This window comes from Chloroflexota bacterium (assembly GCA_011322445.1).
GTDB lineage: Bacteria > Chloroflexota > Anaerolineae > Anaerolineales > DRMV01 > DRMV01.
In genome coordinates this window covers 1-57671 of record DRMV01000041.1, presented here as the reverse complement: position 1 = coordinate 57671, position 57671 = coordinate 1, and the positions used below count along the sequence as shown (strand labels likewise).

49 protein-coding genes (1 of these 49 running past the window's edge) are annotated in these 57671 nt (G+C 63.2%); 15 read left to right on the top strand and 34 right to left on the bottom strand.

All coding sequences use genetic code 11. From position 1 onward, the window contains the following. From ENJ54_08565 to holB, 13 genes are all read right to left on the bottom strand, one after another. Positions 1-414 carry the beginning of a shikimate dehydrogenase gene (locus ENJ54_08565; GenBank protein HFC09883.1) on the bottom strand. The gene continues 687 nt to the left of window position 1, outside the view, so only the first 414 of its 1101 coding nucleotides appear in the window; the start codon lies at positions 412-414; its stop codon lies off the left edge, out of view. A 3-nt stretch (positions 415-417) separates the two neighbouring features. Beyond that, positions 418-1701: a multidrug transporter gene (locus ENJ54_08560; GenBank protein ID HFC09882.1), complete on the bottom strand. Its 1284-nt coding sequence runs from the start codon at positions 1699-1701 to the stop codon at positions 418-420. Between the two features lie 51 nt (positions 1702-1752). Further along, a complete protein-coding gene (locus ENJ54_08555) occupies positions 1753-2310 on the bottom strand; it encodes a hypothetical protein (protein ID HFC09881.1) in 558 nt (185 codons plus the stop codon). After that, the gene (locus tag ENJ54_08550; GenBank protein HFC09880.1) at positions 2307-3206 is read right to left on the bottom strand and encodes an alpha/beta hydrolase; all 900 of its coding nucleotides are present in this window, start codon (positions 3204-3206) and stop codon (positions 2307-2309) included. The genes ENJ54_08555 and ENJ54_08550 overlap by 4 nt, the downstream gene beginning before the upstream one ends. A gap of 48 nt (positions 3207-3254) precedes the next feature. Next, positions 3255-3794 carry a GTP-binding protein gene (locus ENJ54_08545; GenBank protein ID HFC09879.1) on the bottom strand — a complete coding sequence of 180 codons (540 nt, stop codon included), beginning with the start codon at positions 3792-3794 and terminating at the stop codon, positions 3255-3257. Positions 3795-3842: 48 nt separating this feature from the next. Then, the gene (locus ENJ54_08540; GenBank protein ID HFC09878.1) at positions 3843-4664 is read right to left on the bottom strand and encodes a DUF4388 domain-containing protein; all 822 of its coding nucleotides are present in this window, start codon (positions 4662-4664) and stop codon (positions 3843-3845) included. A gap of 277 nt (positions 4665-4941) precedes the next feature. Next, positions 4942-5562 (bottom strand): redox-sensing transcriptional repressor Rex, encoded by a 621-nt coding sequence (locus ENJ54_08535; protein HFC09877.1) that lies wholly within the window; start codon positions 5560-5562, stop codon positions 4942-4944. A 116-nt stretch (positions 5563-5678) separates the two neighbouring features. After that, positions 5679-6017 carry a hypothetical protein gene (locus ENJ54_08530; GenBank protein HFC09876.1) on the bottom strand — a complete coding sequence of 113 codons (339 nt, stop codon included), beginning with the start codon at positions 6015-6017 and terminating at the stop codon, positions 5679-5681. 18 nt (positions 6018-6035) lie between these two features. Next, a complete protein-coding gene (locus ENJ54_08525; protein HFC09875.1) occupies positions 6036-6494 on the bottom strand; it encodes a hypothetical protein in 459 nt (152 codons plus the stop codon). Between the two features lie 127 nt (positions 6495-6621). Beyond that, a complete protein-coding gene (locus tag ENJ54_08520) occupies positions 6622-7866 on the bottom strand; it encodes a class I SAM-dependent RNA methyltransferase (protein HFC09874.1) in 1245 nt (414 codons plus the stop codon). 37 nt (positions 7867-7903) lie between these two features. Continuing rightward, positions 7904-9178: an insulinase family protein gene (locus tag ENJ54_08515; GenBank protein HFC09873.1), complete on the bottom strand. Its 1275-nt coding sequence runs from the start codon at positions 9176-9178 to the stop codon at positions 7904-7906. 3 nt (positions 9179-9181) lie between these two features. Then, positions 9182-10180: a TIGR03617 family F420-dependent LLM class oxidoreductase gene (locus ENJ54_08510; protein HFC09872.1), complete on the bottom strand. Its 999-nt coding sequence runs from the start codon at positions 10178-10180 to the stop codon at positions 9182-9184. A 21-nt stretch (positions 10181-10201) separates the two neighbouring features. Continuing rightward, positions 10202-11197 (bottom strand): DNA polymerase III subunit delta', encoded by a 996-nt coding sequence (holB, locus tag ENJ54_08505; GenBank protein ID HFC09871.1) that lies wholly within the window; start codon positions 11195-11197, stop codon positions 10202-10204. A gap of 106 nt (positions 11198-11303) precedes the next feature. Here holB and ENJ54_08500 point away from each other — a divergent pair, with 106 nt between their 5' ends. Both ENJ54_08500 and ENJ54_08495 read left to right on the top strand, forming a co-directional pair. Further along, positions 11304-12188, top strand: a complete 885-nt coding sequence (locus tag ENJ54_08500) for a hypothetical protein (GenBank protein HFC09870.1) — start codon at positions 11304-11306, stop codon at positions 12186-12188. Continuing rightward, entirely contained in the window at positions 12185-12988 is an 804-nt protein-coding gene (locus ENJ54_08495; GenBank protein HFC09869.1) for a DUF92 domain-containing protein, read from the top strand. Before ENJ54_08500 ends, ENJ54_08495 begins: the two co-directional genes overlap by 4 nt. 92 nt (positions 12989-13080) lie before the next feature. Here ENJ54_08495 and ENJ54_08490 read toward each other — a convergent pair whose 3' ends face one another. The 6 genes from ENJ54_08490 to ftcD form a co-directional block, all read right to left on the bottom strand. Further along, the gene (locus ENJ54_08490) at positions 13081-13803 is read right to left on the bottom strand and encodes a hypothetical protein (GenBank protein ID HFC09868.1); all 723 of its coding nucleotides are present in this window, start codon (positions 13801-13803) and stop codon (positions 13081-13083) included. A gap of 14 nt (positions 13804-13817) precedes the next feature. Further along, a complete protein-coding gene (locus tag ENJ54_08485; protein ID HFC09867.1) occupies positions 13818-14711 on the bottom strand; it encodes a hypothetical protein in 894 nt (297 codons plus the stop codon). Beyond that, positions 14704-15648 carry a glycosyltransferase family 2 protein gene (locus ENJ54_08480; GenBank protein HFC09866.1) on the bottom strand — a complete coding sequence of 315 codons (945 nt, stop codon included), beginning with the start codon at positions 15646-15648 and terminating at the stop codon, positions 14704-14706. The genes ENJ54_08485 and ENJ54_08480 overlap by 8 nt, the downstream gene beginning before the upstream one ends. Positions 15649-15661: 13 nt before the next feature. Continuing rightward, entirely contained in the window at positions 15662-17275 is a 1614-nt protein-coding gene (locus ENJ54_08475; GenBank protein ID HFC09865.1) for a hypothetical protein, read from the bottom strand. Between the two features lie 2 nt (positions 17276-17277). Then, on the bottom strand, positions 17278-18891 hold the full coding sequence (locus ENJ54_08470; GenBank protein HFC09864.1) for a hypothetical protein: 1614 nt from the start codon (positions 18889-18891) through the stop codon (positions 17278-17280). Between the two features lie 172 nt (positions 18892-19063). Beyond that, positions 19064-20596, bottom strand: coding sequence for a glutamate formimidoyltransferase (gene ftcD, locus ENJ54_08465; protein HFC09863.1), 1533 nt, complete (start codon positions 20594-20596; stop codon positions 19064-19066). Positions 20597-20889: 293 nt separating this feature from the next. Here ftcD and ENJ54_08460 point away from each other — a divergent pair, with 293 nt between their 5' ends. From ENJ54_08460 to cydC, 4 genes are all read left to right on the top strand, one after another. Then, the gene (locus tag ENJ54_08460) at positions 20890-22416 is read left to right on the top strand and encodes a LysM peptidoglycan-binding domain-containing protein (protein HFC09862.1); all 1527 of its coding nucleotides are present in this window, start codon (positions 20890-20892) and stop codon (positions 22414-22416) included. A gap of 113 nt (positions 22417-22529) precedes the next feature. Beyond that, positions 22530-24026: an NAD(P)-dependent oxidoreductase gene (locus ENJ54_08455; GenBank protein ID HFC09861.1), complete on the top strand. Its 1497-nt coding sequence runs from the start codon at positions 22530-22532 to the stop codon at positions 24024-24026. A gap of 149 nt (positions 24027-24175) precedes the next feature. Continuing rightward, entirely contained in the window at positions 24176-24745 is a 570-nt protein-coding gene (locus ENJ54_08450; protein ID HFC09860.1) for an N-acetyltransferase, read from the top strand. Continuing rightward, positions 24742-26487, top strand: coding sequence for a thiol reductant ABC exporter subunit CydC (gene cydC / locus ENJ54_08445; GenBank protein HFC09859.1), 1746 nt, complete (start codon positions 24742-24744; stop codon positions 26485-26487). Before ENJ54_08450 ends, cydC begins: the two co-directional genes overlap by 4 nt. A gap of 274 nt (positions 26488-26761) precedes the next feature. Here cydC and glpX read toward each other — a convergent pair whose 3' ends face one another. From glpX to lysS, 14 genes are all read right to left on the bottom strand, one after another. After that, positions 26762-27751, bottom strand: a complete 990-nt coding sequence (gene glpX / locus ENJ54_08440; GenBank protein ID HFC09858.1) for a class II fructose-bisphosphatase — start codon at positions 27749-27751, stop codon at positions 26762-26764. Positions 27752-27763: 12 nt separating this feature from the next. Further along, complete coding sequence (locus ENJ54_08435; protein HFC09857.1) at positions 27764-28582, bottom strand: phosphatidate cytidylyltransferase; 819 nt, start codon at positions 28580-28582, stop codon at positions 27764-27766. 12 nt (positions 28583-28594) lie between these two features. Continuing rightward, positions 28595-29269 (bottom strand): di-trans,poly-cis-decaprenylcistransferase, encoded by a 675-nt coding sequence (gene uppS, locus ENJ54_08430; protein ID HFC09856.1) that lies wholly within the window; start codon positions 29267-29269, stop codon positions 28595-28597. 73 nt (positions 29270-29342) lie between these two features. After that, complete coding sequence (locus ENJ54_08425) at positions 29343-29900, bottom strand: ribosome recycling factor (protein HFC09855.1); 558 nt, start codon at positions 29898-29900, stop codon at positions 29343-29345. A 169-nt stretch (positions 29901-30069) separates the two neighbouring features. After that, positions 30070-32568, bottom strand: a complete 2499-nt coding sequence (locus ENJ54_08420) for an AAA family ATPase (GenBank protein HFC09854.1) — start codon at positions 32566-32568, stop codon at positions 30070-30072. 435 nt (positions 32569-33003) lie between these two features. Continuing rightward, on the bottom strand, positions 33004-34695 hold the full coding sequence (locus ENJ54_08415; protein HFC09853.1) for a DUF389 domain-containing protein: 1692 nt from the start codon (positions 34693-34695) through the stop codon (positions 33004-33006). Continuing rightward, positions 34535-35308, bottom strand: a complete 774-nt coding sequence (locus ENJ54_08410; protein ID HFC09852.1) for a DUF429 domain-containing protein — start codon at positions 35306-35308, stop codon at positions 34535-34537. The genes ENJ54_08415 and ENJ54_08410 overlap by 161 nt, the downstream gene beginning before the upstream one ends. A 295-nt stretch (positions 35309-35603) precedes the next feature. Then, a complete protein-coding gene (locus ENJ54_08405; protein ID HFC09851.1) occupies positions 35604-37526 on the bottom strand; it encodes a hypothetical protein in 1923 nt (640 codons plus the stop codon). Between the two features lie 54 nt (positions 37527-37580). Beyond that, positions 37581-40022 carry a DNA gyrase subunit A gene (gyrA, locus tag ENJ54_08400; GenBank protein HFC09850.1) on the bottom strand — a complete coding sequence of 814 codons (2442 nt, stop codon included), beginning with the start codon at positions 40020-40022 and terminating at the stop codon, positions 37581-37583. Between the two features lie 122 nt (positions 40023-40144). Continuing rightward, complete coding sequence (gene queG / locus ENJ54_08395; protein HFC09849.1) at positions 40145-41275, bottom strand: tRNA epoxyqueuosine(34) reductase QueG; 1131 nt, start codon at positions 41273-41275, stop codon at positions 40145-40147. A gap of 148 nt (positions 41276-41423) precedes the next feature. Next, a complete protein-coding gene (locus ENJ54_08390; protein HFC09848.1) occupies positions 41424-43367 on the bottom strand; it encodes a GAF domain-containing protein in 1944 nt (647 codons plus the stop codon). Next, positions 43367-45046 carry a hybrid sensor histidine kinase/response regulator gene (locus ENJ54_08385; GenBank protein ID HFC09847.1) on the bottom strand — a complete coding sequence of 560 codons (1680 nt, stop codon included), beginning with the start codon at positions 45044-45046 and terminating at the stop codon, positions 43367-43369. The genes ENJ54_08390 and ENJ54_08385 overlap by 1 nt, the downstream gene beginning before the upstream one ends. Before the next feature lie 84 nt (positions 45047-45130). Beyond that, the gene (locus ENJ54_08380) at positions 45131-45427 is read right to left on the bottom strand and encodes a hypothetical protein (GenBank protein HFC09846.1); all 297 of its coding nucleotides are present in this window, start codon (positions 45425-45427) and stop codon (positions 45131-45133) included. A gap of 29 nt (positions 45428-45456) precedes the next feature. After that, positions 45457-47022 carry a lysine--tRNA ligase gene (gene lysS, locus ENJ54_08375; GenBank protein ID HFC09845.1) on the bottom strand — a complete coding sequence of 522 codons (1566 nt, stop codon included), beginning with the start codon at positions 47020-47022 and terminating at the stop codon, positions 45457-45459. Positions 47023-47169: 147 nt separating this feature from the next. Between lysS and glyS the strand changes: the two genes are divergently transcribed. From glyS to ENJ54_08330, 9 genes are all read left to right on the top strand, one after another. Beyond that, positions 47170-50277, top strand: coding sequence for a glycine--tRNA ligase subunit beta (gene glyS, locus ENJ54_08370; GenBank protein ID HFC09844.1), 3108 nt, complete (start codon positions 47170-47172; stop codon positions 50275-50277). A 104-nt stretch (positions 50278-50381) separates the two neighbouring features. After that, positions 50382-51701, top strand: coding sequence for an AAA family ATPase (locus ENJ54_08365; GenBank protein ID HFC09843.1), 1320 nt, complete (start codon positions 50382-50384; stop codon positions 51699-51701). Between the two features lie 52 nt (positions 51702-51753). Then, positions 51754-52185: a single-stranded DNA-binding protein gene (locus ENJ54_08360; GenBank protein ID HFC09842.1), complete on the top strand. Its 432-nt coding sequence runs from the start codon at positions 51754-51756 to the stop codon at positions 52183-52185. A gap of 12 nt (positions 52186-52197) precedes the next feature. Then, positions 52198-52509 (top strand): DUF3467 domain-containing protein, encoded by a 312-nt coding sequence (locus ENJ54_08355; GenBank protein ID HFC09841.1) that lies wholly within the window; start codon positions 52198-52200, stop codon positions 52507-52509. Between the two features lie 15 nt (positions 52510-52524). Continuing rightward, a complete protein-coding gene (locus ENJ54_08350) occupies positions 52525-53151 on the top strand; it encodes a haloacid dehalogenase (protein ID HFC09840.1) in 627 nt (208 codons plus the stop codon). Positions 53152-53154: 3 nt separating this feature from the next. After that, on the top strand, positions 53155-53397 hold the full coding sequence (locus ENJ54_08345; protein ID HFC09839.1) for a hypothetical protein: 243 nt from the start codon (positions 53155-53157) through the stop codon (positions 53395-53397). Positions 53398-53400: 3 nt separating this feature from the next. After that, positions 53401-53922: a CRISPR-associated protein Cas4 gene (gene cas4 / locus ENJ54_08340; GenBank protein ID HFC09838.1), complete on the top strand. Its 522-nt coding sequence runs from the start codon at positions 53401-53403 to the stop codon at positions 53920-53922. 18 nt (positions 53923-53940) lie between these two features. Beyond that, a complete protein-coding gene (locus ENJ54_08335; GenBank protein ID HFC09837.1) occupies positions 53941-54834 on the top strand; it encodes an NAD(+)/NADH kinase in 894 nt (297 codons plus the stop codon). 31 nt (positions 54835-54865) lie between these two features. Beyond that, on the top strand, positions 54866-55837 hold the full coding sequence (locus ENJ54_08330) for an alkaline phosphatase (protein ID HFC09836.1): 972 nt from the start codon (positions 54866-54868) through the stop codon (positions 55835-55837). A 232-nt stretch (positions 55838-56069) separates the two neighbouring features. Here the strand turns inward: ENJ54_08330 and ENJ54_08325 are convergent, their stop codons facing one another. Beyond that, on the bottom strand, positions 56070-57491 hold the full coding sequence (locus tag ENJ54_08325; protein HFC09835.1) for an alpha/beta fold hydrolase: 1422 nt from the start codon (positions 57489-57491) through the stop codon (positions 56070-56072). Positions 57492-57671: the final 180 nt, after the last annotated feature.

Here is a 57671-nt window from a genome sequence, read left to right as displayed (position 1 = left end):
GTCGACGGCAATCGCCACGGTGTACGAATCGCCCGTGGTCACGGGCACATCTAACGCTTTGGCTACCGTCAAACCGCCGTCGCCAACCACCGAAGTAAAAGCACCCAGCCCCAAAATTTTGGCGCCCAGCCGCTCGGCCAGGCGTCCGGTCTGGATGATTTTGCGGTATACCATCCGCTCGGGCAGTTCCAGCATTCGCCTGGGGGTGTAAGGGCAGGCAACAAACCACCCCTTGATTTCCTTGCCGGTAGCCTGAGAGACAATGCCGGTGATCTCGGAAATATAAACCGGCGGGAAGAAGGTAGAGAAAAAGTCTATCTGCCGCTCGGTGAGGATGCGCCCCAAAAGCGGGAACTTGCGGCTGACATCGCGTTTGGGATCGATGGGATGAATGATGAAAGCGAAAGTATCCACGGTTCACCAGGTATGGGAAGCATCTTCCCCAGGACGGGGGTAAAGGCGAGGATGGCGGTGGCCGCCGCGCAGATGGTGATGGTCGCTTTCCTCGTAGGGGACGTCCTTCATAATCACTCGCCGCTCCGGCGAGGCCGCCAGCACGACATCCGATTCGATCATCCGCGCGGGGTAAATCACCAAGCCGGAACCCAGCCGGCAGTTGTGCCCCACACAGCCGCCCAACACCGGACGGTTGGCATCGCGCAACAAACCATGCCCATCGCGCGCCTTGATGGGGGCTGAAATCAGGTTGAAGTCGGTAAACGTGGTGCCGGCACCAATGAAGGTGTTGCGGCCAACCACACACATTTGCAAGCAGGTGTTCTGGGCGACCATGCTGTTATCCATCAACGTGGTCATGAACAAAGCCGCGCGGAAAGGCAGGAAAGCGCCATCGCCCACGACCGAGAGCAACAACTGGCAACCCTGGGAAATGTTGACGTTATCGCCGATGATGCAATTATCGACCACGGCGCCAGCCCCGATGGTGACATTGTCGCCGATGAGGGTTGGGCCGTGGATGACCGCCGTGGGGTCAATCACAACGTTGCGCCCCACCACCACCAGCGGCGACGAAGAGAGCACCTGCTTGCCCTCATACATCGCCTTGGCAAGCACTTTCAGTTTGAAAAACGGGTCTCGGTTGAGGTGCGCCTCGAAACGCGCCCCGCGAGCAAAAACGCCAAACACCACGTCGGCAATGAAAATATGCACCCAGCTATCAATCGCCAGCAGGGCGCGCAGCGGCACCTGAAACACCAGGTCGCCCTGCTCGGTCGCCATGTAGGTTGGGACGTGGTAATAGCCGATTTCCCGCGCCTGCAGGTCAATCACCAACGGCTCCGGCTCTTCGTCGGTTGCCGTGCCGTGGGGGTAATACCACAGGTCGGCAAGATAAATGTCGCCCTGCTGGGTGTAAGAGACCGAAAGGGGCAAAGCGTGCTCGCGAAAGGCGGGGTCGTCGGCAGCAAAGGCTGCCCGCACCGGCTTGCCGCGCTTGCGAGCGGCTTCCAGGAAGGCGCGGATGTAGAATTCGTCGAACAAGAGATTGTCGCGATAGACGATCGCTTCTTCGCGCACAGGGGGAAGGCGGCGACCGGCGCGAATTTCAATCTCCCGCTCCACATACGGCGTGAGCACGTCGCGCTGCGCCAGCCAGAGCGGTTTGTTATGAACCCGCAAGTCGCGTGCTGGTTCATTGAAAGGCGGAATATGCCGGTCGTCACGCAGAATAATTTTGAGCATAGAAAGCGCTCGCAGGACAACCTGAAAGGGGAATCCGCCACAAGGGCGGCATCAATGCAGGGGGCGGTGGGGAATGTGAAACGCGGCGGGGTGGTCGTCCGTCGTCTGCACGGTAAACAACCGTCCGCCGCTCAACCAGTACAGCATTTCTTGCAAAAAGCCCTCCCACGGGGTGCAACGGTAGGCAGCCTCAGCGTGCGGGGGGACAAAAGGGCACCGCTGAGGAAGCCAAAGCACCGCGCGCGGGGCCGATTCGACTTCCACAGCCAACCCAAACCAATCGGAAGCCAACCCTGCCAGGTGGCGAAGCCCTACGGCCATTTTTCGCGGCCAGGGCGAAAAGCGGAACGCCACAGCCTGGAAAGGGGGCTCTTCAGCAATGTGAGGGATCATCTGGCGGGCAAAAGCGCGCCCAATGCGCAGCCCTACCCCCAGGCCCGCGGCTTCCCCATAACGGTCGCAGAGCGCCGGCAGCAGATTTTCCCACGGGCGCTGGGGACTTTCCGGCTCGGGCAGCGTGCTTTCCGGCCCCAAAATTTCATGCACTGCTGTCTGCCAGGCCCGACGTACCGCCTCGTCGGTGGCAACCGCTTCGGCCTGGGGCCTCATGCTTCCAACACCTCCGTCAGGGGTTCCGGAGGACGCTCACCTTCCAGAAAAGCGTGCAAATAAGCCATAAAGGCGCGGGGCTGGTCGAGCATGATGAAATGCCCGGCTTCTTTGAAGCGGACAATTTCAGCATGGGGCACGCCCCGTTTGAGCGCAATCCACTGGCGCGGGTTGACGATGACATCTTTGCTGCCATACATGCCCATCACGGGCACTTTGATTTGCGCCAGCGAGGCTTCGAGGTTGGTGCGCCGCAGTGAGGCAATACTATGCAAGAAAGATTCCAGCGTGGTCTGAGAAAGGTCGCGGTCCATCATCTCAGGCCAACGCGGGTCTTTGGTAATCATTGGCGAGGTCAGGCGAATGCCCAGTTTGAGCAAAGTCATCTGGTGATAGACCAGGAAAGCCACCGGACGGTAGCCGGCCAGTTTCAACGAGAGCGAAAGGGAATTCCCATTGATAGGCGAGCCAATGACCACCACCCGGCTGACGCGCTGCGGGTAGCGAATGGCGACGCTCAAAGAAACCGTGCCCCCCATGCTGTGGCCGACCAGGGGGGCGCGGCTGATGCCCAGTTGCTCCATGAACTGGTCCACCAGGCTGACGAAATCGGCAACGTCATAGGAATCGCGCTTTTTGCCCGATTCGCCGAAGCCCCAAAAATCCAACGCATACGCGCGGTAATAGCGCCCCAGGTAAGTCATGGTTTCCTGCCACACGCCCCAGGAGCCTAACCAGCCGTGCAGCAAGATGACGGGCTTACCGCGCCCGAAAACCTCATAGTGAACAACACCCTGATCGGTGGTGATAGAAGACACGATGGCCTCAATGGTTAGGATGCCGAGGAAGGTGAGAAAAGCGAGGCCTGAAAGCCCCGCCCTTGCTCGCCGGTACACAAGACCGCTGGCCGCCGTTCTCGCCGGGCGGCGTGAGCCGTGGCAAGGCTACGCCTGGCCGCCGTCAATTTCCTCCATGATGCTGAACAACAATTCCAGCAACACTTTTTTCACCGATTCTTTGTCGGTTGCCACGCAGGGCAGCAACTTCACGCGGGAATCCAGCCGCAGGGCAATGCGCATGTCTTCCAGGTCCCAGGCGTCCTCCATATCTTGTTTGTTGGCGGCCACCACGTAGGGCGTAGGCGCGTAGGCCCGGAAGGTCTCCAGAATGCTACGAGCCTCTCGGAAGGTCTCGGGGCGGGTGCTATCGACCAGCACAATAAAGCCCAACATCCCTTCAGAGAGGATTTCCCACATAAAATCAAAGCGACGTTGCCCAGGGGTGCCGAAGAGGTAGAGCACCAGGTCTTCGTCGACGGTGATGCGGCCAAAATCCATCGCGACGGTGGTTGTATCTTTCACCCTTTCGGCCTCACTGGTGATTTTGCGTTCCGTCGCAACCACGTCGATCTCGCTCACTGTTTGGATGAAGGCCGTTTTGCCTGCGTTGAAGGGGCCGGTCACCACAATTTTTACAGTCTGCATGGCATAATTCCTCGGTCAAAAATCATTGAAAGGGGACTTCCAAGGTGCTTAGAGGCCGCGAATGCGGGAAATCAGACGATTGACCAGCGAGCGCTGTTCGTCTTTGGTTTTGCCTTCCAGAGCAGTATGAATGGGGCGCGGGGGCGCCGGTTTGTGTTCAGGCCGCACGAGTTCCACCAACCCGGCCTGGAGCAAACCATATACAATGCGACGGATTTCCAGGTCGTTCATCTTGGTGGCGCGGGCAATTTGGCGGATGGTGTTCTTGGGGTTAATGAACGAAACGACCCGCCACTCTTCCACGCTCAGGCTCAGCTTGCGCAGGTTGGTGTCGGGACGGTCGGTGAATTTGAGGGCCATATCCAGGTCGGGGATTTCATTTTGCAGTTGTTCCCATTCCCGCAACTGGCGCGCGCCCTCAATGATGAGGTTTTCCAAATCCACCCGCACGAGAATGCGGCCGGGGGGCGGCGGCGCTTTGCCGTCGAACTCAAAATACCCTTCAGCCCATGCAAAAAGGCGTTTGACCACGCCCACATAGGCCGCTTGCAGGCATTGTAAAATCTCTTCCTGGGATAGATAGCCCGCATTGACCAGCAACAGCCCCAACGCCTTGTCGTTCATCGGCTCTTTACGGGCTTTGATGGCTTTATATTGCCCCGCACTGAGTTTCTTTTCGCGATAGAGCACCGAAGCAAGGTCGTTAGGCTGGTGGCTCATCGCGGCGTAGGCCAGTTTGCCTTCCCGAAAATAAATTTCCGCTTTGGCCTCTGCACCGCGGATGTATAACATCCCTGTTTTGCGGGCCAGGTTGACAAGATTAAGCAATTGCGTGATGGAAAAATCACGCAAGTTTCCCTTGAGCGCCATGATGGCTCCCTGATGGATAGCATTTTGCCCGCGGCACCACCTGCCACGAGCGCGAAAGCAAAAGAATTATACTTGTAACCTCGCGGGGCGTCAAACGCGCCCGGCCGCTCTAAGGTGGGGCTCCCCTCTTTACTTAAGCGCCCGCCTGGGTTTCCGAAACCTCGCCCGTCGCTTCCTGACCGGAAGCAAAATCCCCCAGGCGCAAGCGCACCTGGGGGCGAAAGGGGCACAATCTCGGGAGCAGGCGCGAACTGGCTTGGCGCCCCGCCGCCCAGCCTCATTCCAGATAATAGGTCATCCGCTGCAGCGGAATGACGGGGTCGAGATACTCCACCCGCACGTCTTCGGGCAGGGTGAGATGGATAGGGGCATAGTTGAGAATAGCCCGCACACCGGCAAACACCAGGGCGTTCGCGACTTCCTGGGCCGCCGCGGCGGGGGTGGCAATCATGCCAATCTGAATGCCCGCCTCCTGCACGCGACGAGCCATGGTGCGAATGTCTTCCACCACCAAATCGCCCGCCTGGCTGCCGATTTTGGCGGGGTCTTTGTCAAACGCCATGGCAATGCGAAAGCCGCGCTCAGCAAAGCCTTTGTAGCGCGCCAAGGCGTGTCCCAGGTCGCCCACACCCACCAGCACCACATCCCACACTTTATCCACGTGCAAATGGCTGCGCAGGGCTGCAATCAACGCTTCAACAGGGTATCCCCGCCCTTGCTTGCCATATTCGCCAAACATCGACAAATCTTTCCGAATCTGGGCTGCCGAAACACCCAACCGCTCGCTCAACTCCTGCGAAGAAATGCAAGTCAGCCCCTCCGCCAGCGCGTGTTCCAAAGCCCGCAGGTAAATCGGTAAACGACTGACAACAATATGGGGAATTTGGCGGCTCATCATAAACCCTCTCCCTGGGCAACAGAATGACTTGAGCATAATTTACCAGATTTCAGGCATTTGTGCAAATTGGTACAAGCCCCCTGCGCCCTGCTCACAACCTCCTGCGTTACCCAAGGCTATGGCAACATCGCATGATGCCAGAACACGACAAGCCAGGGTGAGCCCGCAATCAACCCCAGCAGCACCAATCCACCCATCACGAAAACAACCCGGCGCGCCGGTTGCGCCCGGCCGCGCCAGCGCAAACGCAGCCCCATCCACGTGCCACCCCAGATCGCCAGCGCCAGCGCCGACAACACCGGCCGCGTCCACTGGCAGGGGGCGCCGATCACCGTGATCAGCCATGCTCCCACCGGCATCACCAACCCCAAAGCCAAAATGCCAACGCCAGCAGCGGTCATCGCAGCGGCTTCCCGCCCGTCCATGAATTCTTCCTGATGAAGCGGCAATGCCATGCTTTGTCCTCACCAAACTCAGTGGTAGAAAATGCCTTGCGCCGTCATACTACCCAACAGGGCAGCCAGCAAGGTGTTACCCAAAGCCACCGTCATCAAAACCCACAACCCGCGGCGATACCAGGTTGGGGTCAACGCGCGTCGGCGGGCGCGCCGCGCCAGATACACGCACGTCGTGGCCGCCACAGGCACCATCATCCCCCAGGAAGCCATCCACGGCAACCCCAGGCTGCGCCACCCCGCGTGCCCTGCCGTCCACGCTTCGGGGTGAACATACATCACCACCATGCCGCTCAACGGTGTGAGCCAGGCAAAAAACAGCATACTTGCCCACCCCCACCGCTGTAACGAAGGCCGATGTTGCCGCAGCCACGGGCGCACCTTGCCCAACTTGCTGCTATACGAGACGCACAGCACCGTCAGCACCACCAGGGGCAGGCCGAAGATAATTCCATGAAGAAACGACCAGCGCAGCATGGCCCCTCCCGCCAAGTAACGAATAAAAAACGGCAGCACACCTACTGCTACCGTTGTCATTGTAGGGGGTTTATCCACCGCTGTCCAGCGATGAATGGCACCCCTTTTTTGGGCATTTGTCACGTTTTTAGCGGCGCCGCTCCCAAAGGCTGATGGTTTCGATGTGATAAGTCTGGGGGAACATATCGAAAGGCGTGATATGCACCAAACGATAGCCGTGGCGCGCCATACGGCGGCCATCGCGAGCCAGGGTCGCGGGGTCGCAAGAAACATAAGCCACCATCGCGGGGGCAAGCGCCATCAGGCCATCCAATGCCGCGCGGCTGAGGCCGCTGCGGGGCGGGTCGAGCACCGCCACATCCGGCTGGAAGCCCTGGGCAGCGAGGTGTTCCAGCGCCATCGCCGCCGGGGCTTCATAAAGCGCGACATGGTCGAAAGCATCTAAATTGGCGCCAAAATCATAGCAGGCTTCCGGCGAAGACTCCACCGCCACAAGTTCCCCCACCTGCGGCGCCAGGAAAGCACTGAACAGTCCCACACCACTGTAAAGTTCCAGCAGCCGGGCACGCGGCGTCAGCGGCAGGTGTTCCAACAGGTGGTCGATCATGGCTTCGGCCACCGCGAGGTTGACCTGGAAGAACGAAGCCGCCGAAACGCGGAAAACCTTTCCTTTCACCTCCATAGGCAGGAAGCCACGCCCCGCAAGCACAAAGGCTGCCCCTTCCGGGTTGGTGTACACCGCCGAAAGGGGGAAATCCACCTGGAAGGCAGGCGGCGCGGGGCGCTGCCCCCGCAGCCAAAGCAACACCTCATCGCCCGCCCCCACCCGCAGATGGACACGCTCCACACCGCTTCCGGCTTCCAGCACCAGGTGCGGAATGAGGTCGCGCAACGGCTGGGCTGCCAGCAGACAATCTTCCGCGGGCACAACCTCTGCCGAGCGGGGGGCGCGAAACCCCAGTCGCCCCTCCGGCGAAAGGTGCATCTGGATGTGGTTACGATAGCCCCACACGGCAGGCGAAGGCACCGTGGGTGCCACCGCGGGGTCGGGGAACTTGCCAATGCGGACGAGTTGATCGCGCACAATAGCCCGCTTCGCGGTCAATTGAGCCGCGTAGGCCACGTGCTGATAATGACAACCGCCACAACGCCCATAAAGCGGACAACGAGGCGCAACCCGGTCGGCAGCGGCTTCCAAAAGCGCCGTAACTTCCCCGCGGGCGTAACGGGGCTTGTCTTCCGTCAGGCGCACGCGCACCCGCTCACCGGGGAGGGCCAACGGCACGAACACAGCGCGACCGTCTTCCAGCCGCCCCAGCGCCTCACCGCCATAAGCCCAGGTTGTCAGTTGCACCTCATAAGTTTCGCTCATACCGGGCTTCCAAAAGATCACCGCCGCCTCGCGCGGGTCAATCGATTTCCCCGGCCACGGCCACCGCCAGGCGGTCGGGGTCGAGGTAACGGCGGGCTGTTTCCAGAATGGCTTCAGGCGTCACGGCGCGCACCAGATCGGCAAAGCAGCGGTAATAATCCAGCCCCAGGCCATAACGCTCCATGGTCAGCAGTGCGCCCGCCACGCCGTGATTGCTCTCAAAACTCAGCGGCAGGCTGCCGATAATGCCGGCCTGGGCGTCGGCCAGTTCCTCGGCCGTCACCGGTTCGGTCGCGAAGCGGCGGATTTCAGCGATGATGAGGTCGAGGGCTTTTTCCACGTGCTGCGGCGCAACGCCGGCGTTGACCTCCCACGGGCCGGGACCATAGCCGCCGTGCAGTTCAGAGTAGGCGTAGTAGGCCAGCCCGGCCTGCTCGCGCACCGCGTCGCCAATGCGTCCCATGAGGCCAAAGCGCCCCAAAATCGTGTTGCCGACCATCGCGGGCAGGTAGTCGGCGTCGGCACGCGCCGGGCCTGCGGCCCCCACCACCACATCGCACTGGCTCTTGCCGGGGATGGGCGCATGGGCACGCGCGGTCTTTTCCAACGGGCGCAGGGGCGGCAGTTGAGGCGGGGCAGGCTGCCCCGGGTTCTGCCATTCGCCCAGGGCCGCGGCGACGGCTTCCACCGCCGCCTCGGGGGAAACCGCCCCGACCACCGCAATCACCATGCCGCGCGGGCCATAGTGCGCCCGGTGGAAAGCCGCTACATCGTCGCGGCTGATGGCCTGAATGGTCTCGGGGTAACCCTCATCGGGGCGGGCGTAAGGATGGTCGCCGTAGACCAGACGGGCGAAGACCAGTTCGGCCATTTCGGCGGTATCTTGCGCCCGCAGCGCCAAAGAGGTCAACCACTGGGCGCGCAATTTCTCCACTTCGTTGGGCGGGAAGGTAGGACGGCGCAGGGCCTCATCCAGCAGGCGCAGCAACAGGGGCAAGTCTTCGGCCAACGCCTTGCCGCTAAAGCCGGTGGTGTGGGTATGCCCGCTGAAAGCAAGGCGCGCCCCGTTGGCTTCCAGCAGGTCGTAGAGGCCGTCGAAGGTGTAATGCTCGGTGCCGCGCAGCAACATGCCAGCGGTGAAGCGCGCCAGGCCAAGTTTCTCATCAGGGTCAAACAGCGCGCCCACCTGCAGGAAGCCGCTCAGCACCACCGACTGGCTCTGAAAGTTGGGGCGCGTCAGCACGGTGATGCCGTTGGGTAGGGTGGTGCGGGTGATGTCGTCAGGGCCGGGAATGGAACGAGTGAGGGTCATGGTTTAGTTGAAGTGGCGCGTAAGCCGTTGCCAGAGGTCGTCTTTCTGGCCGGGGACGAAGGGGGTATAGAGGCTCAACCGGTCGGCAAGCCCACGGTAACGCTCTTCCAAAGCCGCCGGCAACTCGGCGGGGGAAGCCACGACGGCAAAAGTGTGCAGCATTTCGTCGGAAACCAGCGCGGGCATGGCTTCCCACTGGCCGCGGGCAGCGAGGGCGGAAAGCCGCTCGGCCACATCTTCCCAGCCATGCAAGCGCATGACCCGCCGGTAAGAAGGCGTGCTCGCGTAGAACGCAATCTGCGAGCGCACGAAATTTTCCTCTTCGGCGTCGGTCACCACGAAAGCAGTCAGTTGAATTTGCGGGCGGGGACGCGTCGCCTTGGCCGCGCCCTCGTTGATAGCCGGGAGCAGCACTTCCTGCAGGTAGCGCACCGTGTGGAAGGGATGCACCAGGAAGCCATCGGCGGCCTCACCCGCCAACCGCGCCAGCCCGGTGTTGACACCCGCGATGTAAATGGGAATATCAGGGTGCTCTATCGGGCCAGGGTTGAAAAACGGCGACATCAGCGTCAGTTTGTAATATTCGCCGCGGAAATTGAGCCTTTCACCGTGTTGCCAGGTGCGCCAAAAAGCACGAATGGCTTGAATTTCTTCCCGCAGTTTGCCCACCACCGAGTCGGGCCATGCCATGCCAAAGCGGCGGGTGATGTGTGCCTTGACCTGGGTGCCCAACCCCAAGATGAACCGGCCACCGGAGACCGCGGCCAGATCCCACGCGGTGTAGGCCAGGTCGGCGGGGCTGCGGGCAAAGGCAATCGCCACCGCGGTGCCCATTTGCAAACGGCGGGTGTGTTCGGCAATCAGCGGATGCGGCAGAAAGGGGTTGTGCTGCGTCTCGGTCGTCCAAATAGCAGCGAACCCCGTCGCCTCGGCAGCCTGCGCCACCGGAGGCACATCGCGAAGCGGTAAAGGGGGAAGGGAAGCATCGAAGTGCATAGGCATCAGAATGGGAAAAGGGAGGAATCAGGAATTAGGAATTAGGGGGAAGGCCAGCATCAGGTTTTCAGCCACCAGACGGGTGTTGACATAATGGTCCACATCATCGAGGGCCTGAAGGATGGCCTGCACCACGGCGAGCGCGCGCTCCGGCGGAACGACAGCCGCCAGGGCTTCCAGATGCGCGCGATAGTCAATGTTGGTGAGCGCCGAGGGCGCGCCGGAAGCCACCATGAGCACATCCCGCCAGAAGGAAAGCCACACTGTCAACAACGCCACCAGGGTAGAACGGTCTTTGGCGGCGTCTTCGGCAAAGGCAAACCGGCGGATGCGGTCGGCGGGGAGCAGCGCCAGCAGGTTTTCCAGGGCTTCGGTGCGGGCTTCCAGCAGTTCGGGGGTCTGGTGCAGGCGCAGGGCATAGCCCGGCCTGCCGCCGGAAAGGTGCGCCAGAAATTCAGCCTCTTCCGCCGGCATGCCGTGGCAGCGCTGGAGCGCCTCGGCCAGGGCCGCGGGGTTGAGGGGGCGCAGCCGCAGCACCTCGCAGCGGGAAACCACCGTGGGCAAAAGCGCTTCGGCGCTTTCCGCCGTGAGCAACAGCACCACATGAGGCGGCGGCTCTTCCAGCGTTTTGAGCAAAGCATTGGCCGCGCTGGGATGGGCTTCCTCAAAGTTGAGCAACAACGCCACCCGATAAGGCGCCGCCCGCGGCGTCAGCGCCAGCAAACGCTCCAGTGCACGGATTTGCTCCACCTTGACGACGCGCGTGCCTTCCGCCCGCCGGACAATGTGCAAGTCGGGGTGCTGCTCGCTGGCTATCTGACGGCAGTTGCGGCACACGCCGCAGGCTTCCCCCGGCGCGGGGGGCTGCTCGCAGGTGAGCGCCTGGGCCAAACGCAGGGCGAGGGTGCGGCGGCCTACGCCGTTGGGACCGGTGATGAGGTAAGCATGGCGTACGGCCCCGCGGCGAATATGCCCCTTCAGCAGTTCCTCAGCCCACGCGTGCCCGATCAAATCCCACGCCATGCCCCCATTGTAGCCGAAAGCGAGGCAGAAGCCAAGGGGAACCGTTTGCTGCCATTCCCTCCCCTGATATAATGGCGGCACGCTTTCTCAGCCTGGCGGCAGAAAAATGATGCCTTCCGAGACCTCCCCTGCTTTTACCCCTCCTCACCACCCCGGCACTGCGGTGCAGATCGCGGCTGCCGCCGTGCTGGCGGCGGGTGCGGGCGTATGCTATTACCTCGCGGCGCAGCCAGCACGCGGCGGGCTGGCTTTCCTGCTTTTGGGGCTGCTTCTCACCGCGCCGCTGCCGCTGCTGCTTTACGGCGCGTATGCCCTGCAGCGGGCAGCCTACACCGTAAGTCGCGACCGGCTGGTGCTGCAATGGGGCTGGTGGGTGGAAGAAGTGCCCTTGCAGGCCGTGGTGTGGGTGCAAACGGCCGAGGCGCTGGAAACGCCGCTCCCTCTGCCGCGCGTGCGGTGGCCGGGCAACCTGACGGGCGAGCGGCAGGCAGGCAACCTGCGCTTTACCTTCATGGCCGCCCAGCCACAAGGGCTGGTGGTCATCGCTACCGAAGATCGCCGCTTTGTGATTTCACCCGCCGACCCTGCGGCCTTCCTGGAAGCCGTGCGGCGCGCCGCCGAGGAAGGCTCGCTGGAAACCGTGGCACCCGTCTCGCACCGCCCCACCCGCTGGCTGAACGCCATCTGGCGCGATGCTTTCGCCCGCGCGCTCTTGCTGACGGCCTGGGGCGCCACCCTCGCCGCCGTGATTTGGAGCAGCCTGGCCGCCTCGAGCCTGGCAGGGGGGAGCAGCGCCGTCGCCGATGACCGGGCAGTGTTGCTGGCAGCAGCCGCCGTGCTCTTCCAGGGCCTGAACGCCGGGCTGGGGCTGTTTGCTTACCAATCCCCCAGCCGCCGAGCCATGGCCTACCTCATCTGGGTGGTCGGTGCAGTGGCTGCCGTGGGCTTTCTGGCCTCGGTAGGCGTGGTGCTGCTGGGGGGTGCAGGATGAGCCTGTTCGCCCAGGTGGGGCTGGGCAGCGCCGCGGCCGCGCTGGTGGCGTGGGGCGCTTATCGGGCGCGGGCGCTGGCTTCCAGCGGCGCGTGGGCTGCCCTGGTCGTGGGGGGACTGGTGTTTGGCCTGGGCGGTTGGGCCTGGGCCGCGTTGCTGCTGGTTTTCTTCATCTCTTCCAGCGCGCTTTCGCACCTTTTCCGCCACCGCAAGCACACCCTGAGCGAAAAGTTCGCCAAAGGCAGCCAGCGCGATTGGGGGCAGGTAGCCGCCAACGGGGGGCTGGCGGCGGCGTTAGCGGTGTTCCACGCCTGGCAGCCGGAAGCCCGCTGGGCGTGGGTGGCTTTCGCGGGGGCGTTGGCCGCCGTCAACGCCGACACATGGGCAACGGAAATCGGCGTGCTTTCCCCCTGGAAGCCGCGCCACATTCTCACAGGCCATCCCGTGCCGCCGGGGACCTCGGGCGGGGTCTCCCCCGTGGGGCTGGCGGCAGCCTTTGGCGGCGCGGCGCTGCTTGGCGGCTGCGCTTTGTGGGGCGCCCCCACCTGGGCCACTGCGCTGGCCGTAACCCTCGGCGGATGGGGCGGCGCCTTGCTGGATTCCCTGCTGGGGGCCACCGTGCAGGCCATGTTCTTTTGCCCTGCCTGCCAAAAGGAAACCGAACATTCGCCGCGCCACACTTGCGGCACGCCCACGCACCGGCAACGGGGGTGGCGCTGGATGAACAACGATGTCGTCAACGCGCTGGCTTCCGCCGCAGGAGCGGCGCTGGCCGTCGCGGTGTGGGCCTGGTTGCAATAAAAAAACCGCAGGTTGCCTGCCCCTCGCTGCAACATCCTGCGAATGAGCAAACAACCTGCGGTCTCATAGCCCCCCACGGGGCGCAGCGCCTTTTACGGCCTCAGGCGGAAGTTGATGAGGGTAATGTTCTCCTCACACGAGTCGTGGGTATCAAAGTAAATCTGCGGGGAAACCGGCAAACCGTTGGGGTCCACCAACTGAATGTAAAGGGTGTGGCTGCTCGCAATGGGATGGTCTGCCAGTTGAATTTCGTAACCACCCGGCCCGAAGTTGGTGGCCGTGCCGCTGATGGTGTAGAGTTCCACCGGCGTGCCTGCCAGTTCCCCTCGCACCATGACGTTGATGACCACCGGCTTGCCGCTGGCATCCAGTACCTGGCCGGCCACACTCAGCCAATTACAACCCTCGGCGCTGTGGAACACCTTGCTGGTGCTGTACGTCGGGGTGCCGGGCTGGAGTTCATAGGGGTATGGCGTAGGCGAAAGGGTTGGGGTGGGCGGCACCGTCGGGGTAGGTGTCAGCGTCGGCGCCGGCGTGGGCGTGCTCGTCGGACTGGGGGTAATGGTAGGCGTTGGCGTCCAGGTAGGGGGAAGCGTGACCACCGGCAGGGTGGCTGTGGGGCTCGGGAAACTGAGCGTCGGCGGCAGCGTGGGCGGGGGAAAGGGGTTGAACGGCACATAAGGGTTGATGAAGACCAACATGAAGCCGCTCAACATGCACAGCGTCGCCACCACGATCAGCACCGTGAGCAAGTTCCAGATCCAGCCCGAAGATTTTTTCTTGCGTTGGGGTTCGTCGATAAATTCCAAAGACATGAGCGCCCTCTCTGCTAAGGCGAAGGGGTGAGCAAAATACGCAAGGTGCTGTTCTTCCGTTGTTGCTGCAGCCAGGCCTGCACCGCGGCCATTTGCAACTTTCGTCGGGCATCAGGGGAAAGCGGGCGGGTTTCGCGGCCTTCCACTTGAATGATGTGGTAGCCCAACGGTGTCTCAATAATGCCGCTCACCTGCCCCACCTTCAGCGAAAACGCGGCGGCTTCCACTGCCGGTTGGGTCAAATAACCCCGCGGGAACCAACCCAAGTCGCCCCGCCCTTCGGGGTCGTAGGCCGCCGCCAGGGCTGCAAACTTCTCGCCCTGATTCAGGCGGGTCAAAATATTTTCAGCCTCTTGTTTATTATAAACTAAAATCTGCCGGGCATGCACCTGTTCCGCTTCCGCAGGCACCTGGGCAGCAATGTGCTGCACCATCCAGGCTGCAGCCTGGGCCTGTCGCAGCGCCTGCAAAAAACTTGCCCGGGTGTAACCCTGCTTTTGCAAAAAGGTTTGCAAAGCATCCTCACCGCCTGCTTCCTGCACGGCCTGCTGCCACAGGGTTTCATCACTGGGCGGCTGGAAGCCTTCCCGGTAAGCGGCCTCGGCGAGCAACATGCGGTCGATCATGTCGTTCAGCACCCGCGTGGCGCTTTCCTGCGGTGCGAGTTTCGTGCCAACTTCGGCCTCAGCGGCGCGGAAGCGCGCCATTTCGGCCTGGAACTCGGCAAGGGGAATCGGCGTTCCGTTCACCACCGCGGCAAGAGGCACCGGCGTGGGCGAAGGCTGAAAAGGCGTGGCGCTCGGCGAGGGGGAAGGGGAAGGCGATGCCGGTGCGGCCTTCCCGCAGGAAGCCAGCCCCAGCATCAACACGGCCCCCCAAAGCCAAAGCGTGCGCATGGATTTATTCATAGCGAATCGGCTCCACACCCTCGCGGGCGCGAGAGGGTTCCCGCCGCAAACCGCGCGGGTAATAAAAAGTCTGCCGCAAGTGGTCGGTCAGCGGGGCCTGGGCGGTGCGGTAGCCGCGGTAAGTGCCCCAAAACTGCATCAGCCGGAACCAGAAAATGCTGCCCAGGTTGCGCCACAACACCCCCTGACGGGCAGCGTGATACAGGTCGCTGGCGATGTTGGCCGTGGAAAGGCGCACGAAATCCCACAGCGAAAAGCGGGCTTCGGGATAAATGCGCTTGAAGGCCATCGCTTCGCGGCGGTAGCGGTTGAGCACCTTGCGGGGCGTCTCTTCGTGAACATGCACGATTTCTGCCTCGGCCACATAGGCCAGGACATAGCCCTGCGCGATGGCCCACTGCGCCCAGGCCAAGTCTTCCAGGCCGGTGAGGGTTTCGTCGTAGGGGTGCTGTTCCCACAGCGCCCGGCGGATGGCCGCGTTGGCATTGTTGCAGAAGGGGTGCCGCTGGCGCAAATTCGTGGTTTCGGGGAACCAGCGGGCGAAGATCTGGTGCTCGGAAAACTTCGTGCGGTGGTCGCCGCGCTGCTTGCCGTAAGTGAGCGCCACCTGCGGGTCGGCAAAGGGCGCCAGCAGGCGTTCCAGCCAGTCGGGGTACACCGGATAGACGTGCGCGCTGGCGATGACGATGAATTCCCCGCGGGCGTGCTGAATGCCCAGGTTGAGCGAGCGCCCAAAGGTGAATTCCTGCGGCGCAATGTGCACCACCTGCACGGGGTAGCGGCGGGCGATGGCCACGGTGGCATCAGTAGAACCCGAATCCACCAGGATGATTTCGCAATCCTTCACCGTCTGCTGCATCACGCCTTCCAGCAAACGGCCGATATGCTTTTCTTCGTTGTAGGCGCGAATCACGAGCGAGCAAAGGGGCGTTTTCATAGCATTCATCGCTTCAATTGAGGTCGAACAGCCCAAACACCTCGCCATCATAGCGGAAGGTCGCCGCGGTGCCAATGTAGGGGTTGATGGCGGCATAAGGGCGCGCCCATTTTATCCAAAAACCGGCAAAAATGTAACGCACGCCCAGGCGGCGAAGGTAAGCGCGCTGTTTTCCTGCCTGCCAGGCGCGCAGGTAGGCCGGGGTGCTGATGAGGCCGTCCATGTTGACGATGCGCCTCCCTTGCACGAAATACCCTAACGCGCCCGCGCCGGGGGCGGCAATCACGGCGCCGGGAGGCGTGTGGGCTTCCACCCAGCGAGCCTGGGCAAGGTAGGGGTGCAGGTGGTCGTTGTGGCGGGGGAAAGTGCGCCCCATCCAGCCGAGAAAAAACACCGCCAACGCGGCACTCAACACCGCGGCCACGGGGAAACCCGCTCGCCGCAGCGCAGGCCATTGGCGCGCCGCCCACGCCCCAGCGCCCGCAAGAAAAGCCGCCCCAACAAGCGCCACCGCCATTTCTTCAGGCAGCCAATACCAATCCCGTAACGGCAACATGCCCGAGAGCACCTTCATGTAAAGCCAGTGGCCGCCGGCGAGCAGCGCCCAGGGCAGCACTACGCCGCGGCGGAAAGGCGCAGTCCATGCTTCCGGCAGGGAGGCACGGCGGGCAAACCGCCACAGCAGCCACCCGGCCGCCAGCGCCGCCACCCCACCGACCAGCGCCGCGAGCAACCAAAGGTGGTAACGCTGCCAGAAAGCAGCAGGAGAAGCCAGCAGCCGTGCGATAGCATGTTCCAGCCGAAAGCGCACGGCCATGCGACCGTACACCGTGCCATCCAGGCCGCCCCACCAGTGCTTGACCAGCGAACTGATGGGCATCCACACCCCCACCACCAGGCGGCTCCACAGCAAAAACGCCCCCACACCAAACAGCCCCGGCGCGCCGAACCGCCACGCCAGCCGCAGCAGGCGGCGGAAAGGCACTTTCCTCTCCCACCACCAGCGGCCCAGCAGCCACAACCCCAGCCCGGCCACGATGAGCGCGTTATCCAGCCTGCTCAGCATGGCAAAGGCCGCGGCCCAGCCCAGCCGCCGCACCGCCGCGGCATCGTCGGGCTGGGGCCAGACCGCGGCCCAGGCCGTCCACAGCCACGCCAGGCTGAGCGCGTTCAGGCTGCTTTCCATGCCGCCCGCGACGGTGGTCATGTAGAGCGGCGGCCACAAAGCCCACCCTGCCGCCAGCAACAACCCCACCGGGCGGCCAAAAACACGCGCACCGGTGCGCCCCATCACCCACGCGGTCGCGGCCATCAGCACGCCGACCACCACCACCAGCACCCGCAGCGGCACGAGCAGCCCAAACCAGCGGCTCAGCGCAAAGATGGGCACACACACCGCCATCCAGAGGGGATGAAAGCCGTTGGTCGCGCCGGTGCCGTCGAAAGTCACGCCGTGGCCGAGGGCAATGTTCTGCGCCGTTTTGAAGTAATAAAACGCATCGTCGAAGTGGAACCAGTTGAGCAGGCTGTTGGCCGGCGTCAGCGCCAGGTAAAGGTGTGCAGCCAGAACCACCGCCACCACGCCCCACAAAGCCGCATCCCACGGCAGCCGCTTCCAGCGCGCCATGCTTACACCTCCTCCGGCATCACGAAAGGCCGCTCTTCCAGCAGCCCTGCGGCAATCACCCGCATGGTGGGGCTGTTTTCCGGCAGCAGCGCCTGCCAGCGGAAAGGCTTGAGGCGCACATAGCCGCGCGCCCGCGGTTCGTCTTCCAGGAAGGCATCGAAAGGCAGCGAGACTTTGTAGAGTTGGTAGTAGAGGAAGCGGCGGGCGTTGCGGCGGAATTCCGGCGGGGCGGGCACCTCTGCGCCGTCGGCGCGCAGGAATTCCTCTGCCCGGGCGCGGTAGGCTTCCGGCGTCTGGGGGAAGAACACGATGGGATACTGGGTGAAGCGCGCCTTCCCGCCACAGAGCACTGCCTTGCCCAGGAGCACGGCTTCCAGCCCAATGGTGGAGTTGTAAACCATGACGAACTTGGCGCGGCGAATCAGGTCGTAGGAGTTGAGGAACTCCTGCGAGTCCACGAAAACCACGTTGGGCAGGTCGGCGACGCGGCGGCGCTGCACCCACTCGCGCACGCTTTCCCGCGCCGCTTTGCCGGGGCGCTGCTCGTCGGGGTGCGCCCGAATCACGAACAGCGTTTCGGGGTGCGCCCGGGTGATTTCCAGCACCGCGTCCAGCCACGCGAACATGTGCGGGAAGACGACGTTGGCGTGGGGCTGGCTGGTGTCGAAAATCACGTTGGTAAACACCGGCACAATCTGGCGGAAGCCCGCCGCCTTGCGCAGGAAAGCCTCGTCCAGGCCGCGCATTTCCGGCCAGAAGCGGATGCCCGCCATGGTGAAATCGCCCTGGAAGCGGCGGCTGAGGTAGGCGTCGAGGCGGGCGTTTTGCTCGGGGGTGAGGTCAAAATCATCGGGGATGGCGATGGGGTAGGCAGTGGCTTCGCCCTCGGTGAAGTAGGCCGTGAGGGGGCGCAGGCCGACTTCGTGGGTGATGACCCGCACGCCGCGCTGCCGGGCAGCCCAGCGCGCCGCCGCTTCGGGGAAAAACTGGCCGTTGAAGACCACCGCGGCGCGCGGCCGGGTTTCGTCCAGCAGGGCGCCGAAGTCGCGCACCACCTGCCACGCGCCGCGGATGAAATCGGCATACAGCGCGCGGGTGAGGGCGTCGTCGGCCAGGGTGTGGCGGCGCAGGCGCCAGCGCAGCCCCGGCAGCACGAGCGCCCCCAAAGGCACGCCCTGATGCACGAAATCCTGCAACGCTTCCACCGAAAGGCCGTCCAGGGCAGCTTCCAGCGCCGGGTCGGCGGCATAGGTAAAGGGGCGCTGCGGCATCCCGGCATACAGCCGCCGCGACCACGCCTGGCAGAGGCCACAGGGCGGGGGCGGGTCGGGGCGGTCGGAGTCGGTGCCCAAAATGCAGCGGGGCATCCCGCGGCGGCAGACGAACTGCACCACCGGCACGCCCTGCAGGCGCAGGCTCCAGGCGGTGAGCAACTGGAAGGCCGCGTTCTGGCTCAGCCCCCACAGGCGGGTGGAAGCGTTGAAGAAGACGACGGGCGGCCCCTCGGCGGGTTCGGGGGCGTGCCCGGCGACCTCACGGGCCGCCATGTTCAGCCGCCAGCGGGCCAGCGCGCCTTGAAGTTTGGAAGTCAGGTTCATGCGGCGATATGACCTCACAGAGCAAGGGGTGTGAGGCAGGGAAAGCCATGCCCGTGCCGTGGCTTTCCCCTGGCCCAACCCAAAAGTAGCAAACGAAACCCCGCCCTTCGACTTCAGCGCCTTGCGGCGCTTCCGCTCAGGGCGGCTCTCGAGTACGGACGTCGGGGCGCAGCGCTGCGCGCCGACGGGATTACATCATCCGCCCGGCGACGGCGGCCATCACCGCAGCGTGGAGGTCGTCAGCACGGCGCAGCAGGTCGTCAGCCTGGGCGGTCATGTCGGCGGCTTCGGCTTCCGGCAGGCCGGTAGCGTTGATGCGGATGTTGAGCACCGCGCCTTCCACCGCGGCGCGGGCCAGGGCTGCCGCGGTGCCTGCGTCGCTGACAGCATTGACGTTGCCGATTTCAGCGATGCGGCGGGCAAGGTCCAACACTTGCAGCGCCAGGCGGGCGGTCTTCAGCGGCACGGCGGCGGCGGTACGGGTGGCTTCCAGAATGGCCTGGGCGCGCTTCGCCTTTTCTTCTTCCGTGTTGCGGGGCAGTTTGCGGGCGACCATGTAGGCCTCAAAGGCGGCGGCGTCTTCTTCCACCGCGGCGGTCAGGTCGCGGCGCAGGGCGTCGGCCTGCTCGATGAGCGGCCACACTTCGGCTTCCACATCTTTGTACTTTTTCTTGCCCACGGTCAGCCGCCCGACCATGGCCACCAGCGCAGCCGCCTGCGCCGCAGCGTAAGCGGAAGCCGAGCCGCCGCCGGGCGTCGGGGTAGCCGCCGCGAGGCGGTCGAGGAAATCGGGGGCTCCCTGCGGCGAGGGCGGGTTTTCGGCCAGGGCCGCGTAGAGACGGCGTTCCAGAATCTGCTCGTCGGGGTCGAACTGGTCCAGTTGGAGATACCAGCGGGCGGCGTTCACCAGCGCCTCTTCGGGCGCCAGGCCGACCAGTTCGCTGTGGTGCACCGCCACGCCGTAGCGGGCGGCTTCCCGCCGGATGAGTTCCACCACGCGGGCGATGGGCGTCTTGCGGTAGTTGGTCAGGTTCATGGAAACCTGCGCGCGGCCTTCCACCAACATGCCCAGCGCTTTCACATAGCGCAGCCCGCCCGAGGAATGCCGCACCGCGCGGGCGATTTTTTTGGCAATGCTGACGTCGTCGGTGGTGAGGTAGACGTTGTAAGCGATGAGCGGGTCGCGCGCGCCGATGACCGTTGCGCCCGCGGGCCCAACTTTCTTGGGGCCAAAGTCGGGGTCGCGGGCCGGGTTGACGCCGATTTCCTCTTTCAGCGCCTCGTACTGCCCGCGGCGGATGTTTTCCAGGTTTTCCCGCTCGGGGCGGGTGGCAGCCTTTTCGTAGAGGTAGACCGGAATGCCGAGTTCTTCGCCCACCCGCTTGCCCAGGCGGCGGGCCATCTCAATGCAGTCGGTCATGGTGATGTCGCGGATGGGCACGAAAGGCACGACATCGGTCGCCCCGATGCGGGGGTGCTCGCCGGTGTGATGGTTGAGGTCGATCAGTTCGGCGGCTTTGGCAATGCCGCGGAAGGCGGCCTCTTCCACCGCCGCGGGCGGCCCCACGAAGGTGACGACGGTGCGGTTGTGGTCGGGGTCGGAATGACGGTCGAGCAGCACCACGCCGTCCACCGCAGTGATGGCGTTCACGATGGCCTCGATGACCTCGGGGCGGCGGCCTTCGGAAAAGTTGGGGATGCATTCCACGAGGGGCATGGGCATGGGAACCTCCGGTTGAGGGGGTGGTTACATGGTTACATGGTCACACGGTTACATGGCGGCCGGATTACCCGGCTTTGTGGCTGGCATCTCTGGGGGGCTTTCGCCACAAGAGCGTCGCCTCCTAATCTTACCACTTTGGCCAGCCGGCGGCCCGCAAATTGCGAATGCCCGCTTTTGCCGTTTCTCGTCCCACCGATGTAATCTGTGAAATCTCTGTGGACGCGTTTTCGACGGAATCGACGGTTTCTCTTTTTACCGAGGCCAAAGAGACGGTTTTATTGTAAAATGGGGCCATGTCGCGCCACAAAGCATGGCTCTGGCTGGTGGGGGTGTTGTTGTTGGGGGGCTGCACGCGCGCCTGGGGCGGGAACGCCCCCGCATGGCAGCCGCCTACCGCGGCCTACGCGCCGATTTCCGGCGCCACACCCTCTTCGCTCCCCTTTGCCACACCGGTGCGGGAACCCGGCCAAACGCCGCCTTCCCCCACGCCCAACCCGCCCCGTCCCCTGCCCACCTTGCGCGCTCAGGAACAGCGCTATCAGGTGCAGCCCGGCGATACCCTGGCCGTGCTGGCACGGCGCTTCGAGGTGAGCGTGCAGGCCATTGCCGAAGCCAACCACCTCACCGACCTCAACACCCTTTCCGTAGGGCAGGTGCTCACCATCCCGGCCCCCGCTCCCGCCGCGGCAGCCCCTGCGTTCAAAATCCTCCCCGATGCCGAACTGGTTGCCAGCCCCAGCAACGCGGCTTTCGATGTGAAAGCCTTCGTCGCCAAAGCGGGCGGTTTCCTGGCGACCTATCAGGAAGACGTCCACGGCACGACGATGCGCGGCGACGAGATGCTGGCGCGGGTGGCGCGCGATTATTCTGTCAACCCGCGGCTGCTGCTGGCGCTGCTGGAATACCAAAGCGGCTGGGTGACGCACACCGAAATCCCTGAGCAGCAGCGCGCCTACCCCTTCGGCTGGCGCGACCCGCAACGGGAAGGCCTTTGGCGGCAACTCCACTGGGCGGCCAATGAACTCAACCGGGGCTACTACCTCTGGCGGGTCAATGCCCTGGGCGCTTTCGTGCTGGCCGATGGCCTGCTGGTGCGCCCCAACCCCAGCGTGAACGCCGGAACCGCGGCCGTGCAGCATTTCTTTGCCCTGGTGGATGACCTGCAGGACTGGCAGCACGACGTCGGCCCGGAAGGCCTGGCCGCGACCTACCTCCGCCTCTTTGGCTATCCTTTTGACTACACCGTAGACCCCCTCGTGCCGCCCGGCCTGACCCAGCCGCCCATGCAACTGCCCTTCGAACCCGGCGTGGTGTGGTATTTCACCGGCGGGCCGCACAGCGCCTGGGGCGACGGCTCGGCCTGGGCCGCGCTGGATTTCGCCCCCAGCGACCTGCCCCCCAACGGCGGCTGCCAGGTCAGCAAGGCCTGGGCGGTTGCCGTGGCCGACGGCCTGGTGGTGCGGGCAGCCGATGGCGTGGTGATGCTCGACCTGGACGGCGACGGCTACGAGCAGACCGGCTGGGATGTGCTCTACCTGCACATTGCCGACGAAGGCCGCGTCGCGCCCGGCACCTACCTGCACGCCGGGGAACGCATCGGGCACCCTTCTTGCGAAGGCGGCCTGGCCAATGCCACCCACCTCCACATCGCCCGCAAATACAATGGCGAGTGGATTTCCGCCGACCGCGACCTGCCCTGGGTGCTGGATGGCTGGGTTTCCAGCGGCACAGGCCGCCCCTACGATGGCTTCCTGCGCCGCGGCCAGCAAGTCAAGGAAGCCTGCCAATGCCGAGAGGCAAAAAATTCGCTTTCGCGGTAAAATTTGCAAACCGAAAACGCCCAAGGCGTTTCGTGACAACCGTCACCTGCGAAAAAAACCATTTTCTGGTATGGATTAAGCCACCTTAGCGAAGGTAGGAGAGGAGGTGTGTAATGCAGAAAGTGCCCAGCGAGACCCTGCCCATCGATCGCAAGCAGCGGTTGGTTATCCCCTATCTGGAACTGCCGTTGCGCGATCCGCAGGAACGCATTTGCGACTTCGACGACATCCACATTCCGTTGACGCCGGAAGAAGCCCAACGGGAGGCGTCTCGCTGTATTCACTGCCCTGACCCTGCACCATGCATGGAAGCCTGCCCGGTCCACAACGACATCCCCTCCGCCATGTGGCTCATCGAGCAAGGGCGCTTCCTGGAAGCCGCCGCGCTCTACCGGGAAACCAGTTCCATGCCCGAAGTGTGCAGCCGGGTGTGCCCGCACGAAGTGCTCTGCCAGGGGGGGTGCGTGCGCTCGGCTTACGACGGCACGGTGCAGACCGGCATGTTGGAACGCTTCGTGGTGGACTACGAGCGGCGGGTCAAGGGCGGCCTCGTCGAGGTGCCGGTCGGAAAGCCCACCGGCCACAGCGTCGCCATTGTGGGGGCTGGCCCTGCCGGGCTTTCCTGCGCCGAACAATTGCGCCAAAAAGGCCACGATGTGACCGTGTTCGACGCCAAACCCGCACCCGGCGGCTTGCTGGTTTACGGCATCCCCAACTTCAAACTGCCTAAAGACGTGGTTTTCGCCCGCATTGAAGATTTAAAGCAAGCGGGCGTTAAGTTTGTTTTCAACACCAAAATCGGCGTCGACAAAACCATCGACGACCTGTTTGCCGAAGGTTTCGAAGCCGTCTTCATCGGCGTGGGCGCGAATGTCGACGCCCCCATGAAGGTGGAAGGCAACGACCTGGAAGGCGTTTATCCGGCAACCGAATATCTGGTGCGCGCCAACGTGCCGCCGGAAATCTGGCCGGAGGAATATCAGGGCAAAGGCCCCCTGGAAATCGAAGGCAAGCACGTTATCGTGGTCGGCGGTGGCGACACGGCCGCCGACTGCTTGCGGACCTCGGTGCGCCTGAACGCCGCCAAGGTGACGTGCGTTTACCGCCGCTCGGAAGCCGAAATGCCCGGTGGGGTGAAAGACCGTACCTGGGCGCGGGAAGAAGGTGCGGAATACCAGTTCCTCACCCAGCCGGTGAAGTTCATCGGCGACGAGAACGGCCGCCTGAAAGCCGTGGAATGCGTGCGCATGAAACTGGGCGAGCCTGATGAAAGCGGCCGCCGCCGCCCGATTCCCATCGAAGGCTCCAACTTCACCATGCCTGCCGACATCATCGTGCTGGCGATTGGCTACTGGCCTGATGAAACCATCGGCAAAACCACGCCCGACCTGAAGACTTACAACTGGGGTCTCATCGTCACCGACCCCGAAACCGGTGCGACCTCTCGCCCCGGCGTCTACGCCGGCGGCGATGCCGAGACCGGCCCAGATTTGGTGGTAACTGCAGTGGCCGCCGGTCGTCGCTCGGCTGCTGCGATCCACGAATACCTCCTGAGTTTGGAGAAGGCAGAGGGCCAGCAAAGCGAAGACGCCTTGCAGCCCGCTCCTTGACTCCTCTCCTCCTTCGCTGGAGCAGGCGGCTTGCAGCCATGCAGGCCGCCTGCTCGCGTTAAAGCCAAATTCAGTTATAATCGCAGCGCGACGGGGTGGCATGTGCCCCAACCCGCAAAGCCTCACCCCCACCCAACACAGAGAGCCTCATGACCATTCCCCCTTTGACCACCGAGCGCCTGAGATTGCGCCCCTTCACCGAGGACGACATTCCCACGCTGGCGCGCCTCGCCAACGACCGCGCGGTGGCGAAAACCACCACCATCCCTTTCCCTTACACCGAAGCCCACGCGCGGGCATGGATTGCCACCCACGCCCCCGCGGCCGAGCGCGGCGAGCGCCTCGTTTGGGCCATCACCGAGGCGCACACCGGCCAGCTGATGGGTGCGATTGAATTGCGCTTCCTCACTGCCCGCCACGTCGGCGAACTGGCCTACTGGCTGGGCAAAGCCTTCTGGGGGCAGGGCTACACCACCGAAGCCGCCCGCGCGGTGCTGGCCTATGGCTTTGGCAAAGCGGGGCTATACCGCATTCAGGCACAGCACTTTCATACCAACCCCGCTTCAGGGCGGGTGATGCAGAAAATTGGCATGACCTACGAAGGTACGCGGCGGGCTGCCGTCTTCCGCTGGGAGCAGTACCACGACATGCTGATGTATGCCATCCTCAAGCCGGAATACGAGCGCCTGCGCGCCGCGGGCGAGGAGGCACGCGCATGACCAACGGGCAAGCCTTCCACCGCCTGTTGCGCATGGTCGCGCCGTTCTGGAAGATGGTGCTCGCCTCGGTGCTGCTGGGGGCAGCCACCGTGTTGAGCAGCGTGGGGCTGCTGGGCACCGGTGCGTGGATTATCGCCAAAGCCGCGCTGCATCCGCCCATCGGCGACCTGAACGTCGCCATCGTGGGCGTGCGCTTCTTCGGCATCGCCCGCGGCGCGTTCCGCTATGGCGAGCGGCTGATTTCCCACGACACCACCTTTCGGGTGCTCAGCCGCCTGCGGGTGTGGTTCTACGCCGCGCTGGAACCCCTGGCCCCCGCCCGCCTGCAGCGTTACCGCAGCGGCGACCTGCTGGCGCGCATCATCGCCGACATCCGCACCTTAGAAAACTTCTTCGTGCGGGTGCTCGCCCCGCCGTGGGTTGCCACGCTGACCGCCGTGCTGCTGACCGGCTTTTTGGCGGCCTTTGCCCCCCGCTTAGGGCTGGCGTGGCTGGTCTTCTTCCTGCTGGCGGCAGTGGCGGTGCCGGTATGGGCGCGGCTGCGCGCCCGCCGCGCCGGGCAGGTGCTGGTTTCCCGCCGGGCAGCCCTCAACGCCGCGCTGGTGGACCATGTGCAGGGGCTGGCAGACGCCCTGGCTTACAACTACGCCACCACCCAGCGCCGCCTGGCTCTGCGCTTAGGCGAGGAAATCCTCGGCGCGCAGGCTGCAATGGCCTCGCTGGAAGGCGCGGAGCAGGCGCTGCAAATCCTCTTCTCGGGGCTGGGGATGCTTGCGGTGCTGCTGCTGGGCGTGCCGTTAGTGCGGGCGGGCGCGCTGGGCGGCGTGACCTGGGTGGCGTTGGTGCTGGTGGCGCTCAGTGGCTACGAAGCCGCCTTTGGCCTGCCCACCGCGGCCGCCTTCCTGGAAAGCAACCTCGCCGCCGCCCGCCGCCTCTTTGAACTCGTGGACGCCGAGCCCGCCGTGAAGCCGCCCGCCCACCCCGCCGCATTGCCCGCGGCCAACGACCTGCGGGTGGAAGCCCTCACCTTCCGCTACGCCCCCGATGAGCCGCCCGCGCTGCGGCAGGTTTCCCTCGACCTGCCCGAAGGCAAACGCGTCGCGGTGGTGGGCCCCAGCGGCGCGGGGAAATCCACCCTGATTGCCCTGCTGCTGCGGTTTTGGGAATACGACGAAGGGCGCATCACTTTGGGCGGGCGCGACCTGCGGGAGTTGCTGCCCGACGAGGTGCGCAGCCGTTTCGCGGTGGTACGGCAAAAGCCCTTCATTTTCAGCGGCACCCTGCGGGAAAACCTGCTCCTCGCCGCGCCCGACGCCGACGACGCCCGCTTAGACGCCGTGATGGAAGCCGTGCGCCTCGCCGACTGGCTGCACACCCTGCCCCAGGGCTACGACACCGACCTGGGCGGCCAGGGCCTGCAACTCAGCGGCGGGCAGCGCCAGCGCCTCGCGCTCGCGCGAGCCCTGCTGCGCGACGCACCGATTTTGCTCCTCGACGAGCCGACCGCCAACCTCGACGCGCTCACCGAGCAGGCATTGGTGGACACCCTGCTGGAGACCACCCGCGGCCGCAGCGTGCTGTGGGTGACGCACAACCTGGTGGGGCTGGAGGCGATGGACGAAATCGTGGTGCTCTATAAGGGGGAAGTGGCCGAGCGCGGCACCCACACCGATCTGCTCGCGCGCGGGGGGCTCTATCGCCGCCTGTGGGATTTGCAGCGGCAGAATTTGGTGGAAGTGTGAGGCCCTCGGTGGTGATGCCCCGTGCGGTGATGCCCTGTGCCCGCTTGGCGCCCACCGATGCACACCGATTTTTTCGGCGTGCGGCATCGAGTCGCCGCACGCCAAAGGCAACCACAGATTTTCTCCGCGTCTTTGCGCTTCTTTGCGCTTCTTTGCGCTTCTCCGCACTTCTGCGTTTAGAACGCAGATGCCGCAGATTTCACAGAGAATCCTGTGTAACCTGCGGCATCTGCGGTTTCGTGCACCGACCTACGAGGCTTTCCCGAGGGAATGCCTAAATTTTGGGTTCGACAATGGCGTTGGCTTTCTCAATGCGGTGACGGGTAAAGATTTCACGCACCGTGCCGGTCAGGCCGCGCACCACCAGGCTATGGGTGCGTACCACGTCGCCGCGGTATTTCACGCCCCGCAACAGTTCGCCATCGGTGATGCCGGTGGCCGCGAAGAACACATCATCGGAAGCCACCAGGTCGTCCATCGTCAGCACCTTGTCGAAGTCATAGCCTATCTCCTTGCCACGGCGCAATTCGTCCTCGTTGCGGGCATAGAGTTTGCCCTGAATTTCACCGCCCATCGCGCGCAGGGCGCAGGCTGCCAGCACGCCTTCCGGCGTGCCGCCAATGCCCATGAGCACATCAATGCCCGAATTCGGCCACGCGGTCATCAGCGCGCCGGCCACATCGCCGTCGGGAATGAGGCGAATGCGCGCCCCCAGCCGCCGCACTTCGGCAATCAACTTCTCATGACGGGGGCGGTCCAAAATCACCACCGTCAAATCGCTGACCTCTTTCCCTTTCACCTTGGCAATCCGGCGCAGGTTGGCTTCCACCGGCGCGTTGACGTCAATCATTCCGCGAGCCTCTGGCCCCACGGCAATTTTGTGCATGTAAACGAAGGGACCGGGGTCGAACATGGTGCCGCGCGGCGCCAACGCCACCGTGGCAATGGCATTGGGCAAGCCTTTCGCCACCGGCCGGGTACCGTCGATGGGGTCCACGGCAATATCCATTTTGGGCGGTTCGCCGGTGCCCACCTGCTCGCCGTTGTAGAGCATGGGCGCTTCGTCTTTCTCGCCTTCGCCAATCACAATGATGCCGTCCATCTCCACGGTATTGAGCACCATCCGCATGGCATCCACCGCGGCCTGGTCGGCAGCAATCTTGTCGCCCCGGCCCATGAAGCGGCCTGCAGCAATCGCAGCAGCCTCGGTGACGCGCACGAGTTCCAGGGCCAGGTTCCTCGTGGGGGCGGTATCAAGTGGCATCACGACCTCCTTTTAGGTCAACAGTGTAACGAAATAGTAAGCAATCAAACCAGCCCAGAGCCAGGAATCCACGCGGTCGAACGCGCCGCCGTGCCCCGGCAGCAGATTGCCGGAATCCTTGACACCGGCCTGGCGCTTGAACAGGCTTTCGCCCAGGTCGCCCAGGGGCGCCAGGGTGCTGATGAGCGCGCCCAGCAAGGCACCATAGCCCCACGTCATGCCCGTTAAGGGGTGTGCAGCCACCAGGGGGAAGCCCGCTGCCAGCACGGCGCCTGCGAGCGTACCGCTCACCACGCCCGCGAGGTAGCCTTCCCAGGTTTTCTTGGGGCTGAGGCGCGGGCTGAGTTTGTGCTTGCCCCAGGCGCGCCCGGCAAAGTAGGCCCCACTATCGGCAATCCAGATGGTTGCCAGGGCCAGCAAGACCCACCACGCGCCATTGGGAACCAGCCGCAACGAGACCATGTAAGCCCCGATAAAGCCCACGTAGAGGATGCCGCTCAGGGAAACCGCGAAATCGGTGGCGCTTTCCGGCGCCCCGCGCTCGTAGTCGGCCATGTGGTAAACCAGCGTCAGCAGCACCAGGGCAGCCAAAAGATGCGCGTCGTACCGAAAACTGGCAAAAAAGCGGGAAAGCAGCAACACCGCCGCGCCCAGCATCATCAGCCCGCGCGCAGGCCGCCGCCCCAACGCCGCAAACAAATTGGCATATTCCCACACTGCCACCAACATAAAAAAGGCGACCAGCAGAAGGTACGGCAGGCCGCCAAAGAAAATCAGGGCTATTCCAATCGGCAGAAGCAAAGCCGCTACCAGCACCCGTTGTTTGAGCATCAGGTCTCCTTCTCATCCCTCATCCGGGTCGAGCACGCGCCCAAAGCGCCGCTCGCGGCGGTTATAGTCTGCAATGGCTTCCAGCAGATTTTCGCGCCCGAAGTCAGGCCAGTAAACCGGCGTGAAATACCACTCGGCGTAGGCCGATTGCCACAGCAAGAAGTTGCTGGTGCGAATTTCGCCTGAAGTGCGGATGACCAGATCGGGGTCGGGCATGCCTGCGGTATAGAGACGGTCGGCGATGGTTTCCTCGGTGATGGCTTCCGCGGGAATGCCTTCGCGCACGATGCGCCGCACCGCCTGCACGATTTCGTCGCGCCCGCCGTAGTTGAACGCCACATTGAGCACCAGCCGCTGGTTGTGGCGGGTCCGCTCGACGGCATCCCGAATTTTGGCCTGCAAAGCAGGCCGCACCCCTTCCAGTTTGCCAAGGTGCCAAACTTGCACCCCTTCGGCATCCAGTTCATCGAGTTCCTTGTCGATGAACTCTTCCATGATTTCCATCAGCCCTTCCACCTCTTCGCGAGGGCGCGCCCAGTTTTCGGTGGAGAAGGCATAGATCGTCAGATAGCGGATACCGAATTCCACGCAGGCGCGAATCACCCGCCGCAGGTTTTCGGTGCCGGCGCGATGGCCTGCCAGCCGCGGCAGGTTGCGCTGCCGTGCCCAGCGTCCATTGCCATCCATGATGATGGCAATATGCGCGGGGACTTCCCAAGCAGGGTCGAGTTGCGAAGCCGTGGGGGGAGGGGCAGACAATCTACACCTCCATCACTTCTTTTTCTTTGCGGTCGCCCAGGGCTTCGGCCTTTTCGATGTATTCCTTGGTCAGGTCATCCAACTGGTCTTCTGCCCGCTTGCGCTCGTCTTCAGAAATCAGTTTCTCGTCCTCAAATTCTTTCAAGTCCCGCTTGACATCGCGGCGAACGTTGCGGATGGCTACCCGCGCTTCTTCAACGCGGTGGTGCACCACCTTCACCAGTTCGCGGCGGCGCTCTTCGGTGAGCGGCGGCAAAATCAGGCGGATGTTCTTGCCATCGTTGTTGGGGTTGATACCCAGGTCAGAGGTCATGATGGCGCGCTCAATAGCCCGCAGCGTGGAGGGGTCGAAAGGCTTGATGAGCAACTGGCGCGGCTCCGGCACGCTAATGGAAGCCAGTTGCATCAAGGGCGTCGGAGTGCCGTAATACTCCACTTCCAGCCGCTCCACCAGTGCGGGGGTGGCGCGACCGGTGCGGATGCCTGCCAGGTCTTCCTCCAAGGCCCGAAGTGCGCCTTGCATCCGATGTTCGGCATCTTTGAGGGCATCTTTGATCATGGGGAACCTCCTCCGAAGGGGTGGTTGGGGGGTGAAGTCACAACCAACACGCGACCCGCCTGCCGTACACACACTTCCCGGTCAGGCTTCACCCGAGGAACGATGACAATCACCGTGTGCTCGTCAATGTGTTGAAGTTCGCGCCAACCCGTATTTTATCATGGGGCGTTCAGGCATCGGCACTGGCCTTGAAAGCGTCGGCAGCCTCAGCAGCCTGCGAAACGCCCGCCACTTTACGGAACACAATGTGCTTTTTGCCCGCGTCGTCTTCCTCCACGTCGACCTCGATCATATCGCCAGCGGCAAACTCGCCGCTCAGCAACCGGACAGCCAGCGGGCCTTCCACGTGCTTTTGCAGGGCACGTTTCAGCGGGCGCGCGCCAAAGTCGGGGTCGTAGCCGACTTCGGCAAGGTAGTCGCGCGCCGCCTCGGTCAGGCGTACAGTCAGATCGCGCTCGGCCAGCCGCTCGGCCACCTCGCTCATTTGCAGATCCACGATCTGGCGCATTTCCTCTTTGCTCAGTGGCGAGAACATGATGATTTCGTCGATGCGGTTGAGGAATTCGGGACGAAAAGTGGCTTTGAGGGCTTTCTCGATCTTTTCCTGCGCGCGGCGGTCTTCGCCTTTGGCTTCCCCTTGCAGGAAACCCAGCGAACCTGCCCGCTTGACGAATTCGGTGCCCAGGTTGGAAGTCATGATGATGACCGTGTTGCGGAAATCCACCGTGCGCCCCTGGCCATCGGTCAGGCGGCCATCGTCGAGAATTTGCAGCAGCGAGTTCCACACTTCGGGGTGGGCTTTTTCGATTTCGTCGAACAAAATCACCCGATAGGGGCGGCGTCGGACGGCTTCGGTGAGCTGACCGCCTTCCTCATACCCCACGTAGCCCGGCGGCGCGCCAAACAGGCGGGAAACCGTGTGCTGCTCGCGGTATTCGCTCATATCCACCCGCACCAGCGCGTCCTCATCGTCGAAGAGGAATTCGGCCAGCGCCTTGGCGAGTTCGGTTTTGCCCACACCCGAGGGGCCGATGAAAATAAACGAACCGATGGGGCGCCGCGGGTCTTTCAAGCCAGAGCGGGCGCGGCGAATGGCGTCGGAAATCGCCGCGATGGCCTCGTGCTGCCCCACGATGCGCTCGTGCAGGCGCTCTTCCATGTGCAGCAGGCGCTCGGCTTCGGTTTCCATCATCTGGGTCACCGGAATGCCCGTCCACTGCGAAATGACTTCGGCAATGTCTTCCGCATCAACGACTTCGTCGAGCTGGTTTTCGGCCTCCCATGCTGCCCGCTGCTTCTGAAATTCCTCTTCCAGTCGCAGGCGCTCCATCTTCTTCATAGCAGCGCGCTCGTAATCGCGCGCTTCACGGGCCTGCTCTTCCTCGGCAATCAGGCGCTCAATTTCTGCCTTGCGCTTTTTCAAATCCGTCGGCAGGGAATACAGCGCGACGCGCAGTTTAGCCGCGGCCTCGTCGATCAGGTCAATGGCTTTGTCGGGCAAGTGACGGTCGGTGACATAACGGCTGGAAAGCCGCGCTGCCGCAATCAAGGCCTCGTCGGTAAACCGCACCCCGTGGTGGGCTTCATAACGGTCGCGCAGGCCGCGCAGCATCTCGATGGTATCTTCGATGCTGGGCTCTTCCACATACACCGGCGCAAAGCGGCGTTCCAGAGCGGCATCTTTTTCGATGTATTTGTGGTATTCATCCAGCGTCGTGGCGCCAATGCACTGGAGTTCCCCACGTGCCAGGGCAGGTTTGAGCATGTTCGAGGCATCCATCGCTCCCTGGGCTGCCCCCGCGCCCACCACAGTGTGTAATTCGTCGATGAAAAGGATGATTTCACCTTCCGACCGTTTGACTTCTTCAATGGCCGCTTTGAGGCGCTCTTCAAAATCGCCGCGGAAACGGGAGCCGGCAATCATTGCGCCCAGGTCGAGGGAAACCACCCGCCGCCCCGCCAGAATTTCGGGCACATCGCCGTTGACGATTTTCTGCGCCAGGCCCTCAACGATGGCGGTTTTCCCTACTCCTGCCTCCCCGATGAGCACGGGGTTGTTCTTCGTGCGGCGGGAAAGCACCTGAATGACGCGCAAAATCTCGCCATCGCGCCCGATGACGGGGTCAAGTTTGCCCTCTCGTGCCAGTTGGGTGAGGTCGCGGGAATACTTTTCCAGGGTGCGGTAGCGGGCCTCGGCGCGGCGGTCGGTGACGCGTTGCCCCCCTCGTACCTGCCGGATAGCCTGATAAACCCGCTCTTTCGTCACCCCCGCCGAAGCCAGCAGGCTGGCGGCAGGGGTATTACGCTCGTTGAGAATCGCCAGAAAAAGGTGCTCCGTGGAGATGTATTCGTCTTGTAAGCGGTTGGCTTCCTGATTGGCCATATCCACAATGCGTTTGACGCGCGGGGTGATGAAAATCTGCCCCGCCCCGCCGCCGAAGATATTGGCCTTCGGCGTGGTACGCAAAACGTGGTCAACCTGATCAATCAATTGGGAGGTATTGACATTCAAAATCTCCAGCAACTGGGGCACCACCCCGCCGGGCTGTTCCAGCAATGCCAGCAAGATATGCTCGGTGTCAATCTGGGTGTGCCCGTAACGCTGGATAAGTTCCGCGGCGCGCTGGGCGACTTCCTGAGCACGCTCGGTAAAACGGTCAAAACGCATCATGGGGAAACCCTTCCTGAAAAGAGATCACGCTCTTTTTGGATTATATCATCGCGCGCCACCATTCGGCTTCCCAAAACCTTCCCCCAGGCAGCCCGGCGCGGCAAGCACTGCGCCCCCACACGGCAAGCAACAATTTCGCGAGCAAGGCGTCATTCCACACAAAGGCTTCTCAAACCTGAGTTGCGGATAAGCGCGTTGAGCGGAGATTGCGGAGCAATCGTCGTTGAAACGCGCTGTTGATGGCGTTTTGCACTTCGGCATGGCTCAGTGCGGGCACTTCGGCATGGCTCAGTGCGGGCACTTCGGCATGGCTCAGTGCGGGCGCTGAAGTCGAAGAACGCTCCGCTCAGCACAAAACGCCGCCAAAAATATTATCCAAAACCGAGATTTTCAAAGAACGCCCGCCAGAGGGCAAGTTGCCCTCCCCTGCCCTCAAGGGGTGGCCGTTGGCGTCGGCTGCGGGGAGGGCGTAGCCGTCGGCGTGGGCGTCGGGGTCAGGGTGGCGGTGTAAATCAACGGCATCCAGCCCACCCGGCCCTGCGGGTCAATGACCTCAACCCACACCAGCCCGCTTACCACGGCCAAGTGATGGGTAATTTGCAACTTTTCGCCCTCGCGCAGCGTGGCAATGATAGGGCCATCGGGCGATTGCCGCAAATGCACGCCGCGCCAGCGCGTGTTGGCAACCAGGCCCAAAGCAGGGGTAGGGGTGGGGGTGGCTGTGGGGGTGGCCGTGGGGGTCGCGGTAGGCGTGGCCGTCGCGGTGGGCGTGGCGGTAGGCGTGGCCGTCGCGGTGGGCGTGGCCGTCGCGGTAGGGGAAGGCCCCGGCGTGGGCGTAAAGGTTGGGGTGGGGAGAATCAGCGGGCTGAGTTTGGTGTAAATCGTCTGGTCAACCACAATGGAAACCGATTGCCCCAGCCGCTCGGCCAGGCGCTTTTGCAGGTCGCGCACCTCTTCGTAACGCAAGGTGCGTTGGGTGCGCACTTCCAGGTTCATGTGGAGCACACCATCCCGCTCTTCGAAGCGAATGTTGGTGAGTTCCGCCCCCATGCGCTGCACTTCCTCGGCGGCCACGCCGTCAATCCAGCTGGTGCGGGCAGCCTGGCGCACAAACCGGGCGCTCAAATAAGCCAGCGGCAGCAGCAGCAACAATACCAACACCCCCGAAAGTTGCAAACCCCGAGGCAAATCGCGGATACTGCGGATTTGGAAAACCGTGGTCTCGCCAAAATCCAGGACGTAAAAAACCAGCATTGAGGCAAACGCGATTGCGATCGCGTTGGTCAAGAAGAGCAACAGTGCGCCGCCGGCCACGTCCCAACGCCCCAGGCCAATGCCAATGCCGACCACATCCAACGGGGGCATCAAAGCGGTGGCAATCGCCACACCAGGCAGGGAAGGCGAAACCGAAGGCAAAGCCCAGGCAAAAGCCGCCGCGGTGCCGCCCGCGAGGGCAATGGCCAGGTCAATGGGGCCTGGCCGGGTGCGGGAAAGCACCTCATAGGGCAGTTGCTGCAAGGGGGCAAAGGGCAACGGCCGATTGATGAGGGTCAACACCAACGCCGTGGCAATGGCAACCAACGCCCCACGCAACAGGGCGCTGGCCGCGTCCTTCAACAGTTGTTCATCGCCGGTCAGCGACGACAAACCCAGGCCCAGGATGGGGGTCATCAGCGGGGCTACGAGCATGGCCCCAATCACCGTAGCGCCGGAGTTGATGAGAAGCCCCGAAGTTGCAATGATGCTGGAAAGCAGCACCATCAGGAAATAGTCGAAATCGGGGTGAGAGCCTTCCCGCAATTGGGCAATCACGGTTCCGCGGCGTTTGACGTCGACGGCGCGCATCTGCCGCCGCCACCACCCCAACACACGCATCCGCCGCGAAAGCCGCGGCGGCTCGGTGCTTGCAGAAGCACCTTCTTTCTCCGGTGGAACAGGGGGCAGCGTATCTTGCTTCATGGCCTCACACCGTGGTGTAACGGGTTCGCAGCGTAGCAACAGGGAGCACAATTTGCCCTTCGGCAGGGTCGCCCAACGCCACCACTTCATCGGGGGCAGTAGCCGCCTTCCACGCCGTCCACGCCGCCACGAGGGCATCCAGTTCCGCAGGGGCAAACAGTCCATCGGTGGGCAACACACCGCTCAAAAAGCGGTGGCGGGTAAATTCCTCGAAAATGCGCAGCGGGTTAGGCAAGTCCAGCCCCTGCTCTTGCAGCACCAACTGGCGCTGAATACGCCCTTCCAGCGTGTCTTTGCGAAAAGGCAAATGGCCGAGCAAAACAGCAAAAGCCGCGTAAGGGTAGGTTTCCAGCACCTGGTGCGGGCTTTCCCCCGCAGGGTAAGGTTGATAACCCATTTGAAGCAAGCGGTCGTACAAGCGGAAGCCGACGCGCATCCACGAAGGAGCCCGGGCGGGGTCGACGGGGGTGGGGAGCATCCTCAAGTTGTGGCGGCGCAACAGAAACTCGGCCACCCGGCCTTCCTGCCAGCGACCTGGCCGCAAAGGGGCTTCAAGGGCATCGCGGTAGGCCGGTTGTTGCAGCAAGCCCTGGCTGGGGCGTGCAGGCGCTGCCAGCGCCACCACAGCATGTCGTTGCCCGCCACAAAAGGCCACCACTTCGGCCAAATCACCTTGCGCCAACGCCAGCAACCGACGCTCGGCATCGAGGGCAGCATAGGTCAAAGGATGCCCCGCCAACGGCACCACGCCGATGAAACTCGCCTGGGTCAACCACATGGCAACCTCCCGTGAAACGCACGGACGATGCCCTCAGTTTAGCGCATGTTCCGCCGCAGGTCAAACGCGCGCTTCCCAACGGGTGCAGGCAAATGTTGTAGAAGGGTGATTTCGCCCTCACCCCATTTTGGCTCACTTCGCTCAGGGGGCGGCCTGGGGCGTGCGGGCGTTTCCCACGGCAAGGCAGCCATTTCTACACATTTTGCTTGCACCCCTTCCCAACCCGGGTAACAAAAAGCCCCGGCCGCGTACGGCCCGGGCTCAGTTTTCGCACCCACGGCGCGAGGCGATGCTCTCACCCGCCGTCGTTTTTGGGCTTATCGGGCTTGCAAGGGTGCTTGGGGTCGGGATGCTTGGGGGGCATGCCGGGGGTGCCAGGGCCATACTCGCACACCGCCTGCCAGGGTTCGTAGTGCGTGAAGAACTTGTCTTTGTAAAGGATCTTGCCGTTGCGCCACACGATGCGCGTCACAGTCACATCTGCGCCCTGCGCTGCCCAATCGGTTTGCTTGATTTCGCCTTTCTTCAAATCGGGGTTTTCGATGTACTTCGGCGGCGGCGGGTCAACGATGTTTTGCAAGCCGGTCGTGTGCCATTCCACCTTCCGCCCATCGGAAGTGCTGTAAAGTTTCCAGGTCATGTAGCGATATTGCGGGTAAACGTACACCTCCATCAAAATCCAGTAAGGGGTGTCGTTTTTGAACTTGAAGTCAATCACCGGCGCGTAAACGGTGGCGTCCAGCCCAGCGAGTTTGGGGTCATCGGCGCCGCTGGGGGTTTGCTCGTAATAAAGCACGCGATAAGCGTGCGGGTGGCGTTCCACAATGGGATAACCCGCAAAGAACACCGTGCGGAACAGGGTGGTGCTGACCTGGCACACCCCGCCGCCGACGCCTTTCACCGTGCGGTCGCCGAAGATGATCAAACCTTCTTCGTAGCCGGCCTCCTTGCTGATATCGCCCAGCACCTTGGCCATGGAAAACACTTCGCCCGGCGCGACCAGGTAGCCGTGGAAATGGCTGGCCGCCAGTTGGATGTTGTGAATGCGGGCCGCGCTGGAGCCGTAAAAATAGGTGGTGTGCTTGCCCACCAGTTCGGTGATGCCCAGTTCCTTCGCGGTGGCATCGTCGCCCACCGCGGGCGGCTGGAAAGCCACCACCAGCGATACCGAGTGCTTGCCGCTCAAAATCGTTTTCCGCAGCGCCGAAAGGCTGGCTTCCACCTTCAGGGTACGCCCTTCGACCGCGTGCTGGATGAGTTCCAGTTGGCGGGTATCATCGTTGAAGATGTAACGGGCATTGGCGGCGTCGCGCTGCAATTCGGGGGCCAGCCGCTGCAGGAAGCCCAGCAGCGGTCGGGTGTTCAGGTCGATGGCAAAGTGGGCGCCGTCGGCGTCGTGCACCCGCCGAATTTCCAACATGGGGGCAATGGTTTTCGGTGAAAACTTCCACGGCCCCGGGTCGCCTTTCGCGGCGCGAGGAAGGGTGATGGTCAAGGGAGCAGCCAGAATTTGCCGCAACAACTCGGCCTGGGGGGTAGGGTCGGCGATTTCCGGCGGCAGGGGGCGGACTACCAACGGCAGGGTCAGGTTCTGCATCCGCGGGAAGGCTTCCTGCAGGCGGGCCAGGGTGGCTGCGCGATCCAAACGCGCACCAGCGACGCCCTTTTTCGCCACCACTTTGGTGCCTTCCAGGCGCAGCACTGCCTCGACAGGCGGCTGGTCAATCGAGGCCGCGATGTCATTCAAGTAACGCAGCGCGACAGGCTCGCTAAACACGCCCACCGGCGGCACGTCCACCCCTTGCTGACGGGCACGCCAGCGCTCCGCGAGGCGCTCCCACAGGCCGCCGCGCCGACCCACGGCGTAGGCTTCCTGGGCGGCGGCGCGATTATCTAATGCAAAGCCCAGGTTGATGGGGTTGGCCTGCCAGGTTTTCTGGCCATAAGTCAGCAACACCTGCCCCTCAGCCGGGTAGGTCAACACGATATCCAGCCGAGCGGTGGCCTCCGCAGGGGTAAGCCCCCCCACATCGACCCCTGCCACCTGCACGCCGGGGAAAATGCGCCCCCGGTAAGCCAACCCGTAACCCACCACAGCGGCCAGGACCACCACCGCAGCCAGGGCCGCGCTGAACACACCGGCCCAGAAAGTCTGCACCAGCCAGAGCGGAAAGCGATCTTGCCACTTTGCAAAGGTGGTTCGCATCATCTCTACCATGCGGTTCAGCCTGCAGGCCGCGCCAGGGGGGCGCGGCCACGCGCCTGCCCGGGTTCACGCCTGCCTGGGCAAACGGGCTACCGAGGCGACACTGTCATCGGGTTGCAGGCGCATCAGGCGCACTCCACGGGCCGCGCGCCCCATGACCGAAATCTCGGCCACACGCGTGCGCAGCACAATGCCGCCGGAAGAAATCAACGTCAGGTGGTCGCTTTCCTGCACCACACGGGCGGCCACAATCGGCCCCACCTTATCGGTTGCGCCTGCGGCCAGGGTGCGAATGCCTTGCGTCGCGCGGTGCTTGCGGGAATATTCGTCCAGCGGCGTGCGTTTGCCATAGCCTTTTTCGGTCACCACCGCCAGGAAGCCGCCCGGCTCGACCACATCCATGGAAACCACCCGATCGCCGGGCTTGAGGCGGATGCCGGTGACGCCAGCAGCCTGCCGCCCCATCGGGCGCACTTCGTCTTCCCGGAAGCGCAACGCCTGCCCGCGCGCCGTCACCAGCAGGATGTCGTCGTCGCCGTGGGTCAGGCGCACCCATTCCAGCGCGTCGCCTTCCCGCAGCGAAATGGCAATCAGCCCCGAAGGGCGCACCGCCGCGAATTCCTGCAGCGCCACCCGCTTGACCACGCCTTGCCGCGTGGCCATGAAGCAATATTCAGCCTGCGCGAAATCGGGCACAGCCACTGCTGCGGTCACCCGCTCGCCGGGTTCCATGTGCAGCAGGTTGATGATGGCCACCCCTTTCCCCGTGCGGCGCGCCTCGGGAATCTGATAGGCTTTGGCGGCATACACCTTGCCGCGGTCGGAGAAAAAAAGCACCGTATGGAGCGTGCGGGCAGGGATGAGCAGGACCACCTCATCGTCTTCCTTGGTGGTGTGGCCTGCCACCCCGCGCCCCCCGCGCCCCTGCGCCCGGAAAGCACTCGTTGGCATCCGCTTGATGTACCCGCGCTGGGTGAGGGTAATCAGCACTGGCACGTCGGCCACCAGGTCTTCTTCCCGAATGTCGGCGCGGGCGTCGCGGGCAATCAGGGTGCGGCGCTCATCGCCGTATTTCTCGGCCACTTCTTCCAGATCGGCCTTGATGACGGCCAGGATTTTCTTCGGATGCGCCAGCAAGTCTTCCAGGTAGGCGATGCGTTCCTTGATCTGGCGATATTCATCTTCAATCTTCTGGCGTTCCAGCGCGGCCAGGCGGCGCAGGGGCATATCGAGAATGGCCTGCGCCTGCACTTCGGTGAGGCGGAAACGCCGCATCAGCCGCTCACGCGCCTGGTCGGCATCGTCAGAGGCGCGGATGGTCGCGATGATGTCATCGAGGTGCGCCAGGGCCAGCAACAACCCTTCGAGAATGTGCGCCCGTTTGCGGGCTTTCGCCAGTTCGTATTCGCTGCGGCGGCGGATGACTTCCCGCCGGTGCTCGATGTAAACCTGCATGGCCCGCTTGAGGGAAAGCAGCCGCGGCTCGCCATTGACCAGGGCCAGCAGTTGCACGCTGAAAGTGGATTGCAGCGGGGTGTGCTTGTAAAGCTGGTTGAGCACTTTGTGTGGCTGGGCATTGCGCTTGAGTTCTATCACAATACTCATGCCGCGGCGGTCCGACTCGTCGCGCAGGTCAGAAATCGCGTCAATATGGCCTTCCCGCACCAGTTGGGCGATGCGGGCAATCAGCGCCGATTTATTGACCTGGTAGGGAATCTGAGTAATCACAATGCGGTGGCGACCGCCCTTCATTTCTTCGATGTCGGCGCGCGCCCGCACCACGATGCGCCCCCGCCCGTTGGTGTAGGCCTGGCGGATGCCCTCCGTGCCCACAATGATGCCGCCGGTGGGGAAGTCGGGCCCTTTGACGAACTGCAACAAATCGTCCACGCCGACGTCGTCTAAAGCGTCGTAGTGGTCGATGAGGTAGGTCATGGCAGCGACGATTTCGCCGAGGTTGTGCGGCGGGATGTTGGTCGCCATGCCCACGGCAATGCCCGAAGCGCCGTTGACCAGCAAATTGGGCATACGTGCCGGCAGCACCACCGGCTCTTGCAGGCTGCCGTCGAAGTTGTCGATGAAATCGACGGTATCTTTGTCAATATTCACCAACATTTCCTCGGCAATGCGGCTGAGGCGGGCTTCGGTGTAGCGCATTGCCGCAGGGGAATCGCCATCGATGCTGCCGAAGTTGCCCTGACCGTCGACCAGGGGATAGCGCATGGAAAAATCCTGCGCCATGCGGGCCATGGCTTCGTAAACCGCCTGGTCGCCGTGGGGGTGATATTTGCCCAGCACTTCGCCAACGATGCGGGCCGATTTTTTGTAAGACGAATTGGCGCGCAGGCCCATGTCGTGCATGGCATAGAGGATGCGGCGCTGGACGGGTTTGAGGCCATCGCGAGCGTCAGGCAAAGCGCGCGCCACAATCACGCTCATGGCGTAGTCGAGGTACGCCGAGCGCATTTCGTCGTTGATGTCGACTGAGATGACGTTGCCAATGGTCATAAGCACGTTTCCGGAGAGGGGAGAAACTGGGGACAATACACAAGAACCCGCCCGATGCTGCGCGGGCGGGCTTCATTATTATACCACTGAGAAAAGGGGGGAAACCGCCCTGCAGCGGGCTATCAGCCACAACGCGCGGCCATGATTTCGGCGCGCACCTCTGGGTCGGCTTCCTCGGTCAGCGCGGCTTCCAGGGCCTGGCAGGCTTGCGGCGTGCCGAGGCGGCCCAGGGCCCAGGCGGCATGGGCGCGCACGAGCGGCTCGGGGTCGTGCAGGGCTTCCACTAAGGCCGGCACAGCCGCGAGGTCGCCCAGATTGCCCAACGCCACGGCTACATTCCGCAAGTAGCCGCGCCGTTTGGCCCGTTTGATGGGGCTGCCCTTGAACTTGCGGTTGAAGGCTTGCGGCGTCAGACGCAGTTCATCGGTGAGCAAAGGGCGCGGCACCTCGGGGCGGGGCGCAAGGGCAGGGTCGCCTTCCAGGGGGGCGCGGCGGTTCCAGGGGCACACCATCTGGCAGACATCGCAACCGAACACCCAATCGCCCATCTGAGGGCGCAGGTCGGCGGGAATGCTCCCCTTGTTTTCAATCGTGAGGTAAGAGATGCAGCGATTGGCATCAACCGTGCGACCAGGTAAAATGGCCTGCGTGGGGCAGGCTTCGATGCAGCGGGTGCACGTGCCGCAATGGTCGGTAGCAAAAGGCGGGGCGGGTTCCAACAGCACCCCCAGCAGCACTTCGGCCAAAACGAGGTACGAACCGAGGCGGGGGCTGATGAGCATGGCGTTCTTGCCCACCCAGCCCAGCCCGGCTCGCACAGCATATTCGCGTTCCAGCACCGGGCCGGTATCGGTGTAATAGCGGTTGGGCACGGGCGCGCCGACCTCGCTTTCCAGGAAGGCCACCAGCGAGCGCAGTTTCTCCACTACAATATCGTGATAATCAGCGCCCCAGGCATAAGCAGCCACCCGCCCCTGCCCCTTTTCCGGCGGCGGAAGGGCGCTTTGCTGGAAATAACGGATGCCAAGCACCAGAATGCTGCGGCACTCCGGCAAGATGCGCCGCGGGTCAGCGCGGCGCTCGCGATTGCGCTCGCGCGCCATATAGGCCATGCTCGCGTGATGCCCCGCGCCCAGCCATGCCGCATAGGCCGCGTAGGTGGTCGGCGGGGCGCAGTCGGTCACACCAACAAGGTGAAAGCCCAAACGACGGGCTTCGGCTTTCAAGCGCGCAGTCAGATCACGAGGGGTCACAGTCTTTCCATCATCACGTGGAGGCAGGTCGCGTGTTAAGGGAAAACGCCAAAAGCAACAGACTTCTCACGGCAGGCCTGCCAGGGGTAAGCCTTCACCCCGTAGAGGGGCAAAAGAGCCATCACGGCACACGCGAACCGGCCGCGGCTTACAGGCCGTCTTCCGCCGCGCCACCCCCATTTTCCATCCCCGGCAGCACCACGGTAAACTCGGTGCCTTTGCCCACTTCCGATTTTACCCACACCCGTCCGTGGTGGCTTTCTACAATGGACTTGACAATCGCCAGCCCAAGGCCCGTGCCCGGCTGTTCGGAGGCTACATTGCTGCCCCGGAAAAACTTGTTGAAAATGTAAGGCTGCTCGCTGGGAGGAATGCCCGGCCCATTATCGCGCACCCGCAGGATGACCTGATTACCGCGGCTCTCGACTTCCACCTCAATCAGGCCGCCTTTCGGCGTATATTTGATGGCGTTGCCGATAATGTTATCGAGCATCTGCCGCAGACGGACAGCGTTGCCCAGCACCGGCGGTAACGCCTCGGCAACACGGGCCACCAGGTGCTGATGCTTGGCTTCGGCCTGGGGCAACAGCCCATCAACGGCATAACGCACAACCGTGGCAATGGAAAGCACTTCCTTTTCCACCTCGAAGCCAGCCTCGATGCGCCCCAGGTCGAGCAGGTCGTTGATCAGCGCCGTGATATTCTGCACGCTGGTGCGGACGCGCGCCACGAAGTGCTGCTGCATGGGCGTCAGAGGGCCCGCCCGCTCCAGGAGTTCCACATACCCCAAAATGGCAGTCAAAGGCGAGCGCAAATCGTGGGAAACCGCGCTGACAAACTCGCTCTTGATGCGGTCCAGTTCCTTGAAGTGGGTCACGTCGTGGAAGGTGACGGCAGCGCCCACGCCGGGGATGGGAATGGCCTGGAGGCTAAACACCCGCCCATCGGGCGCGGTGATTTCCGTGCGGTATTCCTTGCCCCCCAACGCCTGCTGAATGCCTTTTTCTACCTCGGCATTGCGGCAAAGGTCAATAAAAGTTCGCCCAATGATTTGCGTATCGCCGGGGATGTCCATCACCAGGCGGGCCAAATCGTTGATGAGCACCACCTCGCCGCTTTCATCCAGCACCAGCACACCTTCTTTGACGTGCCGCAGCACGGTTTCCAACTTGCGACGCTCGTGGATGGTGGCCGTAAACAATTGCGCGTTATCCAGCGCGATGGCGGCGTAATCGGCGAGGGCGTTCAGGCGGGCCACGTGGCGCTCAGTAAAGCCGCCCCGCTTTTCCCGATTGTCCACCCCCAGCACCCCAATCACTCGCCCGTGGAGCAACAGTGGCACGTAAATCAGAGCGTGGACCAGGTAAGCCGTTTTGATTTTTTCGGGAGAGTCGCTGTCCAAAATCACCGGCTGGCCGGAGCGCACTACCTGGCCGGCGAGGGAATCGTTCACCTTCAAGCGCAGTGTGTTGGCCGCGCCAGAGCGGAGGTCGCGCGAGGCACGCAGGTAAAGTTCCCCCGTGTGCTCATCCAGCAAAAAGAGGGTGCTCTCCTCGGCGTCGGTAAAATCAACAGCGGCATTGACCACGGCCGTGAGCACTTTATCGGGGTCCAATTCCGAAGCGAGAATGCGCCCCACTTCCAAAAGGGTTTGCAATTCGTCGATGTGTCCCTGCAACTCCTGAGTGTGCCGACGGGTTTGTTCGCGCACCCACCGCCGCACCGCCTCTTGCCGGGTCAACGCCCGCTGGATGGCCTGCACAAGGTCTTCGTAGCGCACCGGCGGGGTGATGATGTCAATCGCCCCAACCTGCACCGCGCGCAGCAAAGTTTCACGCGAAGCCTGCGCCGCGAAGAGCAACACCGGCAAATAGGGCACGCCATCGAGCCAGGCGCCCAACGCAGGCAAAGCCAGGGCCTTCTCGTCAACGAGAATGGCATCGGCTTCCACGCTTTCGGAAAAGCGCGGCAAACCATCTTCCCCCACCTCGGTCGGCACTTTGGCCTCAAAGCCCGCGGCCTGCAACGCCTTGCCAACCAGGCGGCGGGCGTCTTCATCCAGCATGATGAGTAAAACTGTCGCCGAGGCCATCAGCCACTCCCTTCCTGACCCGCCAAAGGCAGCACGAACCGTACGGTGGTACCCTGGCCTTCTTTGCTCTCAGCCCATACTTTGCCGTTGTGGGCCTCGATAATTTCCTTGACGACCGAAAGCCCTAACCCCAGCCCCCCAAAGCGGCGCGTGGTCGAACCATCGCCCTGGTAAAAACGCTCAAAAATATGTTCCAGGTGTTGCGGCGGGATGCCAATGCCGGTATCCTTCACACTCACTTCGACAAATTCGTCATGCTTGCGCTGCACTTGCAAGGTAATGTGGCCGCCCTCGGGGGTAAATTTGATGGCGTTGTCGAGCAAATGGTCGAAGACCAGGCTCAACTGGTCAGGGTCTCCTCGCACGGCCGTATCTTGCGAGACAATGTGGGCATCGAGCACCAGTTTCTTCTTCCGGGCATACGGCTTTTGGCGGGCAACGGCTAATCGCGCCAGGTCGCCGATGTTGACCCGCGCCCACTGCGCCGGGGCCAGCGAAACCGCCTGCAAGGCCGTCATCGAAGTCACAATATCGGCAATCTGCGCCAGTTGCTTTTGCACCGTTTCGATGGTTTGCTTTTGCTCGGGCGTCAGTTCCCCCATTTGCCCGGCGAGGAGCATGTCCACATACCCCTTGGCAACGCCCAACGGCGTCCGGAGTTCATGGCTGACATTCTGAAGCAATTCGTTTTTCAGGTTTTCGCCCTCGCGCGCGGCCTTGGCGGTGCGCTGCATGGCCTGAACGTGCTCTTGCAGGGTGCGGAACAACTGCGCGTTGACCAGGGCGATGGAAGCATAATCGGCCAGCGCCACCAACAGGGCTTGCTCATCAGAAGAAAAAGGCCGCGCTTCTTTACGCATCACAGCCAGCAAAGCGACGACCTCTTTTTTGACCTTGATAGGCACAACCAGCGCTGCCTGCCCCAACTGGGCAACTTTGAAGCGCCGCAGCGGTTCGCCGTAGATGTTGAGTGGCTCCCCGGAGAGCGCCACCAGGCCGCTAAGGCCGTCATCCCACGGTTTACCCACCCGGGCGGCGAGGGTGCGGGGCAACCCCTTTTGCGCCATTAGCGTCAGCCGCTTGCTGGTGGCATCGCGCAAAAAGAGCCAGCCTTTATCGGCTTCGCTCAAGTGGACTGCCCCCTCCACAACATGCTGAAACAGCACCTGCATGTTGGTGGCTGAGGCCATGGTTTTGGCGAGGTCGAAGAGGGTGGTGAGTTCCCGCACCCGGCGCTGGAGTTCCTTGTTGGCCTTCTCCAACTGCTGGGCAAGGTGCAATTTGGCCTGCCGTTCCCGCACCTGGGTGAGCACACGCTCAACGGCCGAGACCACCTCGGTTTCCTGCATGGGCCAAAGCAGGAAATCGGCCGCGCCCAGCCGAAAAGCCTGCACGATGTCGTGCTCTTCGCCGGCATCGGCAATTACGATGATGGGGGCATCGCTGCTCTGGGAACTCAAGGCCGCCAGCAGGTCCTTGCCGCTCAAATCGGGCAGGTGCAGGTCGGTAATGATGAGGTGCGGCGCAAACCGCAGGCTTTCTTGCAACGCCGCCCCCGCGTCGCCTACCACCCGCACGCGGTAATGCAGCGGTTGCAGGCTTTGCCGCGCCACCACATCGGCAATTTCGGGATCAGGCTCCACCACCAGAATGCGTTCACGCGGTTGTGTTCTGCTCATAACATACCCTCGCCATCGCTACACGGCCACGCAGCCCCGTGCCCCCTGGCTACCATAGCACGAATCGTGCCAGACGCGCTGCTTTCACGGTGTTTTATCGTCAATGTGTTCCGGCAATTGGCGCACCTCCGCCAACAATTCCATCAGGCTACGAGCAGCCCCCCCGATAATATCCAGCAATTCGGTGTCAACCACCAACGCCGCCTGCTCCATTTCTCGCCGCATCAGCCCCTCGCTGGTGCGCACCAGGCCGATATTGTGGCCGAGGTCATGCGTCCAGCGGCGCAAGGCGTCGCGCAAACGCCGACGCTCTTCCAAAGGCAGGGCATTGACCAGCTCTGCCAGTTCCTGCCACACATTGGCTTGCCCCTGGGTTTCCACGGCTGCCTCCTCAAAGTGGCGGCGGGCGTTCAGGAAAGCGCTTCTGGCGGCTCTGCTTCGGCTGCGTTGCCGCTTTCACCGCGCTCGCGCAGGTGCGGGAACAGGATGACTTCGCGAATGCTGTGCTTATCCGTAAAAAGCATGGTCAAACGGTCGATGCCCATGCCAAAGCCACCGTTGGGCGGCATCCCGTAACGCATGGCGCGCAGGTAATCTTCGTCAATCGGGTGGCGTTCCTCGTCGTCAGCAGCATAAGTACGCCCCATTTCCAGAAAACGGGCTTCCTGGTCGAGGGGGTCGTTGAGTTCGGTGAACGCGTTGCACAATTCCATGCCGCCAATGAAGCCCTCGAAACGCTCCACCGTGGTGGGGTCGCCAGGCTTGGCTTTCGCCAGAGGGGAAATATCGCGCGGGTAGTCGTAGAGAAAGGTAGGCTGGATAAAAGTAGGCTCGAGGAAATCGCCCACCATCTGGTCAATGAGTTTGCCGCGCGGCGCGCCGGGCTTGGGTTCCAACCCCTGCGCCTTCATCGCCGCCGCCAGGCTCTCGGCGTCGGGATAAGCAGCAATATCCACGCCAGTGGCTTCCAGCAGGCCCTGACGCAGTTCCATCCGTTTCCACGGCGGGTTGAGGTCAATTTCGTGCCCCTGCCAGGTGATTTTGCGCGTGCCGAGCACCGTATCGGCCACGTAGGCCAGCATTTCCTCGGTCAGCGCCATCACCTTCTGGTAATCGGCATAAGCCCAGTAAAACTCCAACTGGGTAAATTCGGGGTTGTGCTTGAAGGAAATGCCCTCGTTGCGGAAATCGCGGCCGATTTCGTAAACCTTTTCGAACATGCCCACCAGCAAGCGCTTGAGGTAAAGTTCAAAAGAAATGCGCAGGTAAAGTTTCTGCTTCAGTTGATTGTGATAGGTCACAAAAGGCCGGGCTGCAGCGCCGCCGTAAATCGGCTGCAAAATGGGGGTTTCCACTTCCAGGAAACCGCGCGCATCCAGGAACTCCCGCAAGGCGCGCACGATTTTGGCGCGCGTGCGGAAAATCTCGCGCACTTCAGGGTTGACGGCCAAATCGGCATAGCGCTGGCGATAGCGGGTTTCCGGGTCGGCCAGCACCGCGTGGCGCACAATGGTGCCGTCTTCGGCCACTTCGTCCTTGGCGGGCGGCAACGGGGTGATGGCCTTCGCCAACATACGAAAATCTTCCACGTGCACCGTGATTTCGCCGGTGCGGGTACGGAAGAGGAAGCCACTGGCCTGAACGAAGTCGCCCAAATCAAAGAGCTTGTTGAAGGTCTTGAGGCGCTCTTTGCCCAAGGTGTTGGCCTGGAAGAACAACTGAATGCGCCCGCTTTCGTCTTCAATGTGGGCAAAGGTAATTTTTCCCATCGGGCGCATGGCGCGCAGCCTTCCTGCAACGGTGACGCGCGGGGCTTCGGCATCGCCGGCGGCCTCCGCGGTTTCCAGCACTGCTTTGGCCTCGGCAGCAGTATGCGTGCGCTCTGCGCGGTTGGGGTAAGGCTCTATTCCCATTTCGCGCAGGCGTTCCAGTTTCGCTAAACGGGTTTGCTCTAACTTGTTGAACTCGTGGGGCATAACGGCCTCGATGCAATAGGTTTGTGTCGATTATAACATTGGTGAGGAAAAGCAAGCGGCAAAATCGACGCTTTCCTGGGGCACGCGCTTTCCTTTTGGTACAATACCTCTTGTTGTGCAAGCCAACGCTTTTCAGGAGGGCTTCCCATGCCGCAATCCCTCGACTTCCAATCGATTATCTTCACCCTGCAACGCTACTGGGCAGAGCAGGGCTGCCTCATCTGGCAGCCTTACCACACCGAAGTGGGCGCGGGCACCATGAACCCTGCCACCGTGCTGCGCGTCCTCGGCCCTGAGCCGTGGAACGTGGCTTATGTTGAGCCTTCCATCCGCCCCGACGACGGGCGCTATGGCGAAAACCCCAACCGCCTGCAGATGCACTACCAGTTCCAGGTCATTTTGAAGCCCGACCCGGGCAACCCGCAGGAACTCTACCTCAAATCCCTTGAGGCGTTGGGCATTGACCCCAAAATCCACGACATCCGCTTTGTGGAAGACAACTGGAAAAGCCCCGCCTTGGGCGCGTGGGGGCTGGGCTGGGAAGTGTGGCTGAACGGCCTGGAAATCACCCAGTTCACCTACTTCCAGCAGGCGGGCGGCCAAAACCTGGACCCCGTGGCCGTGGAAATCACCTATGGCCTGGAACGCATCGCCATGGCGCTGCAGCGGGTGCGCGATTTCAAAGCCATTCAGTGGAACGAGCAGCGCACCTACGGCGACCTGCACCTGCAAAACGAGCAGGAATTCAGCAAATACAGTTTTGAACTTGCGGATGTGGAACGCCTGCACGAGCTCTACCGCATTTACGAAGCCGAAGCCGCCCGATGCATTGCCGAAGGGCTGGTGATGCCCGCGCACGACTATGTGCTCAAGTGCTCGCACATTTTCAATATTTTGGATACCCGCGGCGCCATCGGCGTCACCGAGCGGCAGCACTTCTTCGGCCGGATGCGCGACCAAGCCCGGCAGGTGGCCGAAGCCTACATCGCCCAGCGGGAGGAACTGGGCTTCCCGTGGGGGCGCGCCGACAGCAAGGCGGTTTACACCCCGCCCGAAGTGCCCGCGCCGCCCCCACCGCCCGACGCCCCCGCTGATTTCCTGCTGGAAGTGGGCACCGAGGAACTGCCCCCCGCCGAACTGGACACCGCGCTGGCGCAATTGCAGGAAGCCGTGCCCGCGCTGCTGGAACGCCTGCGCTTAGCCCACGGCGAAGTGCGCATTTTGGGCACCCCCCGCCGCTTAGTGGTGCACGTCCGCGACCTGGCCCCCCGCCAGCCCGACCGCGAGCAGGTGGTGAAAGGCCCGCCCGCCGACCGTGCCTACGACGCCGACGGCAACCCCACCAAGGCCGCGCAGGGCTTTGCCCGCAGCAAGGGCGTGGCCGTGGAAGATCTGGAAGTGCGGGAAATCGGCGGCGGGCGCTATGTGGTCGCCGTGGTGCGCGAGGAAGGCCGCCCGGCCACCGAAGTGCTGGCCGAAGCCCTGCCCGACCTTATCGCCGGCCTGCGCTTTGCCCAGACCATGCGCTGGAACGCCGCCCGCACCGCGTTTTCCCGCCCGGTGCGCTGGCTGCTGGCGCTGTTAGGCGACCGCGAAGTGCCCTTTGCCTACGCCGGCTTAGTCAGCGGCAAGGCCACCCGCGGCCTGCGCTTTTTGGAACCCGAAACCATCGCCGTCGCCACCCCCGCCGACTATTTCGCCGCCCTGGAAGCCCAAGGCATCGTGCTCGACCCCGCCGAGCGCCGTGAGCGCATCCTCGCGCAGGTGAAAGCCCTCGCGGCCGAAGTTGGCGGCACCGTGCCGGACGACGAGGCCCTCATCAACGAAGTCACCCACCTTGTGGAAGCCCCCACCGCGCTGCGCGGCACCTTCGAGGAAGAATACCTGGAACTGCCCCGCGAAGTGCTGATTGCCGTGATGAAGAAGCACCAGCGCTACTTCCCGGTGGAAAAGGACGGCGACTTGCTGCCCTACTTCATCACCGTGGCGAACAAGCCGGATCTCACCCCACCCCCCGGCCCCCTCCCCTCCCTTGCTAAGGGAGGGGAGGGGGTGGCTGCGCCGAGCACCTGGCCTGAGCGAAGTCGAAGGCCGGGCGAGGCGCAGCGGGGGAGGGGTGAGATCTTCCCCGAAATCGTCCAGGGCAACGAAGACGTCATCCGCGCCCGCTTCGCCGACGCGGCCTACTTCATCCGCGAAGACCGCAGGCACAAATTGGAAGACTTCCTGCCCAAACTGAAAACCCTGACCTTCCAGGCCGACTTGGGTTCCATGTGGGATAAAACCCAACGCATCCGCACCCTGGTGGACGACCTCGCCCCCATGCTCGGCCTGAACGACGCCGAACTGCAGGCCACCCGCCGCGCGGCCGAACTCTGCAAGGCCGACCTCGCCACCAACATGGTGGTCGAGATGACCTCCCTGCAGGGCATCATGGGGCGTTACTACGCCCTCTGGGGCGGCGAAGCCCCCGCGGTGGCCGACGCCATTTACGAGCACTACCTGCCCCGCTTCACCGGCGACGAAGTGCCCAAGAGCAAAATCGGCCTCACCGTGGGCATCGCCGACCGGCTGGATACCCTGATGGGGCTTTTCGCAGCCGGGCTGGCGCCTTCCGGCGCCAAAGACCCCTTCGCCCAGCGCCGCGCCGCCCTCGGCCTGGTGCAAGCCCTGATGGCATGGAATCTGGACTTTGACCTGCGGCAGGGGCTGGAAGCCGCGGCGCAGCACCTGCCCATTGAGGCCACCGCCGCAGCCAAACAGGCCGTGCTGGCCTTCATCGTGGAGCGCCTGCGCAACCTGCTGCTGGAGCAAGGCTACCGCTACGATGTGGTGGATGCCGTGCTGGCCGCCCAGGGGCACAACCCCGCCCGCGCCGCCCAGGCCGTGCGCGAACTGAACGCCTGGGTGCAGCGGAAAGACTGGCCGCAGATTTTGCCCGCCTACGCCCGCTGCGTGCGCATCACCCGCGGCCAGCCGCGCTACGAGGTCAACCCCGACGCGTTCGTAGAAGACGCCGAGCGCTCTCTCTGGCAAGCCCTGCAACAAGCCGAAGCGACCCCGCGCTGCCCTGGCAGCGTGGACGACTTCTTCGCCGCCTTCCTGCCCATGAAACCGGCCATTGAACGCTTCTTTGAAGACGTGCTGGTGATGGCCGAAGACGAAACCCTGCGCCGCAACCGCTTAGGGCTGCTGCAGCGCATCGCCGCCTTAGCCGACGGCGTGGCTGATTTCAGCAAACTGGAAGGTTTTTAGGCCGTATTTCCCCAAAACCGCTCAGGGCAGGCAGCAGCCTGCCCTTTTTTGTCGCCCACCCCCACCGCCGCACCATCTCCGCCAACCCGTGCTACAATGGAAACATGACCGACCTCTTCGACCACGCCCTCGCCCACGATACCGCCAGCCAGCCCCTCGCCGAGCGGATGCGCCCCCGCACCCTCGACGAGTTCGTCGGGCAGGAGCACATCCTCGGCCCAGGCAAAATGCTCCGCCGCGCCATCGAAAGCGACCGGCTGTTCTCTTCCATCATCCTGTGGGGACCGCCGGGGTGCGGCAAGACCACCCTCGCCCGCCTGATTGCCCGCCACACCCGCGCGCACTTCGTCACCCTCTCGGCGGTGCTGGCCGGCAAAGCCGACCTGCGCAAGATCATCGCCGACGCGCAGGAACGCCGCAAATACCACCGCCAGCGCACCATCCTCTTCATCGACGAGGTTCACCGCTGGAACAAGGCCCAGCAAGACGCCCTGCTGCCCCATGTAGAAAACGGCACCATCACCCTCATCGGCGCGACCACCGAAAACCCCTACTTTGAAGTCATCTCGGCGCTGGTTTCCCGCTCGCGCGTCTTCCAGTTGCGGCCATTAGAGCCCCAGCACATCCGCCGCATCGTGGAAGCCGCCCTCACCGACCCCGAACGCGGCTACGGCAACCGCCACGTGGTGCTCGCGCCCGAGGCGCTGGATTTCCTCACCCAGGCCGCCCGCGGCGACGCTCGCAGCGCCCTCAACGCGCTGGAACTGGCGGTGGAAACCACCCCGCCCGCACCCGACGGCAGCCGCACCATCACCTTGCAGGCCATTCAGGAAGCCATCCAGCAGCGCGCCGTGCTCTACGACAAGAACGGCGACGCCCACTACGACACGATTTCCGCCTTCATCAAGTCGGTGCGCGGCTCTGACCCCGACGCCGCGCTCTACTGGCTCGCCAAAATGGTGGAAGCCGGAGAAGACCCGCGCTTCATCCTGCGGCGGCTGCTCATCCTCGCAGCGGAAGACATCGGCCTGGCCGACCCGCAGGCGCTGGTGGTGGTCAACGCCGCCGCCCAGGCCTTCGAATGGGTGGGGCTTCCCGAAGGCGTGTACCACCTCGCAGAAGCCACCCTTTACCTCGCCACCGCACCCAAATCCAACAGCACGAAAGCCTACTTCGCCGCCCGCGACGCCGTGCGCCAGAACGCCAACCCTGACGACGTCCCCAGCCACCTGAAAGACCCCAGCCGCGATGGCAAAGCCACCGGGCACGGTAAAGGCTACCGCTACCCGCACAATGCACCCGGCCACTTCGTGCGCCAGCAATACCTCCCCGATGCACTCCAGGGGGTGCGCTTCTACCAGCCTTCCGACCAGGGCTACGAGCGCGAGGTCGCCGCCCGGCTGGCCCACTGGCGAAAGAAATAGCCCCCACGTGGTACAATTTTTCTGACCGCTTTTCCTTTGAAAGGAGGATATCATGTTCCACCGTATCATCATCGTCGGTAATCTGGGCCGCGATCCTGAAATGCGTTACACCACCAGCGGCACACCAGTTACGAACTTCTCGGTCGCCACGAACCGCACCTACACCAACGCCAACGGCGAACAGGTCAAGGAAACCATCTGGTTCCGGGTCTCGGCCTGGGGCAAACAAGCGGAAACCACGAATCAATACCTGCGGAAAGGCTCGCGGGTGCTGGTCGAAGGGCGGTTGATCGCCGACCCCACCACCGGTGGCCCCCGCATCTGGACCCGGCAGGATGGCACGGCAGCGGCATCTTTCGAGGTGCACGCCCTCACGGTGCGCTTCCTCAGCAGCCGCGAAGAGACCGAAAACGCTGCACGCGCCATGGGCGACGCCGCCCCTGTGGACGACCTCCCCGCCGAAGAAGACGAAATTCCCTTCTAAACGAAACACGCCATGAGCGAAAACAAGCCGCCTCGGGTGCGGCTCCCTGCCCAGGTGCCGCTGATTTACACCAACATGGCGCGTATCGCCCACAGCCGGACAGAGTTCCTGATTGATCTGGCGCGCTACCTTCCCGGCGACGCCGAAGCGGTAGTGCAAGCGCGGGTGCTGCTCACTCCCCTCAGCGCGAAACTGCTCGCCCGGGCGCTTGAACAAAGCATCTCTCGTTACGAGGCCGCGTACGGGGAAATCCCCATCCCCGGCTCGCCCAGCCTCGCCGACATGCTCTTTCGCCCTCCCACCACCCCACCATCAGAGGAGTAACCATCCGTGCCAGCCCTGGAAGCCATCGCCGACGCCGTGCATCACGACCTGGAAGCACGGACTCACGCCCGAGACCGCGCCCTGAGCCAGGCACGGCAACTGGTGCGCGCTTGCGCCCATGCCATCCGCGCCGTGCATCGCGACGACCACACCCAGGCCGCCGAGCGGCTGGAAGCCGCCCGCACCCTGGCCGATACCCTGCGTCGCGACCTGGCGGCCTTCCCCGACCTCTACTTTGCAGGCTATACCCAGGACGCCCTCAAAGAGTTTGCCGAGGCCAGCATCGTGCACGCGCTGGTCAACGGCGGCGACCTGCCTACGCCCGAGGACCTGGGCATTCCGGCCTCGGCTTACGTCCGCGGCCTGGCCGAAGCCGTGGGCGAACTGCGCCGCCGCGTCCTCGACTTGCTGCGCCACGGCTATTCCCCCGAAACCGAGCGCCTGCTCGGCCTGATGGACGACATCTACGCCGTGCTGGTCACGATGGATTACCCCGACGCGGTAACCTACGGCCTGCGACGCCTGACCGACATCGCCCGCAGCCTGCTGGAACGCACTCGCGGCGACGTCACCCTCAGCCTGCGGCAAGATGCGCTGGAACGTTCCTTGCGCCGTCTGGAAGACCGCCTCTCTCCCGACTGACCTATGCGCACTCTTCGCGTTTCCGAAATTGGCACTTACCTCTATTGCGCCCGCGCGTGGGGCTATGCCCGGCAAGGGCACCCCTCGGCCAACGCCCCGGCCATGCAGGCCGGGACTGAATACCACCACCGCCACGGCGAAGCGGTGGTTTTTGTTACTGTGCTGCGCCTGGCAGGCTGGGCACTCGTGCTGCTGGCTCTCGTGGCCGTGGCCGCGTGGTGGGCATGGCAATTGAGCGGAGGCTGAGCCGTGCTCGTGCTCCTGGTGGCCGTTCTGCTGGGGGTGGTGGGGCTGCTCCTGGTATGGCTCAGCGCCCGCCGCCGCAAACAGTTGGGGCTTCCTGCAGGCACGGTGGTTTACAGCGATACGGGCATTCGCCAGGAACTGGAAAAGCCCCTTTACGACCGCGCCCTGGGCCTCACTGGCCGTCCCGACTATCTCATTCGTCAGGGAAAACGGCTGATCCCGGTCGAGGTCAAATCGGCTGCGGCGCCGCCTGTGCCTTACGATAGCCACGTCTTCCAGGTACTGGCTTATTGCCTGCTGGTCGAGCGGCAAATGGGCATCCGCCCGGCCTACGGCCTGCTGCGGTACGATGACCGCGAATTCCGCATCGACTTTACCTTCGAAGCCGAAGAGCGCCTGCTCGATCTTCTGGCCGAAATCCGGCGGGCCGAGCGCCGGGGGGGATTGCCCGAGCGCTCCCACACTTCTGCCGCCCGCTGCCGCGCTTGCGGCTTCCGAGAAATTTGCGACCAGCGCCTGACCTGACGCTGCGAGGAGATACCCATGACGCCCTCGAATGCCTCACCCTTTCAGCACATTGTGATCGCAGCCCACCCTCAGGTGCCCGAAGCCCTGGCCGAAGGGCACAAAGTCGCGGCTTTCCTGAAACGCCACGGGGTGGAAGCCTATGCCGGCCTGCTTTACGAAGACGAACTGCGCCAGCGCGTGGAAGAAGGTCAGGCCGATTTGCTGATAGCCCTGGGCGGCGACGGCACCATGCTGCGCGCCGGCCACCTGTGCGCCCCTCACGGCGTGCCGGTCCTCGGCATCAACATGGGGCACTTCGGCTTCCTCATCGAAGTGGAACGCAGCGAATGGCCGAACACGCTGCGGCAGTTGCTGCTTGGTGAAGCCTGGCTGGAAGAACGGATGATGCTGGAAGCCCATCTCTACCGCGGGGAAACGTTGGTGCACCGCTGGGATGTGGTCAACGAAGTGGTGGTCAGCCGGGGGCAGTACGTGCGGCCCATCAAAGTGACCGCGTTTGTCGACGACCTGTTGCTGGCGCGCTACGTCGCCGATGGGTTGATTGCAGCCACTCCCACCGGCTCGACGGCCTATGCTTTAGCCGCGGGGGGGCCTATTTTGCCACCCGAACTGCGGAACATTTTGCTGATGCCGGTCGCGCCGCACCTTTCGGTAGACCGGGCAGTGGTGCTTTCCGAAGGCAGCACGGTCACGCTGGAAGTTGGCGTGACCCATGAGGCTGTGGTGAGCGTTGACGGCCACGACCCCGTAGCCCTGGAAGACGGCGACCGCATTCACGTGCGCGCCAATCGCTATCCCCTCAAATTCGTGCGCTTTCGCGGGCGCGGCTACTTCTACCGCAACCTGACTTCTTACATGAACTGGAACCCCACGGTGGGCAAAGATACCCCTCGCCCGGAAGATCGATAAAACCACCTGCCAGGCACCAGGAGAGTCTCTCATGCGCCTTCGTCGCTTGATCTGGTTGCTCGCCCTCATCGCGGCCGGTGCGCTCGGCGCCTGTGCCGCGGCCCCTTCCCCCACCCCCACGGTCGTTTTCCAAACCACCGTCCTCGCCCCTACAGATACCGCCACGCCTTTTGCCCCTGCTTCTGCCACCCCGCTGCCGCCTTCGCCCACCCCAGCCCCTGGCGCCGCGGCACCCCTCTTTTCGCCTCCTGAGGTGCACTTTGCCGTCATCGGCGACTTCGGCGAAAGCGGCCAGGCCGAGGCCGCCGTGGCTGCCCTGGTACATTCCTGGCACCCCGACTTCATCCTTTCCCTGGGCGACAACGACTACCCCGTCGGCGGCGCCAACACGATGCAGCGGAACGTCCTCCAATACTATGGGGAAGACATCGCCGCCGGGCACTTTTTCCCCGCCCTGGGTAACCACGATTGGGGCACCGGTAAAATTGATGCTTATCTTCGCTACCTGCGCCCCCTTGGCAACGGGCGGTACTATCAGTTCGCACGCGGGCCGGTGCACATTTTCGTCCTCGACAGCGACTACCACGAGCCCGACGGCGCAGTACCCGACGGCAAACAAGCCCAATGGCTGCAGGAACAACTGGCCGCGGCTACCGAACCATGGAAAATCGTTGTCTTTCACCATCCCCCTTACTCTTCTGGCCGCCACGGCAGCACCAAGCGCATGCGTTGGCCTTTCGCCCAGTGGGGCGCAACCGCGGTGCTTACCGGCCATGACCACGATTATGAACGCATTATGCGCGACGGCATCGTCTACATTGTGAACGGCCTGGGGGGCGTCAGCCGCTATCCCTTTCCCAACAAGACGCCGATCCCTGGTAGTGTACTCCGCTACAACGCCAACTACGGGGCGCTCAAAGTCGAGGCCGACGCGCAGCACCTGACCTTTCAGTTTGTGACCATCAATGGGAAAGTGATCGACACCTACACCATCCAACGCTAAACGAATTTCGCAAGTCTAAAATTGCATTTTTGTACAATTTGTGCTACAATACAAGCGCAAGCGTGCTGGGTGCCCCCCTCACTCAGTGCGCTTGCGCTTTTAACGGCCTTCCCTGGCCTTTCGTTTTGCAACGAAATTGCAACGTTTTTTCGGCGGTTTTCGTGTATAATAGTGAGCGTCGGACGCCTGGGTGCCCCCCTCACTCAGGCGTCTGACGCTTTAAGCGCCACCCTCACATCATGACCTGCGGGGGGCGCAAGCCGGAAGGGGGACGCTCTTTTCCCGGCAACAACACACCTTCGAAAGCAGACCGCTCGCCTTCCCGTCGTGCCTGTTCGAGTTGCCACAGAATATAGCGCGCCCGCTGCGACATGGCGGTTGCCAGGTTGAGAAGCAAATGGGTGCCGAGCACGGCGTCGTCCTCGGCCAACGAGAGCAGCCGTGCTCGGGAAAGCGCCAACACGGTCGCACCTTCCGGCCCAGCGATCAGGTCGGCGGTGCGCGGCTCTTGATCCAGCACGGCCAATTCGCCCGTCATGCGGCCAGGGGGCAGCACAGCCATCCGCTCCCGCCGCCCCTGCTCTTCCTCAGACCACACTTCCACCGTGCCCTCCCAAACAATGAAGAGTTCATCACCTGGCGTGCCGGCATACGCCAGCGCTTCACCCGGTTGCAGGCGACGCACGTCCAGTTGCCCTGCCAGCCGCAGCCGCTGGGTATCGCTCAAGCCCCGCCCCAAATCGGCACGCTGCAGAAAGCGTGCAACTTCTTCCAGGCGAGTGGCCTCTTGAGGGCCCAGCGGCAGCAACCAGGGGCTGCTGCGCGGCAACCCCAGGTAAGCCGCCACAAGCCGGCGCACCTGGTCGGGGCGCTCGAAATGCGGCCAGTGCCCCGCTTTGGGCAAAATGCGCAAGTCGGCCTCGGACCATTCGTCGGCCACCACCCCCGCATCGCGCAAGGGCACGGTATTATCTTCGGCCCCCCAAAGCACCAGCCCGGGAACGCGCAACGCTTTCAGACGACCGGTAAGGTCGTTTTCCCGCATGGCAAGGAAGCATTCGGCGCGCACCCGCCCCTGGCCTGGACGCCGGGCGTCTTCCCGCAAGCGCAGGTAATCGCGCTCGGTAATCCCCGACCGCTCGGCAAAGGAAGCCGGCCGCATCAACCGGTCGGTCACACCGACGAACATCCGCTCGACCAGCCAGACGATCAACTGCCCCAGCCCAAACCGCTCTAACATCGTTACCGGCGAAACGAAGAGGTTGATAAAAGTCGAAAGTTTGCCCGTCACAGTGGGGTCAATCAGCACCATGCGCTCCAGCAGCATAGGGTACTTGAGCGCCAGCGTCAGGCCGATCATCCCGCCCATGGAATGGCCGACATACACCACAGGTCCATCGCTGGTCTGGCGGATGAGCTCGGCAAGCAGGTCAGCATAGGCCGTAATGGTAGCCCGGTGCGGGAAGGGCGGCGATTTACCATACCCTGGCAAATCAACAGCCAGGCAATGGAAACGCTGGCTCAACATGCCGATGAGCGGCGAGAGGGCATACCAGGAACTACACCAACCATGCACCAGCAGTGCCGTTTGATATTGAGGCGGGCCTTCTTCGACCACATGCACTGCCTGACCATTGATCACATAAACGCTCATGCCGTGCTCCTTCTGCGGGGCATAGGGGCTTTCTCCTTTAGACTCTATCCGAAAAATCGGAAAGGAGTTGAAAAAGAAGGCGTAACCTGCTAAAAAGGGTGTCCCAAAACCACTTTAGCGAGGTTACGCCATGCGCAGAAATCCTAACACAAAACCAGCCAGCCCGGACTATTTTCGTGT

What these genes read in the sequence shown, in the direction of transcription:
- ENJ54_08560 (HFC09882.1), bottom strand. Translation starts at nt 1,701, where the DNA reads ATGCTCAAAATTATTCTGCGTGACGACCGGCATATTCCGCCTTTCAAT.
- ENJ54_08555 (HFC09881.1), bottom strand. Translation starts at nt 2,310, where the DNA reads ATGAGGCCCCAGGCCGAAGCGGTTGCCACCGACGAGGCGGTACGTCGG.
- ENJ54_08545 (HFC09879.1), bottom strand. Translation starts at nt 3,794, where the DNA reads ATGCAGACTGTAAAAATTGTGGTGACCGGCCCCTTCAACGCAGGCAAA.
- ENJ54_08540 (HFC09878.1), bottom strand. Translation starts at nt 4,664, where the DNA reads ATGGCGCTCAAGGGAAACTTGCGTGATTTTTCCATCACGCAATTGCTT.
- ENJ54_08535 (HFC09877.1), bottom strand. Translation starts at nt 5,562, where the DNA reads ATGATGAGCCGCCAAATTCCCCATATTGTTGTCAGTCGTTTACCGATT.
- ENJ54_08530 (HFC09876.1), bottom strand. Translation starts at nt 6,017, where the DNA reads ATGGCATTGCCGCTTCATCAGGAAGAATTCATGGACGGGCGGGAAGCC.
- ENJ54_08525 (HFC09875.1), bottom strand. Translation starts at nt 6,494, where the DNA reads ATGCTGCGCTGGTCGTTTCTTCATGGAATTATCTTCGGCCTGCCCCTG.
- ENJ54_08520 (HFC09874.1), bottom strand. Translation starts at nt 7,866, where the DNA reads ATGAGCGAAACTTATGAGGTGCAACTGACAACCTGGGCTTATGGCGGT.
- ENJ54_08515 (HFC09873.1), bottom strand. Translation starts at nt 9,178, where the DNA reads ATGACCCTCACTCGTTCCATTCCCGGCCCTGACGACATCACCCGCACC.
- ENJ54_08510 (HFC09872.1), bottom strand. Translation starts at nt 10,180, where the DNA reads ATGCCTATGCACTTCGATGCTTCCCTTCCCCCTTTACCGCTTCGCGAT.
- holB (HFC09871.1), bottom strand. Translation starts at nt 11,197, where the DNA reads ATGGCGTGGGATTTGATCGGGCACGCGTGGGCTGAGGAACTGCTGAAG.
- ENJ54_08500 (HFC09870.1), top strand. Translation starts at nt 11,304, where the DNA reads ATGATGCCTTCCGAGACCTCCCCTGCTTTTACCCCTCCTCACCACCCC.
- ENJ54_08495 (HFC09869.1), top strand. Translation starts at nt 12,185, where the DNA reads ATGAGCCTGTTCGCCCAGGTGGGGCTGGGCAGCGCCGCGGCCGCGCTG.
- ENJ54_08490 (HFC09868.1), bottom strand. Translation starts at nt 13,803, where the DNA reads ATGTCTTTGGAATTTATCGACGAACCCCAACGCAAGAAAAAATCTTCG.
- ENJ54_08485 (HFC09867.1), bottom strand. Translation starts at nt 14,711, where the DNA reads ATGAATAAATCCATGCGCACGCTTTGGCTTTGGGGGGCCGTGTTGATG.
- ENJ54_08480 (HFC09866.1), bottom strand. Translation starts at nt 15,648, where the DNA reads ATGAAAACGCCCCTTTGCTCGCTCGTGATTCGCGCCTACAACGAAGAA.
- ENJ54_08475 (HFC09865.1), bottom strand. Translation starts at nt 17,275, where the DNA reads ATGGCGCGCTGGAAGCGGCTGCCGTGGGATGCGGCTTTGTGGGGCGTG.
- ftcD (HFC09863.1), bottom strand. Translation starts at nt 20,596, where the DNA reads ATGCCCATGCCCCTCGTGGAATGCATCCCCAACTTTTCCGAAGGCCGC.
- ENJ54_08460 (HFC09862.1), top strand. Translation starts at nt 20,890, where the DNA reads ATGTCGCGCCACAAAGCATGGCTCTGGCTGGTGGGGGTGTTGTTGTTG.
- ENJ54_08455 (HFC09861.1), top strand. Translation starts at nt 22,530, where the DNA reads ATGCAGAAAGTGCCCAGCGAGACCCTGCCCATCGATCGCAAGCAGCGG.
- ENJ54_08450 (HFC09860.1), top strand. Translation starts at nt 24,176, where the DNA reads ATGACCATTCCCCCTTTGACCACCGAGCGCCTGAGATTGCGCCCCTTC.
- cydC (HFC09859.1), top strand. Translation starts at nt 24,742, where the DNA reads ATGACCAACGGGCAAGCCTTCCACCGCCTGTTGCGCATGGTCGCGCCG.
- glpX (HFC09858.1), bottom strand. Translation starts at nt 27,751, where the DNA reads ATGCCACTTGATACCGCCCCCACGAGGAACCTGGCCCTGGAACTCGTG.
- ENJ54_08435 (HFC09857.1), bottom strand. Translation starts at nt 28,582, where the DNA reads ATGCTCAAACAACGGGTGCTGGTAGCGGCTTTGCTTCTGCCGATTGGA.
- uppS (HFC09856.1), bottom strand. Translation starts at nt 29,269, where the DNA reads ATGGATGGCAATGGACGCTGGGCACGGCAGCGCAACCTGCCGCGGCTG.
- ENJ54_08425 (HFC09855.1), bottom strand. Translation starts at nt 29,900, where the DNA reads ATGATCAAAGATGCCCTCAAAGATGCCGAACATCGGATGCAAGGCGCA.
- ENJ54_08420 (HFC09854.1), bottom strand. Translation starts at nt 32,568, where the DNA reads ATGCGTTTTGACCGTTTTACCGAGCGTGCTCAGGAAGTCGCCCAGCGC.
- ENJ54_08415 (HFC09853.1), bottom strand. Translation starts at nt 34,695, where the DNA reads ATGGACTGTTTGCCCCTGCGGAACTGGATGCCCTCGTGGCGGCGTGGA.
- ENJ54_08410 (HFC09852.1), bottom strand. Translation starts at nt 35,308, where the DNA reads ATGTGGTTGACCCAGGCGAGTTTCATCGGCGTGGTGCCGTTGGCGGGG.
- ENJ54_08405 (HFC09851.1), bottom strand. Translation starts at nt 37,526, where the DNA reads ATGGTAGAGATGATGCGAACCACCTTTGCAAAGTGGCAAGATCGCTTT.
- gyrA (HFC09850.1), bottom strand. Translation starts at nt 40,022, where the DNA reads ATGACCATTGGCAACGTCATCTCAGTCGACATCAACGACGAAATGCGC.
- ENJ54_08390 (HFC09848.1), bottom strand. Translation starts at nt 43,367, where the DNA reads ATGGCCTCGGCGACAGTTTTACTCATCATGCTGGATGAAGACGCCCGC.
- ENJ54_08385 (HFC09847.1), bottom strand. Translation starts at nt 45,046, where the DNA reads ATGAGCAGAACACAACCGCGTGAACGCATTCTGGTGGTGGAGCCTGAT.
- lysS (HFC09845.1), bottom strand. Translation starts at nt 47,022, where the DNA reads ATGCCCCACGAGTTCAACAAGTTAGAGCAAACCCGTTTAGCGAAACTG.
- glyS (HFC09844.1), top strand. Translation starts at nt 47,170, where the DNA reads ATGCCGCAATCCCTCGACTTCCAATCGATTATCTTCACCCTGCAACGC.
- ENJ54_08365 (HFC09843.1), top strand. Translation starts at nt 50,382, where the DNA reads ATGACCGACCTCTTCGACCACGCCCTCGCCCACGATACCGCCAGCCAG.
- ENJ54_08360 (HFC09842.1), top strand. Translation starts at nt 51,754, where the DNA reads ATGTTCCACCGTATCATCATCGTCGGTAATCTGGGCCGCGATCCTGAA.
- ENJ54_08355 (HFC09841.1), top strand. Translation starts at nt 52,198, where the DNA reads ATGAGCGAAAACAAGCCGCCTCGGGTGCGGCTCCCTGCCCAGGTGCCG.
- ENJ54_08345 (HFC09839.1), top strand. Translation starts at nt 53,155, where the DNA reads ATGCGCACTCTTCGCGTTTCCGAAATTGGCACTTACCTCTATTGCGCC.
- ENJ54_08335 (HFC09837.1), top strand. Translation starts at nt 53,941, where the DNA reads ATGACGCCCTCGAATGCCTCACCCTTTCAGCACATTGTGATCGCAGCC.
- ENJ54_08330 (HFC09836.1), top strand. Translation starts at nt 54,866, where the DNA reads ATGCGCCTTCGTCGCTTGATCTGGTTGCTCGCCCTCATCGCGGCCGGT.
- ENJ54_08325 (HFC09835.1), bottom strand. Translation starts at nt 57,491, where the DNA reads ATGAGCGTTTATGTGATCAATGGTCAGGCAGTGCATGTGGTCGAAGAA.